This is a genomic window from Halomonas sp. ISL-56 (assembly GCF_018612805.1).
Taxonomy (GTDB): Bacteria; Pseudomonadota; Gammaproteobacteria; order Pseudomonadales; family Halomonadaceae; genus Vreelandella.
The window spans coordinates 113,697-171,367 of record NZ_JAGGRO010000011.1 but is presented as its reverse complement, the minus strand read 5'-3'; the positions used below and the strand labels follow the sequence as shown (position 1 = coordinate 171,367).

At 56.7% G+C, this 57,671-nt stretch carries 43 protein-coding genes (1 of these 43 only partly in view); 21 read left to right on the top strand and 22 right to left on the bottom strand.

Annotation, left to right across the window (positions count from 1 at the left end):
• On the bottom strand, positions 1-8,223 hold the 5' portion of the coding sequence (locus J7J49_RS08670; protein WP_215091821.1) for a glycoside hydrolase family 94 protein. The gene continues 459 nt to the left of window position 1, outside the view; only the first 8,223 of its 8,682 coding nucleotides appear in the window; its start codon is at positions 8,221-8,223; its stop codon lies beyond the left edge, outside the window.
• A 323-nt stretch (positions 8,224-8,546) separates the two neighbouring features.
• Here J7J49_RS08670 and J7J49_RS08665 point away from each other — a divergent pair, with 323 nt between their 5' ends.
• The 5 genes from J7J49_RS08665 to J7J49_RS08645 all read left to right on the top strand — a co-directional run bounded on the left by J7J49_RS08665 (position 8,547) and on the right by J7J49_RS08645 (position 15,838).
• Entirely contained in the window at positions 8,547-10,178 is a 1,632-nt protein-coding gene (locus tag J7J49_RS08665; RefSeq protein WP_064234454.1) for a DASS family sodium-coupled anion symporter, read from the top strand.
• 125 nt (positions 10,179-10,303) lie between these two features.
• Positions 10,304-11,449, top strand: coding sequence for an exonuclease SbcCD subunit D (locus J7J49_RS08660; protein ID WP_215091819.1), 1,146 nt, complete (start codon positions 10,304-10,306; stop codon positions 11,447-11,449).
• Positions 11,446-14,511 carry an SbcC/MukB-like Walker B domain-containing protein gene (locus J7J49_RS08655; RefSeq protein ID WP_215091817.1) on the top strand — a complete coding sequence of 1,022 codons (3,066 nt, stop codon included), beginning with the start codon at positions 11,446-11,448 and terminating at the stop codon, positions 14,509-14,511. Before J7J49_RS08660 ends, J7J49_RS08655 begins: the two co-directional genes overlap by 4 nt.
• A gap of 101 nt (positions 14,512-14,612) precedes the next feature.
• Entirely contained in the window at positions 14,613-15,350 is a 738-nt protein-coding gene (locus J7J49_RS08650; RefSeq protein WP_215091815.1) for a tellurite resistance TerB family protein, read from the top strand.
• Positions 15,350-15,838 (top strand): phosphatidylglycerophosphatase A family protein, encoded by a 489-nt coding sequence (locus tag J7J49_RS08645; protein WP_215091813.1) that lies wholly within the window; start codon positions 15,350-15,352, stop codon positions 15,836-15,838. The genes J7J49_RS08650 and J7J49_RS08645 overlap by 1 nt, the downstream gene beginning before the upstream one ends.
• A 512-nt stretch (positions 15,839-16,350) precedes the next feature.
• On the opposite strand, the gene J7J49_RS08640 is transcribed toward J7J49_RS08645, so the two are convergent.
• The 12 genes from J7J49_RS08640 to J7J49_RS08585 form a co-directional block, all read right to left on the bottom strand.
• The gene (locus J7J49_RS08640) at positions 16,351-17,859 is read right to left on the bottom strand and encodes a tripartite tricarboxylate transporter permease (RefSeq protein ID WP_215091811.1); all 1,509 of its coding nucleotides are present in this window, start codon (positions 17,857-17,859) and stop codon (positions 16,351-16,353) included.
• 14 nt (positions 17,860-17,873) lie between these two features.
• A complete protein-coding gene (locus J7J49_RS08635; RefSeq protein ID WP_215091809.1) occupies positions 17,874-18,341 on the bottom strand; it encodes a tripartite tricarboxylate transporter TctB family protein in 468 nt (155 codons plus the stop codon).
• Positions 18,342-18,490: 149 nt separating this feature from the next.
• On the bottom strand, positions 18,491-19,447 hold the full coding sequence (locus tag J7J49_RS08630) for a Bug family tripartite tricarboxylate transporter substrate binding protein (protein WP_215091807.1): 957 nt from the start codon (positions 19,445-19,447) through the stop codon (positions 18,491-18,493).
• Positions 19,448-19,777: 330 nt separating this feature from the next.
• The gene (locus tag J7J49_RS08625; RefSeq protein ID WP_251048217.1) at positions 19,778-20,743 is read right to left on the bottom strand and encodes a Bug family tripartite tricarboxylate transporter substrate binding protein; all 966 of its coding nucleotides are present in this window, start codon (positions 20,741-20,743) and stop codon (positions 19,778-19,780) included.
• A 66-nt stretch (positions 20,744-20,809) separates the two neighbouring features.
• Positions 20,810-21,805: an amidohydrolase family protein gene (locus J7J49_RS08620; RefSeq protein ID WP_064235788.1), complete on the bottom strand. Its 996-nt coding sequence runs from the start codon at positions 21,803-21,805 to the stop codon at positions 20,810-20,812.
• A 210-nt stretch (positions 21,806-22,015) separates the two neighbouring features.
• Complete coding sequence (locus tag J7J49_RS08615; protein WP_251048216.1) at positions 22,016-22,951, bottom strand: SMP-30/gluconolactonase/LRE family protein; 936 nt, start codon at positions 22,949-22,951, stop codon at positions 22,016-22,018.
• 2 nt (positions 22,952-22,953) lie between these two features.
• A complete protein-coding gene (locus J7J49_RS08610) occupies positions 22,954-24,249 on the bottom strand; it encodes a TRAP transporter large permease (protein WP_251048215.1) in 1,296 nt (431 codons plus the stop codon).
• The gene (locus J7J49_RS08605; RefSeq protein ID WP_215091802.1) at positions 24,249-24,773 is read right to left on the bottom strand and encodes a TRAP transporter small permease; all 525 of its coding nucleotides are present in this window, start codon (positions 24,771-24,773) and stop codon (positions 24,249-24,251) included. The genes J7J49_RS08610 and J7J49_RS08605 overlap by 1 nt, the downstream gene beginning before the upstream one ends.
• 24 nt (positions 24,774-24,797) lie before the next feature.
• Positions 24,798-25,781 (bottom strand): TRAP transporter substrate-binding protein DctP, encoded by a 984-nt coding sequence (gene dctP / locus J7J49_RS08600; RefSeq protein ID WP_215091800.1) that lies wholly within the window; start codon positions 25,779-25,781, stop codon positions 24,798-24,800.
• A gap of 533 nt (positions 25,782-26,314) precedes the next feature.
• On the bottom strand, positions 26,315-27,559 hold the full coding sequence (locus tag J7J49_RS08595; protein ID WP_215091798.1) for an MFS transporter: 1,245 nt from the start codon (positions 27,557-27,559) through the stop codon (positions 26,315-26,317).
• A 2-nt stretch (positions 27,560-27,561) separates the two neighbouring features.
• Positions 27,562-28,242, bottom strand: a complete 681-nt coding sequence (locus J7J49_RS08590; protein ID WP_215091795.1) for an RraA family protein — start codon at positions 28,240-28,242, stop codon at positions 27,562-27,564.
• Between the two features lie 41 nt (positions 28,243-28,283).
• Positions 28,284-29,261, bottom strand: a complete 978-nt coding sequence (locus tag J7J49_RS08585) for a hydroxyacid dehydrogenase (protein WP_215091794.1) — start codon at positions 29,259-29,261, stop codon at positions 28,284-28,286.
• A gap of 161 nt (positions 29,262-29,422) precedes the next feature.
• Between J7J49_RS08585 and J7J49_RS08580 the strand changes: the two genes are divergently transcribed.
• Positions 29,423-30,328 carry a LysR family transcriptional regulator gene (locus J7J49_RS08580; protein WP_215091791.1) on the top strand — a complete coding sequence of 302 codons (906 nt, stop codon included), beginning with the start codon at positions 29,423-29,425 and terminating at the stop codon, positions 30,326-30,328.
• A gap of 154 nt (positions 30,329-30,482) precedes the next feature.
• Here J7J49_RS08580 and J7J49_RS22785 read toward each other — a convergent pair whose 3' ends face one another.
• The 4 genes from J7J49_RS22785 to J7J49_RS08560 form a co-directional block, all read right to left on the bottom strand.
• Positions 30,483-30,704, bottom strand: a complete 222-nt coding sequence (locus tag J7J49_RS22785; RefSeq protein ID WP_215091789.1) for a transposase — start codon at positions 30,702-30,704, stop codon at positions 30,483-30,485.
• Between the two features lie 122 nt (positions 30,705-30,826).
• Positions 30,827-32,209, bottom strand: coding sequence for an NAD-dependent succinate-semialdehyde dehydrogenase (locus J7J49_RS08570; RefSeq protein ID WP_215091787.1), 1,383 nt, complete (start codon positions 32,207-32,209; stop codon positions 30,827-30,829).
• Between the two features lie 185 nt (positions 32,210-32,394).
• Positions 32,395-33,048: a peptide-methionine (S)-S-oxide reductase MsrA gene (gene msrA / locus J7J49_RS08565; RefSeq protein ID WP_215091785.1), complete on the bottom strand. Its 654-nt coding sequence runs from the start codon at positions 33,046-33,048 to the stop codon at positions 32,395-32,397.
• Positions 33,049-33,168: 120 nt separating this feature from the next.
• Positions 33,169-34,101, bottom strand: a complete 933-nt coding sequence (locus J7J49_RS08560) for a LysR family transcriptional regulator (RefSeq protein WP_064234420.1) — start codon at positions 34,099-34,101, stop codon at positions 33,169-33,171.
• A 150-nt stretch (positions 34,102-34,251) separates the two neighbouring features.
• On the opposite strand from J7J49_RS08560, the gene J7J49_RS08555 reads away from it, so the two are divergent.
• The 10 genes from J7J49_RS08555 to J7J49_RS08510 all read left to right on the top strand — a co-directional run bounded on the left by J7J49_RS08555 (position 34,252) and on the right by J7J49_RS08510 (position 47,218).
• Positions 34,252-35,763, top strand: coding sequence for a CoA-acylating methylmalonate-semialdehyde dehydrogenase (locus tag J7J49_RS08555; protein ID WP_215091783.1), 1,512 nt, complete (start codon positions 34,252-34,254; stop codon positions 35,761-35,763).
• Positions 35,764-35,789: 26 nt separating this feature from the next.
• Entirely contained in the window at positions 35,790-37,466 is a 1,677-nt protein-coding gene (locus J7J49_RS08550; protein WP_215091780.1) for a GMC family oxidoreductase, read from the top strand.
• Between the two features lie 204 nt (positions 37,467-37,670).
• Positions 37,671-37,877: a cold-shock protein gene (locus J7J49_RS08545; RefSeq protein WP_064234423.1), complete on the top strand. Its 207-nt coding sequence runs from the start codon at positions 37,671-37,673 to the stop codon at positions 37,875-37,877.
• Positions 37,878-38,166: 289 nt separating this feature from the next.
• The gene (locus tag J7J49_RS08540) at positions 38,167-39,936 is read left to right on the top strand and encodes an SLC13 family permease (protein WP_215091778.1); all 1,770 of its coding nucleotides are present in this window, start codon (positions 38,167-38,169) and stop codon (positions 39,934-39,936) included.
• Between the two features lie 90 nt (positions 39,937-40,026).
• Positions 40,027-40,692: an alpha/beta hydrolase gene (locus tag J7J49_RS08535; RefSeq protein WP_215091776.1), complete on the top strand. Its 666-nt coding sequence runs from the start codon at positions 40,027-40,029 to the stop codon at positions 40,690-40,692.
• A 46-nt stretch (positions 40,693-40,738) separates the two neighbouring features.
• On the top strand, positions 40,739-41,437 hold the full coding sequence (locus J7J49_RS08530) for a hydrogenase subunit MbhD domain-containing protein (RefSeq protein WP_215091774.1): 699 nt from the start codon (positions 40,739-40,741) through the stop codon (positions 41,435-41,437).
• Positions 41,434-42,924, top strand: coding sequence for a complex I subunit 5 family protein (locus tag J7J49_RS08525; RefSeq protein ID WP_215091771.1), 1,491 nt, complete (start codon positions 41,434-41,436; stop codon positions 42,922-42,924). The genes J7J49_RS08530 and J7J49_RS08525 overlap by 4 nt, the downstream gene beginning before the upstream one ends.
• Positions 42,921-44,426 carry a complex I subunit 5 family protein gene (locus tag J7J49_RS08520; protein WP_064232468.1) on the top strand — a complete coding sequence of 502 codons (1,506 nt, stop codon included), beginning with the start codon at positions 42,921-42,923 and terminating at the stop codon, positions 44,424-44,426. The genes J7J49_RS08525 and J7J49_RS08520 overlap by 4 nt, the downstream gene beginning before the upstream one ends.
• A complete protein-coding gene (locus tag J7J49_RS08515) occupies positions 44,423-46,195 on the top strand; it encodes a complex I subunit 5 family protein (RefSeq protein WP_215091769.1) in 1,773 nt (590 codons plus the stop codon). The genes J7J49_RS08520 and J7J49_RS08515 overlap by 4 nt, the downstream gene beginning before the upstream one ends.
• A gap of 36 nt (positions 46,196-46,231) precedes the next feature.
• A complete protein-coding gene (locus tag J7J49_RS08510) occupies positions 46,232-47,218 on the top strand; it encodes a YihY/virulence factor BrkB family protein (RefSeq protein ID WP_064232470.1) in 987 nt (328 codons plus the stop codon).
• A 72-nt stretch (positions 47,219-47,290) separates the two neighbouring features.
• On the opposite strand, the gene J7J49_RS08505 is transcribed toward J7J49_RS08510, so the two are convergent.
• Both J7J49_RS08505 and J7J49_RS08500 read right to left on the bottom strand, forming a co-directional pair.
• On the bottom strand, positions 47,291-48,700 hold the full coding sequence (locus tag J7J49_RS08505; RefSeq protein ID WP_064232471.1) for a PhoH family protein: 1,410 nt from the start codon (positions 48,698-48,700) through the stop codon (positions 47,291-47,293).
• Positions 48,701-48,895: 195 nt separating this feature from the next.
• Positions 48,896-49,765, bottom strand: coding sequence for a LysR family transcriptional regulator (locus tag J7J49_RS08500; RefSeq protein ID WP_064232472.1), 870 nt, complete (start codon positions 49,763-49,765; stop codon positions 48,896-48,898).
• 115 nt (positions 49,766-49,880) lie between these two features.
• On the opposite strand from J7J49_RS08500, the gene J7J49_RS08495 reads away from it, so the two are divergent.
• Together J7J49_RS08495 and J7J49_RS08490 are read left to right on the top strand one after the other, a co-directional pair.
• Positions 49,881-50,747: a cation diffusion facilitator family transporter gene (locus J7J49_RS08495; RefSeq protein ID WP_215091768.1), complete on the top strand. Its 867-nt coding sequence runs from the start codon at positions 49,881-49,883 to the stop codon at positions 50,745-50,747.
• A 101-nt stretch (positions 50,748-50,848) separates the two neighbouring features.
• Positions 50,849-51,121: a hypothetical protein gene (locus J7J49_RS08490; protein ID WP_064232474.1), complete on the top strand. Its 273-nt coding sequence runs from the start codon at positions 50,849-50,851 to the stop codon at positions 51,119-51,121.
• Positions 51,122-51,230: 109 nt separating this feature from the next.
• Here J7J49_RS08490 and J7J49_RS08485 read toward each other — a convergent pair whose 3' ends face one another.
• Entirely contained in the window at positions 51,231-51,416 is a 186-nt protein-coding gene (locus J7J49_RS08485) for a DUF3008 family protein (protein ID WP_215091767.1), read from the bottom strand.
• A 107-nt stretch (positions 51,417-51,523) separates the two neighbouring features.
• Here J7J49_RS08485 and ybaK point away from each other — a divergent pair, with 107 nt between their 5' ends.
• The 3 genes from ybaK (at position 51,524) to J7J49_RS08470 (ending at position 54,393) form a co-directional block, all read left to right on the top strand.
• Positions 51,524-51,991 (top strand): Cys-tRNA(Pro) deacylase, encoded by a 468-nt coding sequence (gene ybaK, locus J7J49_RS08480; RefSeq protein WP_215091766.1) that lies wholly within the window; start codon positions 51,524-51,526, stop codon positions 51,989-51,991.
• A 95-nt stretch (positions 51,992-52,086) separates the two neighbouring features.
• The gene (gene dbpA, locus J7J49_RS08475; protein WP_215091764.1) at positions 52,087-53,484 is read left to right on the top strand and encodes an ATP-dependent RNA helicase DbpA; all 1,398 of its coding nucleotides are present in this window, start codon (positions 52,087-52,089) and stop codon (positions 53,482-53,484) included.
• A gap of 33 nt (positions 53,485-53,517) precedes the next feature.
• Positions 53,518-54,393, top strand: coding sequence for a PA4780 family RIO1-like protein kinase (locus J7J49_RS08470; protein ID WP_215091762.1), 876 nt, complete (start codon positions 53,518-53,520; stop codon positions 54,391-54,393).
• Here J7J49_RS08470 and tkt read toward each other — a convergent pair.
• Positions 54,390-56,381 (bottom strand): transketolase, encoded by a 1,992-nt coding sequence (gene tkt, locus J7J49_RS08465; RefSeq protein ID WP_215091760.1) that lies wholly within the window; start codon positions 56,379-56,381, stop codon positions 54,390-54,392. The two genes, J7J49_RS08470 and tkt, sit on opposite strands and share 4 nt — an antisense overlap.
• Positions 56,382-56,420: 39 nt before the next feature.
• Positions 56,421-57,368 (bottom strand): transaldolase, encoded by a 948-nt coding sequence (tal, locus tag J7J49_RS08460; RefSeq protein WP_215091758.1) that lies wholly within the window; start codon positions 57,366-57,368, stop codon positions 56,421-56,423.
• Positions 57,369-57,671 lie beyond the last annotated feature (303 nt).

Sequence of the window (57,671 nt, the reverse complement as noted above, 5' to 3'; positions counted from 1 at the left end):
TAATTTGGCAAAGGCCAGGATGGCCCACATCGCCGCGTGGCTATATTGTCCGCCGTTTTCGCGCATTCCCGGCGGGTAGCCGCTGATATAGCCAGGGTCGCGCTGGGGCTGATCGAAGGGCGGCCAGAACAGTAGCGCCAGTTGCTCATCGTGCTTGATCAACTCGCGCTCAAGAGAGTGCATGGCGAGCGCCGCCCGGTGGGGCTCAGCCGCGCCAGAAAGCACCGCCCATGTCTGGGCAATCGAATCAATTTGGCACGCGTCGCTCTCTTTGCTGCCCAGCCAGCTGCCATCATCGAAGGTCGCTCGGCGGTACCACTGGCCGTCCCAGGCGTTGCTTTCCAGCGCAATACGCAACGCCGTTGCGTGGGCGCGCCAACGCTCGGCGCGTGATGCTGGCGGCTTTTTATAAGCTGAAGGCTCTTTAAACGCTGAAGGCTCTTTATAAGCGGAAGGCTCTGAATGTTCACGCGATTGGGCAAAAGGTAGAAACAGCTCCAGTGTATGCAGTAGCAGCCAGCCTAGCCACACGCTTTCGCCTTTACCCGCTTCGCCAACGCGGTTCATTCCGTCGTTCCAATCGCCGCCACCGATTAGCGGCAAGCCGAGTTCGCCCGTCAACTCAATGCTCTGATCTAAGCCACGGGCGCAGTGCTCAAACAGCGAGGCGGTTTCTGCTGCCATCATCGGTTGGAAAAAACTGTCGTGCTCGCCAGGGGCTAATTCAGCGCCTTCCAGAAAGCTTACCGATTCATCCAGCACGGCGGCATCGTGGGTGGTGGCGATATAACGAGCGCAGGCATAGGCCAGCCACACCCGGTCATCGGAAATGCGTGTACGCACCCCTTGGCCGGAGTGGGGCAGCCACCAGTGCTGCACATCGCCTTCAATAAACTGGCGGGAGGCGGCGCGCAGTAAATGCTCGCGAGTGGTTTCGGGGCTGGTGAAGGTTAATGCCATACCGTCCTGCAACTGGTCGCGGAAGCCATAGGCGCCGCTGGCTTGGTAAAAACCTGAGCGCGCGGTGATCCGGCAGGCAATGGTTTGGTACATCAACCAGCCGTTGAGCATGATGTCCATGGCGCGGTCAGGGGTGGTCACTTGTACCGCGTTAAGCTGCGTTTGCCAGTGGGCAGTCACTATGGCGAGTTCGGCGTCAATATCCGCCTCGCGGTAACGCGCAATCAGTGTTTTTGCCTCGGCAGTGGAACTGCTCTGACCCATTAATACGACGATATCGACGCTTTCACCGGCCGCTAGCGTTACGCTACGGTTAAGCGCGGCGCAAGGATCCAACCCCGCACCGTGGGCGCCGGAAAACAAGGCGTGGCTGCGTAGCCCCGCGGGCGCTGCCAAGCTGCCACCGAAGCCGATAAATTCGCATCGATCAGCCGTCCACGAGGTTGGGTGGGTACCGATATCCAGAAACGCTACACGGCCTGGGAAATTCATATTCCAGGGGTTCTCGACCAGCAGCGCGCCGCTATCGGCATCAGGGTGTGAGATAAGAAAAGGCGCCGAGCCGCTGCGCGAAGTACCCAGCACCCACTCGGCATAAGCCGTCACGGAGAGCTTGCGTGGCCGCCCGGAGTGATTGGTAAGGCGTAGCCGTGAAATTCGAAGCGGAGCCTCTAACGGCACGAAGTGCAGCAGCGCCAGGGTAATTCCATCCGCTTGATGCTCGAACTGGCTATAGCCGAAGCCGTGCCGCGCTATGTAGCGGCCATGATCCCGTAAAGGGCGGGCCGTGGCGGTGAAGAGCGCCATCGACTCTTCATCGCGAACATAGATCACATCGCCACTCGGATCCATAACAGGGTCGTTTGACCAGGCTGTCAGCTGGTTTTCGCGGCTGTTATCCGCCCATACATAGCCCGCGCCTTCTGCTGACACCTGAAAGCCGAAGCCTGCGTTGGCGATCACGTTTATCCACGGCGCGGGCGTGGAACTCCCAGCCTCAAGTACCGTTACATACTCACGGCCATCCCGGGCAAAGCCGCCCAGCCCATTAAAAAACTCAAGTGCTGGGAGCGGCGTTTCACTGACATTGAGGGGGATGTGCTTGGGTAGGGGGCGTTTGATCAAGGAGTGGAGTGGCGTTGGTGCACGGAGTACGGGCAGCGTCAGGGCTAACTGGTTCGCTATGCTGCCGCGATGGGCCATTAACGCGACGCAGGCTATCGACTGAAGCTGTGTACGCACTTCCAAGCTCATCAGGTCGGCGCGTAGTGTTGTCACAGACCCCTGAGCGAAATCCTTTTTAAAACGAGGCTGGGCTTGGCTGCTAAGCACTGCGGTTTCAATGGCTTGCTGAAGATCCTGAATATAAGAGGAGGAGCGCTCATTGATAATCACCACATCCACGCCTAGCCGCTTCATACGCCAATATTCGTGGGCGCGCAGCAGTTGGCGTACCTGACCAATGTCATCAATGCTATCGATGCGCATCAGAATAATCGGCAGATCGCCGGAAATGCCATGTTGCCAGAGCCGCGACTGTGGCCCGGCACCGCGCTCAATGGCCTCGGCAGGGGCTCTAAAGCGGGCATCAGGGTAAAGAATCGGCGCGGCCAAGCGCTGAAAGTCAGCGGCTTCTTCAGGCTGAATGCCCAAATGGCGAAGCTGAACCTGTGCCTGAGTCCAGGCGAGGGTTTTAGCGCGCTCAAAAGCACTGCGGTCGTGATGTTTATCAATAAGATCCATCAGCGCTTCACGGGAGGGGGCGACGACAGTCCAGTAAGCGATTCGGGCGGCTTTGCCGGGGGCTACGCGCAGGCAGTAGCGCAGCGCAAAAATTGGATCCAGTACGCTACCCACACTGCCCGAAAGGTGTTGCCCCTCTGCTAACGCTGAGGCGTGCAGCATGCTTCGGCCGCAGCCTAAGAACTGGGCTCGGTCGGTCTCGAACTCTAGCTCGCCAATTATATCGCCTTCAACGACTGCAAAATGAGCCGCCCACACCTGCGCTTCATCGGGCGAGCGCCGCCGTCTTGTGGCGATCAATGCGTTGAAGGCTTCCAGATACTCGGTCACCACAAACATTTTTGCAAAGGCGGGGTGGGCATTGTCGGCATTCGGGCTGGTCAAGACTAATTCTGAATAGGAGGTAAGCGTGATGTCGCGGGCGTGGCGGCTGTTATTAGTGAGCGAGAGGTGGCGAACTTCGCTGTCGTCCTCGCCGGAAACCAGCACCTCCATATGACTGGTGATATCGTCGTGACGATGGCTGTAGCGGGCATAATCCTCGGCAAATATCGCGTAGCTATGGTCATCGTTTACCTCGGCGGGGTGTGCCGCCGTTTGTCCTGTGGCGGTCCACACGCCGGGGTGTTTGCTGTCGCGTAGAAAAATAAAGCTGCCTAAGTGGTCGCGGGTGGCGTCCGGCTGCCAGCGACTAATGGCAACGTTACGCCATCTGCTGTAGCCACCGCCGGTGGCCGTGAGCATCACCGAGTAGCAGCCGTTGGAGAGTAAGTGAGTAACAGGCGGGCCACTGGCCGTTGTTGACGCGCGGCGAATGGTTTGTGCCTCGTTTATTGTCTGACTGGCGGTGGATTTCACCTCTTCGGCGCGGGGGTGGGCAATCGCCACGTTACGAGGAACGCGCTCTTGAAGCAGCAGTTCGCTGGCTTGGATCATCGGTTCGCGGTGAAAACGGGCGCGCATCTGGCCATAATTCAAGGTATTGGCAATAGCGGCAATGGTCATGCCCTGGTGGTGGGCCATAAAGCTGCGCACAATCACCACGCTTTCCCCGGCGGGCAGCCGCGAACGAGTGAAATCGAGCGCTTCGTAGAAACCGTAGCGGCCCAGCGCTCCCATCTCCGTTAAGCGTTTGAAGTTGCGACAGGCGCCGCTGGGGTCAACCATGGCGGCTAACCCGGTAGCATAGGGCGCAATAACCAAGTCGGCAGACAACCCCCGTTTGAGACCCAAACCCGGCACCCCAAAATTAGAATATTGATAGGTAAACTCCATATCCCGGGCGTTATAGGCGGATTCAGAAATACCCCAGGGCGCGGAGAGCTGTGCGGCATAGGTCTCTTGACGCTTCACTATCAGCCGGTTGGTTTGCTCCAGCAGGCTGCCGCCCGGAGCGCGCATCACCAGCGACGGCATTAGGTATTCAAACATCGACCCCGACCAGGAGATCAGCGCTGAGCCAAAGGTAACGGGCGTGGCGGCACGTCCAAGTCTGAACCAGTGGCGGGTGGGAATATCACCTTTGGCAATGGCAAACAGGCTGGCCAGCCGTGCCTCGGAAGCCAGCAGGTCGTAGCAGCTGGTATCCAGGCAGTTTTCGTCAAGTGAATAACCAATCGACAACAGTTGGCGCTCGCGATTGAACAGGAACGCGAAATCCATGCCCAGTGCCAGGCGTCGCGCTGAATCCGCAAGCTGTTGCAGGCGCAAGGCGATTGCCCCCTTGGGTAGGCTTGGTGGGGGATTCCGGTCATGGCTGTGTTGAGCGACTGAGGTCTGTAACGCTTCCAGCCAAAACTGCAGATCTTCGCTATACGCGTCACTATGCGCACCAAGGGGCGTTCGCGCCTCGTCTAACGTGCTATCCATCAGTGCGGCGATATTTGCCAAGCATTCCAATGACATCACTTCGCCATTCAGCTGGGCGTCAATGGCTTCGAACTGCACACTCAATTGAACCGCTAATTTTTCCTGCAGCGTTGGAACCTGTTTGAGTGCCTGTCGGGCAAGGTGGAGCGTGTCGGCAATCCCCACACGTGGATCCGCTAGATAGCCTGTCGCCTGCCAGCTTTCGCAGGCATTGGCGATAACGATGAGATGCCCGGCGAGATTGCCGCTATCCACCGTTGATACATAGCGGGGGTTAAGCGGGCGCAGGTCGTGGGTGGCGTACCAGTTGTAAAAGTGACCCCTGTAGCGGGGGAGTCCCTGCATGACGGTTAGCGTTGCTTCTAATCGCTCAAGCGTCTCATGGGTGCCAATCCAGCCGAAGTCCCGCGCAGCCAGGGTGGAGAGTAGATAGAGCCCCATATTGGTTGGCGAGGTGCGCTGAGCGAGGGCGGGCTGGGGATCCTCTTGAAAGTTATCCGGCGGTAAGCAGCTATCTGTGGTGGTCACAAAGGTTTCGAAATAGCGCCAGGTTCGCCGTGCAATTGCTCGTAGCTCATGGGCTTCTTCTGCCGAAATGCTGGGTTGAACAACAACGCTTGTGCTGCTGCTCAGCCAAGATGCCACTGCCGGAGCAGCCAACCAGAGTAGCGCCATGGGCAGTGTGATTGGCCATGTGTGGCTGGCTGTCCAGAGTGCACTGATAGCCACCGCTAGCCCTAGTGCGGTGCCGGGCGCCATGCGTTGGTAGAATCCCAGCACCGTTAGTGGCGGGCTTTTCATCGACTGGGCGGCAGATGTCCATTCAAGCAGACGACGGTGGGTGATCAGCAAGCGAACTAAGGTTCTGGCAATGGCGTCCAGCATGCGCCACGCCTGGTCAGGCAAAAATATGATCAATAGCAGAATTTGCACGCTACCCAGCTTTAGTTCGTCAAACCAAAGGTGGTAGTGGTGGCGTAGCTTTGCCCATGCACGGAAGGGAACAAATGAGGCGGCCAAAGAGAGCAGTATCGGTGCGCCGACAACCGCCAGTAATAGCAGCGTACTGACGACGGCCATGCTAAGCGGTAATTGCCAACTGACGGCAAGGCTTGCCAGGACGAATGGTGGTAACACTGAGCGGCGCAGGTTGCCAAGCATTTTCAGTCGCCCGGTGAGCGGCAGTGCCGAGGCGATTAGCCAGGGGAGCAGCTGCCAATCGCCGCGTGTCCAGCGATGTTGGCGCTTGGCGGCCACGTCATAACGGGCCGGGAAGTCTTCAATCACTTCGATATCGGAGGCAAGCCCCGCACGGGCAAATACCCCTTCAAACAAATCGTGACTGAGCAGGGTGTTGTCGGGCACCCGGCCAACCAGTGATGTTTCAAAAGCGTCAACGTCGTAAATACCTTTACCGGCGAACGAGCCTTCGCCAACCAGATCCTGGTAGAGATCTGAGATAGCGGCGGCGTAAGGGTCGATACCCCCGGGTGCCGAGAATAGCCGCTGATAGATGGAGCCCTCCCCCCCCGTGGGCAGCGATGGCGTGACGCGAGGCTGCAATATCGCGTACCCCTCCACGACCCGGCGTAGCTTTAGATCCATACGTGGCTGGTTTAGCGGATGTGCCATTTTACCGATCAGTCGGCTTGCGGCGCCTCGGGGCAGGCGGGTGTCAGCGTCCAAAGTGATGACGTAGCGTACATCTCTGGGTAGTGGCGGTGGGTCGATAAAGGTGGTATCCGTTGCGCCACGTAGCAAGCGGTTTAGCTCATGTAGTTTGCCACGCTTACGCTCCCACCCCATCCAGGTGTTCTCGCTGGCGTTAAACACCCGCCGCCGGTAAAGCAGAAAGAAGCGTTTGTCGCTGCCTTGAGCTTGTGGACTGCCTGGAGCGTTTGGACTGCCCAGAGCGTGTAAACAGTAACGCTCATTTAACTGCTCAACCGCTGCGTAAGCAGCAGATAAAAGCGCTGCCTCGTGGGCTAATTCTGCTTGTGAGGCATCGACTCCATCAAGCAGTAGTGCGTAGGCTAACGCCCCCTCACCGCTGGATAAATGATGCACTTCAAGGCGCTCAATCTGTTCGTGCAGGTCTTCTTCGCTGGTCAGCAGCGTAGGCACCGCAATCAGTGTTCGTAGTTGGGTTGGAACGCCTTTGGAAAGGTCGAGGCCAGGCAGCGGCTGAGCATCGATAGAGTAGATAATCAGCCGGTTAACGATCAGCGTAGCCACTTCCATAATGGGTAGAAAGCCGAACACTCCCAGTAGCATCAGCCAGAATAACGGCATCTCGCCAATCACCAGCGGCAACGAAAGCAGCAGCACGCCCGCCAGCAGCATCAGGCTCAGCGTCACCGCGGCCATCATGACGATATAACTACGAATGCCGTGGTGAATGAGGGTGCGACGCAGGCGCTGACGAGAGGAGGGTTTAAACCCAATCTGGTGTTCAAGCGTTACACGACCTGAGCCAATTAAAAAATAGCCAGGGTCGCCCAGGCGGGCAGCTTCGATAGGATCGTCATTACTAGCCACGGCCTGGTCGGATAAACAGAGCGTCGACTCCACGATCTCAAGCTCGCTGTATTGAGAGCTTCGGGCGAGCTGTTCTACCGCACTGCGATACTGATTTCGGGTGGGGAAGTCGAGCTGGTCAAAGTTGCTCTGCTGGCGTAGCCGCTTATCCACCAAGCTGACACTCTCAAACAATTCGGCCCAGTCGATACTGGAAACAAAGCGCATGCTGGTAATGATATTGCGCACGCTAACATTGGCGGCACCTTGGCGCTGCTGGGCGTTTTGAACCATCTCGTCAATGGTGACACCCTGATGGCTAAGCTGCTCATCAAGCCAGCCTGCCAGGGGGCTGCTACGCGGGTCTAAGCCACGTAGTCGCTTGGCTAATTGTGCGGTGAAAGGTTCTGCTAGCGGCCCTGTGTAAACATTAAGGGTGCTGGTTTCAAGGTGAAAAGCATGGTGTGCCTGTGAGGTTTGCTGGTTGGTGGGCGTTAGCCACTTTGTCGCCAAAGCATCGGCTTCGTCTCTCGCTGTTTGTTCGCTGCTAATTTGGTCGGCAAGTCGGCGCAAGTTCTCAATCAGCACAATACGCAACGTGATTGCTACCGCCCATAGTTCGCCAATTGTCAGTGGCTGAGTGCGCTGATAAGCGGTGATAAAGTTCTGCAAATTCTCCAGGTCGATGTGGCTGTCGGTATGCGCCACAAAGGCCCAGGCAATGCCGAATACCCTTGGGTATCCCGCAAAAGGTCCATCGGCTAACTTCGGTAACTGGCGGTAGTAACCGGGGGGAAGGTCACTGCGTATCTCACGAATTTGAGCTTCAATCAGGTGGTAATTGTCGAGCAGCCAAGCGGCGGCAGGCACAATATCGCGGCCGTCTGCCAGCGCTGTCGCACTGTCGCGATAAACGGCCAATAGTGTTTTAGCGTTATCGTTGAGACGTCGTGTTAACGATACTACGTTGGGTGGCGTGCGAGTCACTGTTTGTCTAAGCGCCAAGCTGCCGGCGTGCTGTTCAAGCCGCTCTGCGCTAAAGAGCTCTTCCCTGACCGGGGCAGTAGCGTTCCACGGCGCTGCAAACGTAGGGTGCGGACGCACAAAACGGAGAAGATGTTTCACAGATTCCATCCTGGTGGCAGTGCGATTTTTAGCCGCACAGACGAAGTTTCCTTACCAGACAATGATCGTGCTGAGGGGGTAAGTCAGTTCGTTAGCGCACATTGCGCTTATTTAGCGGTTGCATTTGCTAATAGCTACAACCAAAGGCTGTTAGACTTTGGTTGTAATTGAGGGCAAATGACTGGACTAATTGCTTATTGCAGTTAATAAATGGCGCCAAAGAAGGTTCCGCGTTACCCATCGGGTGGCTTATTTACCTGGATGCCGACCCTCGATGTGTTCTTTTCACTCTGACCGTAAGTGGCGCAAATTGTATGCATAAAACTGCCCTGATGACGGTATGGGATCAGCTATGGCATTCCCACTACCAAGCCAAAAACCTATTGATGTGCGCGCTGCCAACGGGTGGGGCCGCCAATGCCGCGGCTTCCAATGCCAAGCGCAATCCTACCCCTCAACCTAAGCCGCCTGCCTATACGACTCCTCAGAAGATTGGCCTGCTGCTTGGCCCGCTGTTGTTCGCTTTTGTAGTGATGTTTTTTCACCCTGAAGACTTAAGCTTTGAAGGGCGCATGGTGCTCGCCACCACCCTGTGGGTAGCCGTATGGTGGATCACCGAAGCCATTCCTATACCCGCGACCTCGTTGCTGCCCATTGTGCTATTGCCGATAACCGGCGCGCTGGATGGCAATACGGTGACCGCTGCTTACGGTAATCCGATTATTTTCCTATTTCTAGGCGGTTTTATGATCGCGCTGGCAATGGAAAGGTGGGATCTACACAAGCGTATTGCGCTGTCGATTATTGCCGTGCTGGGCACCAGTATTAACAGTATTGTATTTGGCTTTATGGCCGCGACCGGCTTTTTGTCGATGTGGGTCTCCAACACCGCCTCGGTCATGATGATGCTGCCCATCGGTACCGCTATCGTGTACCAGGTTAGCCAAGAGCTGGCGAAAAGTGACGGCGACCACAGCGCCGAAATCGATAAGTTCAGCAAAGCGCTGATTTTTGGTATCGGCTACGGCGGTACCATTGGTGGTTTGGGCACGCTAATTGGTACCCCACCCAATATTATTCTTGCCGCGATTGTGAATCAGCTGTTTGGCATCGAGATTTCTTTTGCCGGTTGGCTTATGTTTGCTTTCCCTGTGGTAGTGGTGCTGCTGTTCAGCACTTGGCTACTACTGACGCGGGTGTTTTTCCGCATCGAATTTAGTCACCTGCCGGGTGGCAGAGAACTTATAAACAAAGAAAAAGCGGCCTTGGGTAACACCAGCTTCGAAGAAAAAGCGGTGCTGGCGGTTTTCTTGTTTGCGGCTTTTATGTGGATCACTCGCTCGTTCTTGTGGCAAGGCCAGATCATCAATATCCCTGGTATCAATGACACCATGATCGCGATTGTTGCCGCGCTACTGCTGTTTTTGATTCCTTCCAAAAATAAGGGTGGCTGCCTGCTGGGTTGGGATGTGGCGAAAGACGTTCCCTGGGGCATTCTGCTGCTGTTCGGGGGTGGTTTAGCGATCGCTGCAGGCTTCGGCTCTTCCGGCCTGGCAGAGTGGATTGGTGGGCAAATGAGCGTGCTGGAAGGCGCCAACTTCCTACTGGTCATCCTGCTGGCGACCGGGATGGTGCTGTTCTTAACCGAAATCACCTCGAATACCGCCACGGCGACCATGATTTTGCCGGTGTTGGCATCGCTGGCGTTGGCACTGGATATCCACCCCTTCGTGCTGATGGTGCCCGCCGCCATGGCCGCCAACTGTGCTTTTATGCTGCCAGTAGGTACTCCGCCCAACGCAATCATCTTCGCCACTGGCAAACTGAAAATTATCGAGATGGTGCGCACCGGCTTCTGGATCAACATCATCGCCATGTTGCTGATTGTGGCAGCAGTGTACTTCCTGCTGCCGGTCATGTGGGGCGTTGATCTCACTAGCTACCCTGACGCATTCCGTCGTTAATAGCGCCAACTCGTACTGATAGCCCTGCCTGCGTGCGGGGCTTTTTTGTGGGTAGATGGCGTTTTATAAGTAGATTGAGTGTCGGGTTGTTATCATGCCGCTACACACTTTTTGCTGAGCTTGTTATGCGTCTACTTCATACCGCCGATTGGCACTTGGGACGGCTGTTCCACAACCTTTCGTTGTTGGATGATCAGCGCCATGTGCTTGACCAACTTATTGAGATCATCGATCGCGAAAACGTCGATGCGGTGCTGATTGCGGGCGATATCTACGACCGCTCGGTACCCCCCTCGGCGGCGGTAACGCTGCTGGATGAGGTGCTCCACGCGCTCTGCGAGGAGCGTAAACTGCCGGTGATCATGATTTCGGGCAACCACGACGGTGCCGAGCGGCTTCGTTTCGGCGCGCGCCACCTCCGCCAAGCAGGGCTGCATATCCTTTCCGACTTAGCTGATTTTTACACACCCGTCACACTGACTATTGAAGGTGTTGAAGTCGATGTGTTCGGTATCCCCTACGCTGATCCCGAGCATGTGCGCAGCCAGTTCAACGTTGAGGTGCGCGATTTTGACGGTGCCCACCGCTATCTGGTTGAGCGCATTAGCGAGCAGCGCCACCCTACGCGCCCCTGTGTGTTGATGAGCCACTGCTTTGTGGATGGCGGCAGCGCTTCTGATTCCGAGCGCCCGCTGACCCTGGGCGGCGCCGAAAGCGTCGCCTGGGAGCCGATGCAAGGCTTTGATTACGTGGCGCTTGGCCATCTCCACGGCCCGCAGTATCGCGGCGGTGAGCATATCCGCTACAGCGGCTCGCTGCTCAAATACAGCTTTTCCGAAGCCAATCAGCGCAAAGGCGTCACGCTGGTGGATATCGACGCGTCCGGCGTCACCCAGATCGAACAGATCCCGCTGATACCCAGCCGTGAAGTGCGCGTATTAGAGGGCGAGATTGGTACCTTGATCGCCCAGGGGCGAACAGACCCACACGCCGATGACTACCTGCTGGTGCGGCTTACTGATCGCCACGCCATTCTCGACCCCATGGGCAAGCTGCGCGATGTGTATCCCAACGTACTGCATCTGGAGAAGCCCGGCATGCTGGACGCACGAGGTAAACAGCAGCTTGATCGCGACCGGCAGCGCTTTGATGCCCTGGATATGTTCAGCGACTTCTTTAATCAAACCAGCGGAGAAGCCATGAGCGAACAACAGGCAAGCGCCATGGCAGCGTTAATTACCCAACTGCAGCGCGATGAGGCCCAGCAATGACGCCATTAGTCCTCACCATGCAGGCGTTTGGGCCTTTTGCCGGTTCTGAAACTATCGATTTCACCGCGCTGGGTAGAAGCCCGCTGTTTCTGATTAACGGGCCTACCGGCGCCGGTAAAAGCTCGATTCTCGATGCGCTGTGTTTCGCGCTCTACGGCCAAACCACCGGCAATGAGCGCGACCCTACCCAGATGCGCTGCGACCAGGCCAATGCCACGCTGCTGACCGAAGTCACGCTGGATTTTCGCTTACGTGGCGTTGATTACCGGGTGCGTCGCGTGCCCCAGCAGGAGCGCCCCAAAGCGCGCGGCGAAGGCACCACCACCCATAACGCGGAAGCCCAGCTGTGGCGTTTGAACACGGAGGGTGAGCAGGAAACCTGCCTGGTAGCACGCAAGGTCAACGATGCCACCGCAGAACTGCAAACCCTGATCGGCCTGGATGCTAACCAGTTCCGTCAGGTCATGGTGCTACCCCAGGGGAAGTTTCGCGAGTTGCTGATAGCAGATTCAAAAGATCGCGAGAAAATCTTTTCTCAATTATTTCAAACGCAGATTTTTCAGCGTATTGAAGAGCGCCTGCGTACCCAGGCCAATCAAATCGAACGGGCGGTAAACGACCACCGCCAGCATATCAGCGGCATTCTCGCCGGTGGTGAGCTGGAAAGCGAAGCCGCACTAGCGCAAGAGCAAGAGGCGCTGACACCTCAGGTTGAACAGGCGCGGCTACGCTTTGATACCGCCCAGCAGCAGCGCCGTCAGGCCGAACAGCAGCGCGACGAAGCCCAGGCGCTGCAGCGCCAATTTGCGGCCCGGGAGTCGCTTGCGACGGATAAAGCTCGTCATCTTGAGCAGCAGGCCCACATAGAAAGCATTAAAGGGCGTTTAGCGCAAAGCGCCCGCGCTCAGGCGCTGCGCCCGCAGAGCACTGCGCTCGCCCAAGCGCAGCAGGCGTTAGCTGCCGCTCAAGCAGAGCAGCGCCAGGCGCAAGCCGGGTTAACCAGCCAGCGCACTAACGCAGAACAGGCGCAGCAAGCGCTAGAAGTGGCACGACAACGCCAGGCGGAACTCCCCGCGCTGCGGAATCGGTATCGCCAGTTGGGGGAGTTTATCCACAAAGGTCAGCAGTTAAGCGAGCTGCAGGCGCGTTTTCAAACGGCGCAGGCCGCCTGGCAACAAGCCGATGCTGCGCTAAAGCGCGATGAGGCCCAGCTAGAGAGTATTCGTCATCAAGGCGAAGCCATTGGCGTGAACCTTGAGCGTTTGCAGCTGGAGTTCCAGCAACTGGCCAGCGCCCCCGCGGAGCTAAGCCGCCATGCAAGCCTACTCAAGCAGCGCCAAGAGCTGGACGCGCTGACCCGGCAGGGGCGGGAATTAACCGTCCAACAGCAGCAGGCAACGGACGCACTCAGCCACCAGCAAAGCGAAGCAGCGCAAGCGCAGCGTCATGCCACAGAGCAGGAGATGCGCTGGCACCAGGGGCAGGCTGCACTGTTGGCGCTTAGCCTTGAAGTGGATGCCCCATGCCCGGTATGTGGCAGCCGTGACCACCCAGCTCCAGCGGCTCAAAACGCAGCTATCGTTACCCAAGCGCAGGTAGACACGGCGCGCGCTGCCCTGGAAAAAAGCCGACAGGCGCAGCAAGCCGCTGAACGTCATCACCATCAGCTCGCCCAGCAGATTAGCCACAACGCAGAGCAGATTCAGCGGCTTAGCCAGCATCTGGGCGAGTGGGCGAACCAAGCGCTCATGGAACTGCACAATGCCTGCGAAGAATTGCGTCGCCAAGCGCAGCGGCGGGAAAGCGTTGAGGGTGAAATTAGCCAGCAAACCGCTGCCCGTGACGCGCTGCGCCGGGAGTGGGGCGCGCTGGATAAGCAGCTGAAAGCCCAGCGGCCAGAAGTTGAAAAGTCTAAAGAAGAGGCGTTGCGTTTGGAGAGCCAGCGCGACCAGTTGAGTCAATCGCTGCCGGAAGAGGCCCGTGACCCAGAGGCCATGCGCCGAACCCTCGCCGAGCTGGAGCGTCAGATTGCACAGCTTGAAAAAGCCTGGGAGAGCGCTCAGCAGGCGCTATCGATCGCTCAAACCCAGCTGGCAAGGGCGGAAGAGCAGTTACGCGGCGCTAGCGAACGCGTCGAGCATCGCCAACAGGAGCAAGCGCAGGCGCAAACCGAGTGGCTAGCGGCGCTGCAGGCCAGCCCCTTCGAGGATGATGCGGCATTCCAGATGGCGCAGTTAAACGACACCCAGCAGCAAGAGCTGGCTCATCAAGTCGAAGCGTATCAACAGCGCCTGGCTGAACTGGAAGGCGCGCTGCAGAGTTATCAAACCCAGCTGGCGGATAAAACGCCGCCAGATCTCGCTGCGTTGACACAGGTAACCGAGGCTGCTCAAGCGGAAGAGAATACCCAGTTAGAGGCGTGGCGAACGCTTGACGGCAGGTTAACCACGCTCAAAGGCATTCACCAAAAGCTAGCCGCGGCCCACGCCGCCCAGGCCGAACTGGAAGCCCAGTACCAGCTGTGGGGCACGCTCAGTGAAGTCGCCAACGGCCGCACCGGGCATCGCATCAGTTTGCAGCGCTTTGTGTTGGGCGTGTTGCTGGATGACGTGTTGATTCAAGCCTCCGAGCGGCTGGTGCGTATGAGCCGCGGGCGCTATCAGTTGGTGCGCCGGGAAGATCCCTCAAAAGGCAATAAAGCGTCAGGCCTGGAGCTCGATGTAGCCGATACCTATACCGGCAAGAACCGTTCGGTGGCAACACTTTCCGGCGGCGAGTCATTTATGGCGGCGCTGTCGTTGGCGCTGGGGCTTTCGGATGTGGTGCAAGCGTATGCTGGCGGCATTCAGTTGGATACGCTATTTATCGATGAAGGCTTTGGTAGCCTTGATCAGGATGCTCTGGATCAAGCCATCGCCATGCTCAGCGAGCTGCAAATGGGCGGACGTATGATCGGAGTGATCTCTCATGTCAGCGAACTGAAAGAGCAAATGCCAGTCCGTATAGACGTGCGTGCCAGCCGACAAGGCAGCACGGTAGAAGTGAAGGGCGCGCTTCTTTAATGTCTGGAGGTTAGTTCATGCTGCGTTCATACAGCATGTTCTATAACGTGGTTAAAACATCAAGCGCGCACTCAATATAATAGTTTCTTAGGAGTACAAGGATGAACGCAAGCAAGATTTTACAGCAGCTTATGCAGCAAGCCGGTGGCAGCCAGAAGGGCGGCAGCAGCAGTGGGGTTGATGTTAAAGGCATGTTGAGCGGGCTTTCAAAGCAGTTGGGCGGTAGTAGCAGTAAAGGCGGCTCCTCCAGCGGTTTTGATATGAAAAGCCTGCTCGGCGGTGGCGCCATGGGCATGTTAGTGGGTTCCAAACGCGGCCGTAGTATGGGCGGCAAAGCGCTGAAATACGGCGCCATTGCGGGCGTTGGCGTGCTGGCCTGGAAGGCGTGGCAGAGCTCCCAAGCGGCGAAAAATGGCAATACCCAGCAAAATACTGCCCAAGCTGCGTCAGAGGGCGAGCGGGTAGAAGTGCTTAGCGGTGAGTATCAGGAGCGCCGCAGCCTGGAGTTACTGCAGGCGATGATTATGGCCGCCCGAGCCGATGGGCATATTGATGAGCAGGAGCAGGCGCTGATTACCGAACAGATCGATGCGCTAGGGGCTGACCAGGAGATGCTTAACTGGGTTGAGAGGCAGCTAAAAGCACCGTTGGATGCTCAGGCGTTGGCTCGGGAAGCCGATTCCCCCCAGGCGGCGCGGGAAATGTACCTTATTAGCGTGGCCGTGACTGACGACCAAAACCCCATGGAGCGCGCCTGGCTTGACCAGTTGGGCAGTGCCCTCAACTTACCCAAAGAGATGACCGCTGAACTTGAGCGCCAAGCGCAGCAGGCGGGTTAATGCTCGATACGGTTAATTTTTGGATAGCCACCGGCTTTGGGCTGGGGCTAGCGCCGGTGGCGCCAGGTACTTTTGGCTCGCTGCTGGGCATTCCCTTGGCGTGGTGGTTATTGAGCCGCCCGCTGGTTCAGCAGGGCTCCATCATCGCTGTTTTGCTGGTACTAGCAGTGCCAGTTTGCCACGTCGCTGCCTGGCACTATGACGGTTTGGATCATGGCAGTATCGTTGCCGATGAGTACGTTGCCTTTCCGCTAGCGGTAATAGGCTTAGCCGCTGCGCGTCATCCGCTGGTCATGGCGATAGCATTCGGTGTTTATCGTTTCTTCGATGGATTGAAGCCGCCGCCGATTCATTTGGCAGAGTATGTCCATGGCGGCTTTGGCATTGTGTTAGACGATGTGATTGCGGCGCTGGTGACTTGGGTGATTATGGCGATTGGGATAAAGCTTTGGCAGCGGCGATCCTCCGGGCAACAGTTAAACTCTTAACTATAAAACGCTGCAGGCCTGATTTGAACTGACACCTAATTTGTTGTAATGGGAAGAAGTTTAAGGTGTGCGGCGGCGAGACTGGCTGATACTCACACATCAGCATTAAACCATGCCAGGAAGAGGGCTATTCTCGGCTTAGTGGCGAATCTAAGGCTATTCGTATCATTTCTATTGAGCATTCTTGAGAGAGTGCATAGACACTAATTGCAAACGCGGTTGCCAACTTATTCAGATGTCGAAGTGAAAATAACGGTCGACGATCGCCTGATCCAACAAAGTTGAAGGTAGCCAGAATAAAGTTAAGTCAGCAACTGTTTTGACTATTTCAATTAATTGGATCTCATTCCTTAGTGATGCATGACGCCCCAATATTGCTCACCAAACAGACACTCACTTGCCGGTGAACTGAGGAGGCACTCCATGTCAGGTGCAACCAAAAGAACAGCGCGGCTGGGAGCGCCGCGCTTTCATGCCATTTAGGTTGAAGGGCATAATTTATTCATTGGGTCTTATGGTGCTGTCGACTGGCTCTTCTTGAGGCGGGACAGTCGTGAAATGAGTGGCATAAGAATGACAAGAAGAATCATGACAATAAGCACCTTCGACGTTGTATTCGCTGCCAAGGCTGTCCAATCGCCGCCACCAATACGCAGAGCCAGTCGCAAGTTCTGCTCAGCGAAGCCGCCGAGAATCAGTCCTAATACGACGGGGGGTAATGGGAACTTCAGTTTGTCCATAAAGTAGCCAATTAAGCCAAAGCCTAACATCAAGTAGACATCGAACATTCGGCCATTGATCGAGTAAACCCCTACAACCACTAAGGTGATGATGAAGGCACCAAGCAGCGGGCGCGGTAGGCGTAACACTTGGGCAAAGCTATTGGTGGCCAAGGCACCGCCGAGCACGATCAACAAGATAGCGGCGAACAGGAACTGCCACATGAAGCCGAACACAATGTCGGGGTTGTCACGGAAGAGCATCGGGCCAGGTTGCAGACCGTGGATCATCAGGCCACCGAGCATCACCGCAGCCACCGCGGTGCCGGGGATGCCGAGCGTCAAGGCGGGAATCAGTGCCGAGGCGGTATCGGCGTTGTTGGCGGTCTCGGAGGCCGCTACGCCCTCGGGTTCGCCCTTTCCCCATTCGTCGGGATTACTGGATGCGCGACGTGCTTCGTTGTAGCTGAGAAAGGCCGCCATTGATCCGCCAGCGCCTGGCAGGATGCCGACGAACACGCCGATCACCGAAGAGCGCAGCCAAGTCTTCCAGAATCTCAGCATGCTCGGAAAGGCCTTCCAGAGGCTCGTCGTATTGAGCTTTGTGGCCGTGGAGGTGTCGACATCCACGACTTCCTCCAGGAGAGCGATTGCCGGCGGTATGGCGTAGAGCCCGACGAGCAGCACCACGATGTTGATACCGTCGAGTAACTCCAGATGGCCGAAGGTGTAGCGGTCATAACCGGAGATGGAGTCTAGCCCGACCAGCGAGACGAAAACGCCGAAACAGGCGCTCAACAAGCCCTTGAGGACGTCGCCGCCGAGCAGGAAGACGATGGCCGAGAGGCCGAAGACAGCGACCCAGAAAACCTCGGCGGGGCCAAACAGCAGCGTTACCTTGGCCAGCGGCGGGGCCAATAGCATGAGCACGATAGCCGAGACGATGCCGCCGATGGCGGATGACACCACTGAGACCTGAAGCGCATAGCCGCCCCTGCCTTGCTGGGCCATTGGGTAGCCGTCGAAGCTGGTGGCTACGGCGGCGGGGGTGCCGGGAATGCGCAGCAGCACCGCGGGAATAGCACCACCGTACATGGCGCCGTTATAGATACCGGCCATCATGCCGAGTGCCACCAGTGGATCCATGCCAAAGGTGAAGGGAATCAGTACCGAGATTGCCATGGTGGCGCTGAGCCCGGGCAAGGCACCAATACAGATGCCTGTTATGACGCCGAGCACGACAGCGGCGAAATTGCCGAGAGACAGCACCGCTGGGAGTGCATCAATCAAACTTCCATACATGTGTCAGCCCTCGTTCAGCGTATGAAGAATTCAGTGGGGAGATACTGACCCATCAGCAAGGCAAAAATTATCGCCAAGCCTCCGGTGAATATCAGGTCCGCCAGCAGCAACCGCTTGATATCCCGATAGCCGAAGCACCACGCTACCAAAGGCACCATAACCGCGGTGGTTGTGTAAAAGCCGATCAAGCTCACGCCGGCCACGTAGAGCCCAATGGCCACGACGATGCCGAGAAAGCGCGGCAAATTTTCGAAGACTTTGAGTCGCGGGGCTTTAAAACGCTCGCTTCGAGTGGCGATGAAAACCCGTAAGATCATTAATACAGAGAGCCCGATTAGCGTGCTCAGCATTGTTATAGGCAGCATCGAACTCATGGTCGGCATGTCGGGTGTGCGTAGCAGAAGAAACCCTGAGACAACGATGATGGCGATACCGGTGATGAGGTCGGGATGAGGTCCTTGCCCTGAAGTGGTCTGTTTCATGTTCTATTCTCTGGCTGACTTGCTCGTAGAGCGTCTACCACCAAGCGAGTCGAGTGACATGGTGGAGGAGACGTTTATCTTATTACGGGGCGTGAGGAAGGGGTCTGACCATGGTCGGCCGGGGTGATTGAACACCCCGGCCACTCAATTTATTTCCAGGGTGAGGTTTCCCAAACACGCTCGGCCAGTTCAAGCTGCTCTGCGTTGAGTGCTTGAAAATCATCTCCTGTCGTCAGACTGGTAGGATTCCCAGATTTGAGCATAGCCTCTTGAAATTTTGGATCCTCGTAGGACTTCTCGAAGGCACTAATCAGACTGGCCTCGACCTCTTCCGGCAGGCCGGAGGGGGCAATAAATCCACGCAACGCACCGTTAACAAGGTTGTAGCCTTGCTCGGTAAAGGTCGGCACACCTTCTAGTAGTTCAGAGCGTTCGTTGGTTGCAATGCCCAGCACATTTAGCTCGTCACGGAAGTTGATCACCTCCGACAAGTTGATGATCCCCATCGCGACATGGCCGCCCATGAGAGCACTACGTGCTGGCGCGGAGCCCGAGAAGGGAACGATGGTATATTCAGCGTCGGTCTCCTCGGAGAGCCGAATCAGGAAGAAGTGATCATCGCCGCCGAGGCTTGACATGCTGACGGTGATGGCGCCATCACGTTCCTGGGCTGCAGCGACCAGTTTTTCCATGCTGTCAATGTCGCTGTTCTTAGGTGTGACGATCACGTTGGGATCGTCTACCACGTTGGCCAGGTAGGTGAAGCTATCGGCGTCGTAGTCGGCGTCGCGGTCAAGGGTTCGGGCCATCATGCCGGGCAGGTTGTAGGTGCCGATAGTGTAGCCATCGGGCTCGGCTTGGGCTGTGGCGGTGACGCCGATCTGGCCGCTGGCGCCGGGCATATTTTTCACTACGACCGTAGCGTCGTCGCCAAGGTACTGCTCAAGGAAAGGCGCAACGGTGCGGGCCATCACGTCAGTTCCACCACCTGCCGCATAACCGACGATCAGGTCTATCCTTTTCTCGGGGTAGTCGGCGAGGGCCTGAGTCGAGGCAATGCTAGCGAGGCAAAGAGTGGCGGCGATGGTCGAAAACTTAGTGTTCATGTTGTTGTACTCCCGTTTATATTCACGGATGGTCTAAAAGGCAAAGCCCGTCTAGTGCAGTGAACAGTACAGAATTACTTGATAAAAGCGAATAATGTTTAACTATGTAGTAAGTTTTTCTGTATCTGTTGAGAGGAGAGCTTATAAAGCCCATGTCATCGGGGTTGGCCGCTAATGCCATGACGAACGGCCAGTAAAGGGCTTACGACTATGGTCGGGGGGGAGTAATTCAGTGTGACCATGTATTGAGTGAGGCAGGTGCGCCGGGGGTTGAAGTAGAGGTAAACCGGCGCGGGACAGCAGTGCCTCGCGTCGGTCTGTTAAATGAGATTATTTCCAGGGCGTTTCTTCCCAGATGCGCCGAGCCACCTCGTCCTGGGCCTCGGCCAGGTCGTGGTAGTCGTCGCCGTAGATTACGCTAAGCGGGTTGCCCTGCTTAGCCATGTCGGCGCGGAAGTCAGCGTCTTCGGCCATCTCCTCAAGGGCGCCCAGCAGCGCGGCGCGGACGCCGTCCGGCAGATCGGACGGCGCGGCCAGACCGCGGAATGAGCCCATCTCGATGTCGAAGCCGAGCTCGCTGGCCGTCGGTACGTCCGGGGCCTGTTCCAGGCGCTCATCGGATAGCACGGCCAGCACGCGCAGCTCGTCCTCGAAGCCTACGGTCTGGCTGAAGGCCATGGTGGCCATGGCCACATGGCCGCCCATCAGCGCGCTGCGAGCCTGGGCGGCGCCGTTGAACGGCACATAGTTCAACTCGACGTCGGCAGTCTCGGCGAACTGGATGGCGGAGAAGTGATCATTGCCACCCAGCGCGGACAGGCCTACCGGCATCATGCCGTCGGCATCCCGGGCTGCGGCGATCAGTTCTTCCACCGAGGTGATGTTCGATTCCTTCGGCACCACCAGGGTGTTGGGGTCGGCGACCACGTTGGCCAGCCAGGTAAAGCTGTTCAGGTCGTAGTCGGCGTCGCGGTCATAGGTCAGTGCCAGGGCAGCTGGCAGGTTCATAGTGCCAATCGTGTAGCCGTCTGGACTGGCCGAGGCTAGCGCCGAAAATCCGATCTGGCCGCCCGCGCCAGGCATGTTCTTAACCACCACCGTGGCGCCGTCGCCCAACTGCTCCTCCAGATACTTGGCGACTGTGCGGGCCATGACGTCCGTGCCGCCACCGGCGGAGTAGCCGACCACCAAGTTGATCGGTCTGTCGGGATAGTCGGCTTGAGCGAGGCTGGCGCCGGCCAGGAGGGAAGTCGACGCGACAGCGGCGAGGGACAAGCTTAAAAAACGTTGTTTCATGTTGGCGTACTCCGATATTGTTGTTGAACTTGCGGCCATGGCTCTTTAACGGCGCGGTTAGTTAGGTCAGGAACCGGCGGGTAGCCGGTAGACCCGTGTAGCCGTGTCGTGAAACACGGCGTTGCGTTCCTCCTGGCTCCAGGAGGCGGTGAGTCGGTGATAGGCATTCCACAGCACGCCGTAGGAGATACTGCCCTTATCGACAGGGAAGTTGCTCTCCAACATGCAACGCGATGGTGTAAAGCGCTCAATGCAGGCGTCTACGTCGGGGGCGATGGCATCGGCAAGGTGCTGTGAGTTCGGTGGCGTCTTTCCTGTGTTGAAGCTGAAGCCCATGATCGGCATGCCAAAGCCGCCGATCTTGAGCATCACATTGGGGAGTTCGGCCAGTTGCGCCAAGCCGTCGCGCCAGGCCTGGCGATGGATCGAGTTATGGTCACTATGAGGACTGGGATAGGATCCGACGCCCAGAGGTCCGCCGGCGTGATTGACCACGATCGTCAGTTCCGGCACGCGCCGCGCCAGGGTAACCACTTCGTCGAGCTGGGTCTGGTAGGCCCACACGTCCAGCGACAGGCCGCGGCGGGCCAATTCCCGCGCGCCCTGAATGAAGGCCGTGCTGACCATCAGCCCCTCTGGCGCTGGCACGGGGTTGGAGCGCACGGCCGGGTCGGGATGCGCGGCGACCGGCACGCGCACGCCGCGAAAGCGCCCGCCGCCGGCTTCCATCAGCGCCTCGAGCACCGGCGCGACGTCAGCGCCCAGCAGCAGGTTGGCATGGCCAACGATGCCTGCCGCCACATCGGTGGGGCCGTAGTGGCCGCTGCGCGCTTGGGCGGAGATCCCGCGCACGAACTCGACCTCACCGACCGGGCGATAGGCCTCTGGGCTGCCGGCGCGGTACATCGTCCGGCATTGCACATAGACTGAGGCGGTCACCCGATGGCCGCTGTCGCCGATGTCGTCGACGAACTCCTCGAGCAGATAGCGAAAGCCGCGCCGGTCCCACAGATGGTGGTGGGCATCGACGATCTCCTGTTCCGGGGCCAGCGAGGGCTCCATTACTCGGGCGAGCCAGTCCGGCCGCGGCGGCGGGTTCGGTGAGTCTACGGCGGGGCGTCGGCGCCAGGGTCGCTCGGTGGCGGCATCGTCACTGTCTTGGTGATTCCGTTGGGTCGACACGGATTCCTCGCTCTGTTGGTTCATTGCTCTGCGACGCACTGGAACAGGAGGCGAGGAAGCTGCCATCGGGCTGCGGCTTCGTCGCCAGCATCACATACCCCAGCCGGAGGCCATGGGAAAGCCGCCGACGGGCAGCTCAGCGCGCAGAATAGAGCCAGTGTCAGACTCGGTGATGAAGAGTGTACGGCCCTCCGGCCCACCGAAGGCGCAGTTGGTGGTGCCGAGCCCACGAGGGGATCTCACCACGGCAATTGGCACACCGAGCGCATCGTGCACCCAAACCAGCCCCATGCCCGTCTGACAGACCACTACGCCGCCATCCTCGGTCAACGCCAGGCCGTCCGGTCCTGCGCGACCACCGGAAAACTGCAGGAATAGCCCGGCCTTCACCACTCGCCCGCTGTCCGAGATCGGCAGACGCCAGACAGCATTGGCACGGGTCACTGCCACGTAGAGTGCATGGCCAGCTTTATCGAGCACCAGCCCGTTGGGGCTCGGCACTTTGTCGATAAGGCAGTCCAGCCGACCGCTGTCCGGGTGCCAGCGGTAGACACGACCGGTGGGATCCTGCAAGCCGGTTTGGCCCTGATCGGTGAAGTACAGCGAACCGTCAGGGCCGAAGTGCAGGTCGTTGCAGCCCTTGAAGCCCTCGGTGTCAGCATCGCCCAGCGCCGTGGTCACTTCGCCGGTGTTCGGATTCAGCTGCATAATGCCGTTACGAAAATCGGCAATATAGATGTGTCCCGCGGCGTTGAACTTCAGGCCGTTAGGCTGACCTTCGTACTCGGTGATCTGCTCGACGGCGCCGTTAGGTGAAGCGCGGAATATACGACCAAAGGGAATGTCAACGAACCACAGGTTGCCCTCAAGATCGAAGGATGGGCCCTCAATGAAGCTGTCGACTAGCGCTCCGCGCCGGTTGCGATCCGCCCAGTAAGAGCGTTGGCCGGATCTTCTCAGTGACGTCGGCAGCTTAGTGAAAACCTCGGCCTCAATCAGCATCGGGTCGGGATAGGGGAATGCCATGTTCAACCTCCAAAGGTCTTGTTAGGGAGCCACAGGGCGATGTCGGGGAACCAGATCAGCAGAATCAGGAAGGCCAGGATGATCAGGAAGAAGGGCAGCACACCCATGACGACGTCTTCGACTTTAACGGTGGGGTCCGAACTTGCGACCACGAACAGGATGATGCCCAGTGGCGGCGTCAGTTGGCCGAGTTCGACCAGGATGACCACGAACACGCCAAACCACACTGGATCGATATTCATCGCCATCAGCACTGGAAAGATGACCGGCACAATGATCGCGATCATGCCTAGACCTTCCATAAAGCAGCCGAGGATGGCGAAGGTGACCAGCAAGATTATGAGAAAAGCGAACGGCGACATGTCCGCTTCGGACACCCAGCTAACCAGATCCTCGCCGACGCCGGATAGCGCGGTGGCGTAGGCGAAAATCATTGAAATAAAGACGATAAATAGCACGTTGCCGCTCATGACCAGGGTTCGCGAGATGGCCTTGCTTAATATGCTCAAGCTGAGCCGACGGTAGGCGGCAGCGATCACTACTGCACCAACTACGCCAACAGCACCGGCCTCAGTAGGCGTGGCGATGCCCGCATAGATACTGCCCAGCACCAAGCCGATCAATATCATGAACGGCACAACATCAAGGGCCGCCTTTATATAGTCTGAAAGCCGCAACTGGGTGGTGTCACGTGGCACCAGCGAGGGATTGAGTAGCGAGCGCACGGCAATAAACAGGCTGTAGCAGCCAGCCAGGAGAATACCCGGTACCAGTCCGGCCGCGAACAGCTTGGCGATGGAGGTCTCGGTGAAGGTGGCGTAAATGATCATCGTGATCGAGGGCGGAATCAATATGCCCAGGGTGCCACCGGCGGCCAGTGAGCCAGCGATGATACGCTTCTGGTAGCCCCGTGCGGATAGGGCTGGCAGGGCCACGGTCGACATGGCTGCGGCTGTGGGAGCGCTGCCGCCAGCGACGGCGGCGAAAATGCCGCTGCCCAATATGTTGGTATGTAGTAGTCCGCCCGGAAGGCGGCGCATGAAGGGTGCGACGCCGTTATAAAGCCGACCACTTAGGCCGCTGCCGAGTAGGATTTCCGCCATCAAGATGAACAGCGGAATGGCGGCTAGAGTGAAGCTGTTGGATGCCCCCCAGCTAACCATTCCAAGGGCATTCCAGCCAGCGAATCCCTTCATCAGCCACAGATACCCAAGGGCCGCGGCTCCTACAGCGAAATGCACCCAAAGACCGCCGAGGATCAGTAGCAGCAAGACGAAAAAGGCAATGATTGCATCCATCAGCGTTGTCCTCCGATGCCTAGTTGCAGCAAGGCACGCTCTAACAGGAACAGGGTCATCACGGACAGGCCCACAGGCAGCAGCATCTGTGGGATCCAAAGCGGTGTCATCAGGGCGGTGGGTGCCACGTTGCCGCGTGCAAACGAACTCATGACGAGCAGGAAGGAGTGCCAGGCGAGCACGCCGCAAATTCCCATGGCTAGCACGACGTACACCAGACCAAGCACTTGTCTGACTCGAGGCGGCAAGGTTTCGTATATAAAACCGACCTGAAACAATGCATTGTTCCTGATCGCTAGGCTAGCGCCGAACAGAGTGGTGGCGATAACCAAGTAGCCGGAGAGCTCCTCCACTACATGGAGGGAGCTGTTGAAAAGCAACCGTGATCCGATCTCGGCGACGACCAATATCGTTAGCGTTATTAGTCCAGCGCTGGCGAGAATGCGCACAATAGCGGAGAGTACGTCAAAGATGGGGCCGGCGGAGGCCGGCCCTTTTGTTGTTTCATGTTGGGGGGTAGACATGTTGAGATCCTCAAAAAAGATCAATCACTTGCCGAGCGCTGTGAGCACATCCTGCAGTGCCTGTTCATGCTCAGGGCCGGCTTCGCTGGCCCATTCCTGCCAGAACGGGGCGAGGGCTTCCTGGGCCTTGACAGTATCTGCGTCACTTGCTTCAACGATGGTCATGCCAGCGTCCGCCTGAGCTTCTTTTTGGGCCTGCTCGTCTATAAGGAAGGCCTCGGTGATGTTAGAAGCCTCCTCTCTGATGATGGTGGCGAAGGTCTCGCGATCGGCTTCGCTCAGCGACTCGTAGGCGTTGGTATTGGCGATAATGGCGCTATAGGCGTAGTTCACCGGTAAGCGGTAGTTGTAGTCGAGGAACTCGTGCCAGTTTTTTGCACCACCCGCACTGGCTGTCAGCACACCATCAATTACGCCACGCTCCAGGGCAGTTGGAACCTCAGAGCCGGATAGGGTGATCGGCGCGCCTCCAAAGGCCTCGACGAAGGCACCCTGCTCGGGTGAGGTCACGCGGATCCTATGATTTTCGAGATCGTCGAGGGAGTCGATCTCGAACGAGGTGAAAATGACTTGTTGCGGGTAGCGATAAGCGCCCAGAAAGGTGACATCCTGCTCGGCGAAGCCTTGCGTGAGATAGGGAGCCATGGCCGCGTAGGCTTTATCCCACTCCTCATCGTTCTGGATCAGCATTGGCAGGTTGAGGATACGCGCTATGGGCACGTTGCCGGAGAAAAACAGATCGGCCGAGAAATCGATAAAGCCATTGCCGACAGCCTGGGTAATATCGCTGGAGGCGATCTGCAGTGTCTTTCCTAAATGCAGCGTGATCGATAGGTCTTCTGTTTCAGCTTCAGCACGGTCTGTGATGCGCTCCATTCCCTTCACTGCCGCAGTGGTGGAGACCGCCGAATAGGTGTAGCCGGTCCAATCAGCGGCTTGAGTAGCACCTGTCGTGGCTATACCCATGACGAGTAGGCTAGTTACTAAAGAGGGCTTCAAGGCTTTCATATCGATACCTCATTAATCGTTGTTATGTCTCTACCGTTCGAGGAACATCCGGTACAGCGCATTTTGGAGTTTTGCTCGGGTTTGTTCATATTGTTAGTTATTGATCTATAATCGAAGAGACACGAACCAATGGCATTTAAGCTATTGGTAAGAGTGCTTCTGGAAGAAGTTGAACATGAAAAGGCTTTCTGTATAAAGCGCGTTTTTCTTGAAGAAAGATGTAGAATTTCTTTATTTAAGAATCGTGTTTTTGTGGCCTTGTATATGCCGCTTTAGTTGTAGTTTATTGGTATGGCTTAGCAAATAGATGAAAAATATGCCTCAGGCGATATTAATCTATATGTTCTGCAGTGGGTGGAGGCAATGTCGGAACGGGGAACGAGCTTAATTGAAACCCGCTAGTGCGTAACAAAAGAGGTGCATTAGCTTGGTCTGTGATGAGGTTTTACAAGTTATTTAGTAACTCATAATAATTTATTTATTAAAGTTATGCGGATTTGAAGTTTTCTACATATTTGAGGTCTATGAGTCACTCAGCTTTTACGATCCTTGTTTAGAGCCACTAGCAGCACGAGCAACATTGCTACTATTGGTAAGCTACTCAAGCCGAAGATGACGCGGTTGGATGTATTCTCGGCGATTAGTCCGGCTGCCATAGCCCCCATCGCTGGTAGGCCTCGAAAGATCATTGTATAGAGTGACAGCACTTTTCCTCTCACCGACTCTGGCACCTGTGTCTGTAGAACAACTTGCGTACACACCCCATTGGCAAGGATGGCCCCTGACAAAAATGCGAGTGCTAATAATGCTGCCCATAACACATGGCTAATCAGAAAGAATCCGCATGCCAATACCGCCGATAGTCCGAAGCCTATGGCCAGTGAGAGAGGAGAGCCTTTTGTCAGTAAGAGGGAAGTCATCAACCCTCCGCCTAACGCGCCGAGCCCTTGAGCCGACGTCATTAAAGAGAAGGCTTTTGCTGTTGCTGCTTCTCCAATAACGACCTGACCGGCAAAAGCCGGTAATAATTCGAAAATAGGCCTATAACATAGCGCTAGAAGGGCGAAGAACAGCAGCAAGAGCTTGTGATGTCCAGTCAGTGCATGTATTACTGCTGACCATGTTGAGTGGCTGAGTTTGCCTTCCGTCGACCCCTCGAAACCTCCAAACTCTCGCCTTTGGCTAGTATTTTCTGACCGGGAAAGCCGCGCTAGTATCCGTGCAAAGAGCAAATAGCTAATGATATTAAATAAGAAGACTGACCAAAGTGCTCCCAGCGTTAGCGCCATGCCAGCGGCAGCTGGACCTAACATCCGCGCAAGGTTAAACACCATGGAGTTGATCGCTATCGCTCCAGGCACATCTTCTTTAGGGACGATGCTGCCGACAACGACCATACGCGTTGGGTGATCGAATCCGCTCAGGATGCCAGTTAATCCAGCCACGATTAGCAACATTGCCGGGCTGACAAGCTCGGCCATTATGGCAATCAGCATAATGCAAGGCGGTGCTATTGAGAGAAGCTGCAGCCACAAGGCTAGGCGAATTTTATCTTGTCTATCGACCAATGTGCCTGCAAAGGGAGCCACGACCATCGATGGCAGTAGGTCCGCCATTGCCATGAGCCCTAGCATGAAGCTCGACTCTGTCATCTCCCAGGCGAGCCATAGCAGCACCACACGTTGCGCCCAGGTGCCAACAGCCGAAGCCGCGTTGCCCGCCAAGTACGCGCGAAGCCGAGCGTTTGCCAGCGGGGCGGCGGCTTTGGGCAGGTGCAAACTCAGCCTCGCAGGAGACTACAGCCCGTCGTTTCCAAAGCCTTATCGACCCAGGTGCGGTCGTTCTCGCCGGAGTGGATGGCGGCCATCTGCTTTTCTTCGGCAGCCTGTTTCGCTTGGGCGGCTTTGAGCACCGTCTCTGCATCGGCGTAGGGAACGGCCAGCACTCCATCGGCGTCACCCAGAATTAGGTCGCCAGGCTCAATAACCATCCCGCCAAGGTTGATCGGAGTATTGATCTCACCTGGCCCGTTTTTGTATGGGCCGCGATGCGTGACGCCCACGGCGAAGGTCGGCAGGTTGGTATCGCGAAAGCCGTCCAGGTCGCGCAGCGCACCGTTGAGCACGAAACCTGCAACGCCTTTCTTGACCGCGTAAGCCAGCATTAACTCACCCATCAGGGCATTGGTGGTGTCCCCTCCGGCATCGCAGACGATGACGTCACCGGGCTGGGCCATGTCGATGGCCTTGTGCAGCATCAGGTTATCACCGGGGCGCGTACGAACAGTAAGGGCGACTCCAGCGAGGTTGCCATCGCGATGCATGGGACGAAGGCCCGAGCCGCCAGCGAATACGCGGGACATACTATCGCTGACCACCGCGACAGGCAGTGCCGCGAACGCTTTAACGAGGTCGTCGTCGACACGGTGCTGGCGCTGAAGAACTCTATTTCCGACTGTCATTGTATTTCTCCGTCATGTGACTAAACATAAAGATGGTGCGCTCAGGCTAGAGTGTTGACCAAGCGGGCTTTCGGTAGCGTTTCTCCAGCTAGGAAGTCCACGATACCGCTTACCGCCAGTTCGCCGACGCGCTTGCCAGCTTCTTTGGTGACGCCTGCGATATGGGGCGTGAGAATAACTCGCTCAGACGCGGCCAGAGCGTTCACGTCCAATGGCGGCTCTTGTTCGAAAGTGTCTAGTCCTGCGCCTGCAATATGACCACTCTCTAGGGCAGCAAGCAGGGCCGCCTCGTCGATCAGACCACCCCGAGAAGTATTGATGACGTAGCTGTCGGCCGGCATTAGGGCTAGCATCTCGGCGTTAATGATGTGCTTATTGCTTTCGGTAAGGGGGCAGTGCAGGCTAACGATGTCCGATTGGCGGAGTAGGTCCTCGAGTCGTTCGGCGCGGCGTGCGCCCATAGCTTTGATGGCGTCCACCGAGGCATAGGGGTCGTAGACGAGCACGTCCAGACCCATGCCTTTCACTAGTTTCACTACGGCGGTAGCGATGGCGCCGCCACCCACTAGACCTAAACGCATGCCGGATAATTCTCGACCGAGGAAATCGGCCTTTTCCCAGCGCCCTTCACGCATGCTCGCATCCAGTGGCAGCAAACGTTTGATCGTCGAGAACATTAGGGCAACCGTGTGTTCCGCGACAGAGACGGCATTGCCACCTGCCGCTCGGATGACTTGGATGCCATGTTGGGTTGACGCATCGATGTCGATATTGTCGACGCCTGCGCCATGCTTGGAGATAACCCGCAGCGATTTCCCTGCTGCGATAGCGCCGGCACCAAATTGCCCCATGCGAGACACGACTCCAACCGGGTCGTACTGTGTGAGGAAGTCAGTGAGTACCTCCTCAGATGGATAGGGGGGGGTGTGAACGAGGGTATAGCCAGCGTCTTCGGCTATTTGCTTTGCAGTGGGGGCAAGGTCGGGGCCTGTTATTAGAATCGTGGGTTGTAGTGCCAAAATAGATCCTCCCTGTTGTAACGAGGGCAGCCGGACACTGATCGGCGTAGCATCACAGGCGACTGCTTTCGAATTGATTTTTAGAATACAGGAAGATTTTTTATACAAAAGCGAATAATATTTGCCTTTATATTAAGTATTTCTTCATTTGAGGAGGGGTTATGGATACTCGCCAACTACGAACATTCGTAGCAATCGCTGAGCATGGCACATTCGCGCGGGCGGCCTTGATTGTAAATTTGACCCCTTCCGCTGTTAGCCAACAGGTCCATTCGCTTGAGCAGGAGCTAGATACTCAGTTGTTCAATCGTGACTCTCGCCCTCCTAGCCTCAACTTGCAGGGGCTGAAAATGCTTGAAACGGCTAAACAGGTTCTGGCCTTGGTGGATGAAACCCGTGGTGTTCTGTCCGGGAAACAGATAACGGGTACGCTCAATATTGGCTCGGTGCGCACCAGTACTATCGGTCTATTGCCACGTGCCATAGTGGCACTGCGTCAGGAGTTCCCCGAGCTGAACGTAAACCTACGAGTGGGCATGTCTTCAACGTTGATCAGTGATGTCAACGCCGACCGGCTGGATGTAGCGGTGGTCGCCGAGCACTCCGGCGTTTCGCGCGATCTCTTATGGTCGCCGTTCATACGCGAGCCGCTAGTAGTGATAGCGCCGCCCGGTACACCGCCTATGCCGGTTCAACAGTTGCTGGAAACGCTACCCTTCGTGCGCTTCGGCAGTAACGTGCCGCTGGGCGCGATGATCAACAACGAGCTGGCCCGGCTAGGCATAGCGGTGAAGGACATCGCTGAGATCGACACCGTGCCAGCCATCGTGGAGTGCGTGGCCGCGGGTCTCGGTGCCAGCATCGTGCCAAATATCGCGGTGCGCGAGAATGGTCGCGATATGCTGACATTGCCGTTCGGTGAGCCCCAAGTCTTCAGGCAGATTGGCATGATCCATCGCCCCAGTTCGGCCAAGGCTGAACTTCTGACAGCATTACACAATAAGCTGGCAGAAGTTGCGGGAGAGTTTGGTGTTTATCGAGCAGAGCCGTCATTACGGAGATCGTAAATAGTTGATAACTTTTTTAGAGAAAATTGATGCGAGCCGTTTGAGTTCTAAGTGCCCACCAGAGCGAGCGACTCCCTGTATGGCTATTTTATTGGCAATAAATGGCAATGATGCTCTGCACTATCTGAATGGATCCCTAGGGTCTGTTGGCGTTTCATCGCGGGCCGCGTTGCTGCCTCAAAGAGTGCCAGACAAGGCGTAAAACGCAGGGAAGGGTGGTTCCCTTTTCAGCGCGCCATGCCGCCGCTAGCTTGCAATTGCCACACATGAAGCTCTCCAGACCATGTTGGCGAGCCACCTTTTTTAGGCTGGTGTTCTCGCGTAAACACTGCTTCACGATCAGCAGTTTGAATTCCTCGTCGTATTGTTTCCTCATAAAAAAAACCCGAAGGTTGGATTGGATGTCCGACCTTCAGGGGCAGTTTAATGAAGTCCTGCGGCGATACTTTTTACAAATTGCTGTAACTTTTTGTATGTTGTTGCGTTAGCTCACCGTAATTACTCTTGAACGACAATGACCGACTTAACATTGACGAACTCAAGCATACCGAAGCCGCCATGCTCACGGCCGTAGCCGGAGTTTTTAACGCCGCCAAAGGGCATTTCCGGGGTGGCAACGCCAAAGCCATTGATAAACACCATGCCGGTATCAAAGTATTTACTGGCAAGTTCGGTGGCGCGCTTCACATCTTTAGAGATGATGCCGCCGCCCAAACCGTAACGGCTGTCGTTGGCAATTCGCATGGCGTCTTCGTCATCTTTGGCACGAATCAGCGCTGCCACCGGGCCAAACAGCTCGTCATCGTAAGCGGGCTGGCCGGGCGTGACGTTATCCAGCACGGTGACCGGATAGAAGGCACCTTTACCTGAAGGCTTTTCACCGCCGCAGAGAATCTTCGCACCTTTACGAACACTTTCTTCCACTTGATCGTGAAGCCCATCGCGAAGATCGACACGGGCCATGGGGCCTAAATCGCTGCCTTCCTGGGTGGGGTCACCCGCGTTGAGTGCCTGCATGCGTTCTACATAGCGCTGTTTGAACGTTTCGTAGTTCTTTTCAGTCACTACAAACCGTTTGGCCGCCACACAGGTTTGCCCGCCGTTATAGACACGCCCTGTCACACAGGTGTCAATCGCGACGTCCATATCAGCGTCATCTAGCACTAAGTAGGCGTCATTGGAGCCTAACTCCAGTACCGTCTTTTTCAGGTTCTCAGCCGCTTTGGCACCGACTTTACGACCTGCGCCATCGCTACCCGTTAGCGTTACGCCCCGTACGGCAGAGTGGGCAATCACTTCGTCAGAAATGTCGTGAGAGATTACCAGCGTACGGAAGACGTTTTCCGGAAGACCCGCTTCGCGGTAGATCTTTTCCAGCAGCAGCCCGCTACCGGTCACGTTTTCAGCGTGTTTTAGCAGCACGCCGTTACCCGCCATTATATTGGCGATGGAGTAACGTACTACCTGATACGCGGGGAAGTTCCAAGGCTGAATGCCGTAGATCACACCCATGGGTGAATAGGTCACAAAGCCACGCTCGCCATTGCCAGGCTGGCGCTCTTCGTCGGCTAGCTTCTTGGGGCCGTGTTCAGCAGTGTAGTCACAGATGCCGGTGCACAGATCGACTTCCTGGCGAGCCTGAGAAGGCAGTTTGCCCATCTCTTTGACCATAAGGTCGGCAAGCTCTTCTTTATGCGCCTGCAACGCTTGGCCAATGGCTTTTACCGTTTTAGCGCGGCTTTCCAGCGATTCCAGGCGCCAATCGAGAAATGCCTCGTAGCAGGCGTCTACTACCTGTTTGGCTTCCGCGCTGCTCATCAACGCGTAGGTTTCGAGGGTTTCACCATTGGTGGGATTAATCGTCGTAATGTTGTTGCTCATAAGATCTCCTATCTATAGATCAACGTTTGGGTCAAAGCGTCCAGCTCCTGGGCGTTTAGTCGACCGGTCTACTTCTCATGTGCAGTCACTCTAGTACAAATGAGCGTGTTTGCATAATTAAGCGCTCACCGTGGGGCAGTGTTTTGAGGCATCAGTTCCGTGAGGAAAGCGAATAAGAGGCTTTGCTACTCAAACGTAGGCCCGCCGGCTTCTTCACCCCAGACCTCTTCCAGGCGGCCATCACGACCACAGCTGTAGCGGTAAAATTTATAGCGTACGGGGTTCTTTTGATAATAATCCTGGTGGTACTCCTCGGCAGGCCAGAAGGTGGTGGCCGGAATAATCTGTGTGGCAATGTCCCGGTCAAAACGCGTCTCCATTTCCGCTTTGGACGCTTCGGCCAGCTCGCGCTGCTCGTCGTTGTGATAAAAGATCGCCGAACGGTACTGATCGCCCACATCGCAGAACTGGCGGTCAACGGCAAAGGGGTCGATATTGCGCCAGAAGATCTCCAATAGCTGTGCGTAGCTGATTTGTTCAGGGTCGTATTCGATTTGCACAACTTCAGCGTGGCCCGTGTTACCTCGGGTGATATCTTCGTAGCTGGGGTTCTCAAGCTCGCCGCCGATATAGCCGGAAATAGTGGCACTGACGCCGGGTTGGTTGTCGTAAGGGGGTTCCATGCACCAGAAGCAGCCACCGGCAAACGTAGCCTCTGCATTGGCATGCTCTTGAGATGCCTGATCTTGAGAGGATTGAGCATAAAGTGGTGCACTGGCGAAGCCTACAACTGCCATGATGCACAGCGTTAAAGGGCGCAAGAGCGGAAGTCGGTTCATGTTGGCACTCCAGTGGCGGTGGCGTCATCTCGTGTTATTGAATCGATTAGTAGCTTGAGACGCGATTTCCTTACAGCCATTCTCTTATAGCTGTTCTCTTACAAGCTGTTCTCTTACAAGCTAGCCGGGACGGTGTGGCCATACCTCATCCAGTGTGCTTAGCGCAGCTTTCACCGGCGGCTCGTTGGCGCTGTCGTGGCGCCAGATAAAGCTCAATGCGCAGGGTAGGCGAATGTTGTCGGCTACGGCTAGACCACTCTCCTGGCGCTCGGTCATCGCCAGGGCGTCCCGGGCCAGGCTTAGGCCAACGCCTGCGCGAACCAGGTCAAGCATGCAGGCCTCTTGATCAACCTGGGCCACCCGATTGGGCACTGCGCCGCTTGGCCCAAGCGCCTGTTTTAACAGCCGATGGTGGGCGGAATTTTGGGGCGTGACAATCCACGGCAGCGTCGCCAGGTGCTCCCAGCGGGTATCCATAAGCCGGTTTTCCCAGCCTGCAGGGGCAATCACATGGTAGTGAAAATGCGTTAGCTCACGCCAGGCCAGCGCCGCATGCCCTTTGCCAGGGGCGAGCTCAGAGGCTAGGCCAGGGCCTTCGCCAGGCGGCGCTAGATAAAAACCGATATCTAAATCACCCTGTTCCACGCGGTTAAGCACGCTGCCGCTCATGCCATGCTGAAGCTCGGTTTCCAACTGCGGCGCACGGGCCATTAGGCGGCTTAAAAAGGCCCCCAGGCGGAGGAATTCCGGGTCGACAATGGTGCCGATTGAGAGCTTGCCGCGCAGCGTGCTGTGCAGTGTTCCGGCGGTTTGCTCAAACGCCTGGGCGCTGGCCAGGGCTTTTTCAGCGGCGGGTAACAGCGCGTGGCCGTCGGTCGTCAAGGCAAGCCCCTGGGGGCGGCGGCTGAACAGCGTGAGGCCCAAGTTCGCCTGTAGCTGCTTCAACTTTAGGCTAATGGCGGGTTGCGTCAGGTGTAGCTGCTCAGCGGCGCGTGACACGCTGCCCGTTCGTGCAACGGCCACGAAGGCGCGCAGTGTGGCGTAGTCCTGCATGGTAGGCCTCAAATAGAACGCTGATATTAACAGAGCTTATAACTGGCTTTTGAATAACTCAATTGATCCGCTCGCTAGGCCCAGTAGGCTAGGCTGAAAGTAAGCATTCTGCACAAGCCCCCAACATGCGTTCTTAAAACAGGTACTCCCATGACAACAACAGCGATTCAGCACTTTATTAATGGTCAGGTTACCGCGGGTGACTCGTCTCAAACCCAGGACGTATTCAACCCCGCCACTGGCCGCGTTACCGGCCGTGTATCGCTGGCTTCCCCGGTGGATGTTAATACCGCGGTAGAGGCCGCCCAAGCCGCTTTCCCAGCCTGGGCAGATACGCCGCCCATTCGCCGCGCCCGGGTAATGTTCAAGTTTTTGGAATTGCTGAACGCCCATAAAGATGAACTAGCCGAAGCGATCACCAAGGAGCACGGCAAAGTATTCACCGATGCCCAGGGGGAAGTGGCCCGCGGTATCGATATTGTTGAATTTGCTTGTGGTATCCCGCAGTTGTTAAAGGGTGACTACACCGAACAAGTGAGCACCGGAATCGATAACTGGACGACGCGCCAGCCGTTAGGTGTCGTCGCTGGTATAACGCCATTTAATTTCCCTGCCATGGTGCCAATGTGGATGTTCCCACTGGCGATCGCCGCAGGTAATACGTTTATTTTGAAGCCTAGCCCGCTCGACCCCAGCGCTTCGCTGCTGATGGCCGACCTGCTGAAGCAGGCGGGCCTGCCCGATGGCGTGTTTAACGTTGTGCAGGGTGACAAAGACTCGGTGGAAGCCCTTATCGATCACCCGCACGTTAAGGCGCTCTCGTTCGTGGGGTCTACGCCGATTGCCAACCTGATCTACGAGCGCGGCGCCCGTAACGGTAAACGCATTCAAGCCCTCGGCGGGGCTAAAAACCATATGGTGGTAATGCCGGATGCGCATTTAGATAAAGCCGTCGACGCTCTGATCGGTGCGGCCTATGGCTCTGCCGGTGAGCGCTGCATGGCGATTAGCGTGGCGGTTTTAGTCGGCGATGTGGCGGACAAAGTCGTGCCAGCGCTGGCGGAGCGTGCCAAGGCATTGAAAGTAAAAGATGGTATGCAGCTGGATGCAGAAATGGGCCCCATTGTGACCCGTGAGGCTCATCAGCGGATTACTGGCTATATCGAAAAAGGCGTGGCGGAAGGCGCCGAACTGGTGGTCGATGGCCGCCACTTTGATGCTGCATCGGCAGGGGAAAGCTGCGCTGAAGGCTTCTGGATGGGTGGCACGCTGTTCGACAACGTGACCCCGGAGATGACGATCTACAAAGAAGAAATTTTTGGCCCGGTACTGGTCTGCGTACGGGTGCCGGATATCGCTACGGCGATCCAGTTGATTAACGACCACGAGTTTGGCAACGGCGTTAGCTGCTTTACTGAAAGCGGCACGGTAGCTAGGGAGTTTGGCCGCCGCATTCAGGTCGGCATGGTGGGTATCAATGTGCCTATTCCGGTACCCATGGCGTGGCACGGCTTTGGCGGCTGGAAGCGCTCGCTGTTTGGTGATACGCACGCTTATGGCGAAGAGGGCGTGCGTTTCTACACCAAACAGAAATCCATTATGCAGCGCTGGTCAGACTCCATCGACGCAGGCGCTGAATTTGTCATGCCCACGGCGAAGTAACGCCTACACGTTATGGGAGCCAACGCATGCCATCGGCAACTAATAATAATTTTGACTATATCGTGGTAGGAGCAGGCACCGCCGGGTGCCTGCTGGCTAACCGACTCAGCGCCAACCCCAGCAACAAAGTGCTGTTGATCGAAGCGGGCGGTCGCGATAACTACCACTGGATCCATATTCCGGTGGGGTATCTCTACTGCATTAATAACCCGCGTACCGATTGGCTGTTTCGCACCGAGCCAGACAAAGGGCTCAACGGCCGTTCTTTGATCTACCCACGGGGCAAAACCCTGGGCGGATGCTCAAGCATTAATGGCATGATCTATATGCGCGGCCAGGCACGGGACTACGACCATTGGGCCGAAGTCACCGGCGACGATGCCTGGCGCTGGGAGAACTGTTTACCCGACTTTATCAAACATGAAGACCATTACCGCCTGGATGAGGGCGGCGATGCCGATGCCAAACACCGGGATTTTCATGGTCACGGCGGTGAATGGCGAATCGAAAAGCAGCGCCTCAAGTGGCAGGTGCTGGATGACTTTGCCGAAGCTGCCGTGCAAGCGGGCATACCCCGCAGCGACGATTTTAACCGCGGCTCTAATGAGGGCGTGGCCTACTTTGAGGTTAATCAGCGCTCGGGCTGGCGCTGGAATACCGCCAAGGCATTTTTGCGCCCCGCACTCAAACGCGACAACCTGACGCTATGGCACTCCACTCAAGTAAATCGCCTGCTGTTTGCAAACCGCGCAGACACACTGCAATGCACAGGCGTGGAGGTAGAGCGTGAGGGCAACCCCCTTCGCGTTGCGGCGAGCAAGGAAGTAGTGCTGTGCGCGGGAGCGATTGGCACGCCACACCTGTTACAACTTTCTGGTGTAGGGTCGACCGAACTGTTGCACGAACATGGCGTTGAGGTCGTCCATGAACTGCCGGGGGTGGGCGAGAACCTGCAGGATCACCTGCAGATTCGCTCGATATATCGCATCACCAATGGCAAAACCCTCAATGCCATGGCCAGTACGCTGTGGGGTAAGGCGGGAATTGGCCTTGAGTACCTGCTTAAACGCTCGGGGCCGATGAGTATGGCGCCTTCGCAGTTGGGCGCATTTACCCGCAGTACCCAGGATCAGCCGCACCCCAATATTCAGTACCACGTGCAGCCGCTAAGCCTGGAAGCCTTTGGTCAGCCGTTACACCCTTATCCGGCGATTACTGCCAGCGTGTGTAATTTGAACCCTACCAGCCGGGGCACGGTGCGGCTTAAAAGCAGCGACCCGCGCCAGGCCCCGGCGATTTCGCCTAACTACCTGAGCACCCCAGAGGATCGCAAAGTGGCGGCGGATTCACTGCGGGTAACCCGGCGCATCGCGGAGCAGCCTGCGTTTGCCAAATACGCGCCGGAAGAGGTCAAGCCCGGCGTCGAGTACCAAAGTGACGATGAGCTAGCCCGGCTGGCCGGGGATATTGGCACGACTATTTTCCACCCCGTGGGCACCGCGCGAATGGGCCGCGAGGATGACGCCATGGCGGTGGTCGATGCGCGCTTGCGGGTGCACGGCATTAGCGGCTTGAGAGTGGCCGATGCGAGCGTTATGCCAACCATCACCAGTGGTAACACCAATTCGCCTACGCTGATGATTGCGGAGAAGGCTGCCGGCTGGATGCTGGCTGAGTGCCATGACGTTTCCGGCAGCACTTAGCAATAAGCGTTATTTATCAGCATTGTTAGGGGGTGTTGACGTGGGTGGGTGGTTAAGCGCAAAATGTGGGCAGTTGGTTAGCAAGTCGAACGTTGTCAGCAGTATAGAAGCGCCTCTAGCGTTAAATCTGGTGAAAGTCTCTTGTTATACCCACTGTAATTCGGGTATTTCCCGGTTTAATTAGCAACATTGAGGATTTTGATTATGGCAACTGGTACCGTTAAGTGGTTTAACGACACTAAAGGTTTCGGCTTTATTTCTCCTGACGACAATGGCGACGACCTGTTCGCGCATTTCTCAGAAATTCAGGCAGAAGGCTTCAAATCCCTGCAAGACGGCCAGAAGGTTTCCTTCGACGTCACTCAGGGTCAAAAAGGCCTTCAAGCTTCTAACATCAAAGTCGTTGATTAATTTCTGCGCACTGACATGTTAGCAATCACCGCCTAGCGTTGATTGATCAAAGAACCCCGCCAAGCGCGGGGTTCTTTGTGTCTATATGAACAGGCAAATATATACTTGCCTCACACCTCACACCTCACACCTCACACCTCACACCTCACACCTCACACCTCACACCTCACACCTCACACCTCACAAGTATATTCCATTTTGATCTTTAAATGTTTCTAAAAATAACTTTTTAGAATATAAGATTGGCTTCACAATACCCTCATGCTTATTTGTTAAGGATGTGGTGGTTATGTCGCTGGATGCTTGGATAGCGGTAGGGGTGGTGCTCACCATCTTCCCGTTGATGGCCTTTTCACGCCTGGGGCCGGATATTATTTTGTTGGGCGCGGTTATTGGGCTAATGACGCTGGGGGTGATTGACCCCCAGCAGGCGCTGGGCGGCTTCTCTAATAGCGGCCTGTTTACCGTAGCGTTTATGTATGTACTGGTCGCCAGTATTCGCGAAACCGGCGGCATCGACCTGATCATTCGCTATGTGCTCAAACGGCCCAAAAGCGAGCGGGGCGCGCTGGTTCGACTGCTGCTGCCGGTAGCCTCGCTTAGTGGCTTTGTCAATAATACCCCCGTCGTTGCTACCTATATCCCCGCGGTCATGAGCTGGAGCCGTCGGCTGCGCTTGTCTCCCCAGCGGCTGCTGATGCCGCTTAGTTTCGCTTCTATCCTGGGTGGCACCATCACACTATTTGGTACCAGCACCAACTTGGTGGTGCATGGGTTGCTGCTGGAGCGCTACCCAGAGCTTGGCATGGGGCTGTTGGATTTGGCTTGGGTGGGTGTTCCTGTAGCCGTAGCAGGACTTGCCTATCTCATTTTGTTAGGGCCACGTCTGTTGCCCGCTCGGGAGGGGCTGGCCAATGCGTTCGCTAACCCGCGAGAGTTTACCATTGAAATGGAAGTCGACCCGGCAGGTGTGCTGGTGGATCGCAGCGTCGAAGAGGCAGGACTACGCCACCTACAAGAGCTGTTTCTGGTCGAGATTGAGCGCGAGGGTAACGTGGTCAGCGTGGTGGGGCCTGGCGAACAACTCAAAGGTGGTGACCGGCTGGTATTTGCAGGCACCTCTGATGCGGCGGTGGAGCTGCAGCAAATCCGCGGTTTGATCCCCTCCCGGGATGGCACTTCCAGTTTGGAGAAGGAGTTTAAAGAGCGTCGCTTGGTTGAGGCGGTGGTGTCTAACCAGTGCCAGTTTATTGGCCAGCGAATTCGCGATGGCCACTTTAGAACCTTGTATGGAGCCGCAGTGCTGGCGATCTGCCGTGGCGGTGAACGGGTTAAGGGCAATCTGGGGCAGGTGCGGCTGCAGCCCGCCGATGTGCTGCTGCTGGAAGCGCGGCCCCCGTTTATTGAGCGTCACCGCCAGTCACGGGACTTTTTGCTGATCAGTGAACTCAATGGCGCGGCGCGGCCGATCCATGAAAAAGCGCCGCTCGCCTGGGGCCTGCTATTAGGTGCCGTGCTACTCGCCGCTTTCGGTGTGTTGAGCATGCTTAACGCGGCCATGCTGGGTGCCGCATTGGCGTTGATGACCGGCTGTTGTTCGGTGGGCGCTGCCAAGCGCGGCTTGGATACCCAGGTACTGCTCACCATTGCCGCCTCCTTTGGGGTGGGGGCGGCGTTGCAGAGTTCCGGTGCTGCCGGGGCGATCGGTGGCGGAGTATTGACTCTGGTGGCGGGTAATCCACTGTTGCTGTTAATCGGCACTTACTGCGTGGTGGCGCTGCTTACCGAGCTGGTCACCAATAACGCTGCGGCGGTGATTATTTTCCCGGTGGTGATGAGCGCCGCGGAAAGCTTGGGCGTTAGCCCAATGCCCTATGTGGTGGCCGTCATGTTTGCCGCCTCGGCGAGCTTTTTAACCCCCATCGGCTATCAAACCAATTTGATGGTGTATGGCCCTGGGGGTTACCGGGTGAGCGATTTTCTACGCCTGGGCAGTGGATTAAATATACTGACGGGTGCCATAGCGCTGGTGTTAATTCCCCTGGTATGGCCTTTTTAAGTGGGCTGTGACTATTTTAGGCGCTCTCCCGCTCGCTGTTAACGCAGGTTTGCGCTAGGGTGGCCCTTTTTGCATAAGGAATACGACGTTATGACTGCTCCTGGCGAACTGATTATTGAGCCGAAAGATGGTCAACCCGCCGATGCCTGTGTGTTCATTATTCACGGCTTAGGCGCGGATGGGCACGATTTTGAACCGCTGGTGCCCGCACTGGCGCTGCCAAAAGATTCCCACGTGCGCTTTATCATGCCCCATGCGCCGCGCCTGCCGGTGACGATTAATGGCGGCATGGTGATGCCCGCCTGGTACGATATTCTCGCCATGGACTTGGGGCGTCGGGTTGATGAGGTTCAGCTCAAGAAATCCGCTGAGCGCATCCAAGCGCTGATTCAAGAGCAGATTGATCAGGGGATCGATAGCCAGCGCATTATTGTCGCGGGCTTTTCGCAGGGTGGCGCGGTTGCCTACCACGCCGCGTTGACTTTTCCCGCGCCGCTGGGTGGCTTGTTAGCCATGTCGACCTACTTCGCGACTGCCGACAATATCGACCTTGCAGAAGCTAACCGCCAGATTCCTGTGGAAGTTCAGCACGGTAACTTTGACCCCATTGTGCCTGAAAGCCTGGGACGTAGCGGCGCCGAGCGCTTAAAAGAGATGGGCTACGCGGTCAACTATCGCCAATACCCTATGGCCCATGCGCTCTGCCCCCAGCAGGTCAATGATATCGGCAAATGGTTGGGTTCTCGCCTAAACTAAGCGCCTATTCCTATTCGTGACCGATGCAAGGATGTAGCGAAAACGAATGATAGCTTTCTTTGATGCGATTAAACCTCTTGATGCAATGGAAATACTGCTGGCGCTGTGCCTGACGGCGTCGGCACTAGTGTGCCTGTTTGATCGCCACTTGCTGCGTGCCTGCTGCTTTTTTGTCGCCTTTGCGGCTTCAATGACGCTGGCTTGGTGGTGGCTAGAGGCTCCCTGGCTCGCCGCTGTCGAATTGGTGTTGGGCGTTGCGCTAACCGGGGCCTGTTTTTTTTATGCCCTGGGCCACGTTTTACCCGGCGTTTCATCCCCTCTCGAGCGGGATAGATTTAGCGAGCCCTGGCCGCGGGTGGCGATGCGCGTGTTCTTGGCGCTGGCCTGGTTTGTCATGGTCGGTGCCGCCATTCGCTATGTTATCGCTGACATGGCGTATTCACCTTCACAGCATCCGCTGCTGCTGGCGGGCGTGGTGATTGCCGCCAGCGCTCTGGGGGCGTTTGCATTACATCGCCATTTACTGCGCCGGTTGCTAGCGTTCAATATTCTCGGCTCGGGGGTATTTATGCTGCTGGCCGGTGTGGCGGGCACCTCGGCGTCTGCCCAGGCGTTAATTAGCGTCGGGCTGCTAGTCGCCTGGCTGGGAAGCATGCTGGGCGCGCTGCTGATTAGACAGCTTTTGCATCTGGAAGGGGTCGAAGCCTTAGGGCGCGACGGTAAGCGCAAGGAGAGCGCTACATGATTTGGCGCTTTGGCCTTTTCGATAGCACCTTTGAACCTCTTGCTAGCACCCATTGGGCGCTGTTAGCTGCGCTTGGCTTGCCGCTGCTGCTAGGTCTCTTAGCTGCACTATTTCCTCCTAAACGAGCCTTTCCCGTTGCGCTGGCGAGCCTGCCAATATTGGCGTCCGGGTGGATGTTGCTATCTGCTTATGACCAGGCGGGTCTGCTCCGCTGGCAGTGGGAAATAGCCGGTGTTCACTTATCGCTCCGCTTAAACGGGCTGAGCGTGCTACTGCTGTTAATGACCCAGGTGATCGGCGTTGCTGCGGCGCTTTATACACCTGGCTATCTGCGCTTAAGCGAAACCGGGCCTTTGGCACGCTGGCTCTGGCCGCTGATGGGCGTTGTGCTGAGTGCACTCTCATTAATTTGGTTGGCCACCGACCTGTTGACCCTTTACCTAGCACTGGAACTGATGGGCTTGGCGGCGGTGGGTATGCTGCTGTTATCGGGAAAGGTGCCCGCGCTAGTGGCGGGAATGCGCTATTTGCTGTTGGCGCTGGTAGGCTCGCTCACCTATCTACTCGGGGTCGCGCTGATTTTAGGCCACTGGGGTCGATTGGATCTGCAGGGCTTGGCTGATGTTATAGAGCCTGGCCCGGTGGCATGGTTCGCCGCCGCCCTGATCGGCACTGGTCTGGCCTTAAAAGCGGCACTGTTTCCGCTGCATGCCTGGCTGACCCCGGTGCATGAGAGTGCCTGGACACCCGTGAGCGCGTTGCATGCCGCGCTGGTGATCAAAGCGTCGCTGTTTATACTCCTGCAACTGTGGAGCATTCTACTCCCTGAAACGTTCTATGCCCCGCGTGTTATCGCCTGGTTAGGCCTGCTGGCGATTGTATGGGGCGGATTGCTGGCATGGCGTACTGATTCGCTTAAAACCCTGGTTGCTTCGTCCACCGTGGCCCAGTTGGGCTACCTGATGGTGGCTTTTCCACTGCTGCTGGGGCCAAATATCGAACCGCTGCCCCGGGCGTTAGCTTGGGAAGGGTTCTGGCTGCAGCTAATGGGCCACGCCTTTGCCAAAGCCGCCATGTTTATGGCAGCAGGCAACCTAATACTGGCCACCGGTGAGAGCACGCTCAAAGGATTGGCGGGTACCAGCCGCCGTTTGCCGCTGTCACTGCTGGTGTTTGGCATCGCCTCTATCACGCTAATGGGCCTTCCGCCCAGTGCTGGCTTTACGGCCAAATGGATGCTGCTGCAAGCGATGATCATCACCCAGCAGTGGTGGGCGGTGGCGGCGTTATTAACCGGCACGCTATTAACCGCGGCCTATATATTCCGCCTGTTTCGTTACTCGTTTGACGAAACAGCTCCTCGCCATCGTTACCAACCTCTGGCGCCCGGTATGGATCTGATCGCACTAACGCTGGCCCTGATTGCGTTCGCCCTAGGACTATTGGCGCATTTTCCGCTGGAATTGATGCATGGAGGTAGCCCATGAACGCCGCCTGGTTACCGCTGACCGCTTTGGCGACCTCGCTCCTGGTGGTGGTGATTATTTTTGCGCTGCCGGAAGACGCCAGACGACTACGCACCACGATCAACCTCGCGGCGGCAGTGGTTAAGATTATTTTGGTTATGCTGATGGTCAGGCGAGTAGCCGCAGGTCATGAGGATATTTTTAGCTTTCAGGTAGTCGGGGGTGTTGATTTCGTACTGCGCAGCGATGCGCTAGGGGTGATGTTCGCCGGGTTATCGTCACTGCTGTGGCTATGCACCACGGTTTATGCCATCGGCTATCTGGAAGGTTCTGCCAACAGGAAGCGCTTTTTTGGCTTTTTCAGCCTGTGCGTTGCGAGCACCATCGGCATTGCCCTCGCCGATAACCTGTTTACCTTCCTGATTTTCTACGAAATGTTGACGCTCTCCACCTACCCACTGGTGGTTCACAAGGGGACGCAGCAAGCCCTCAATGCGGGACGTGTCTATTTACGCTATACGCTAAGCGCCGGTGTGGTGCTGCTACTGGGGGCGGTGCTGTTGTATAGCCTGACCGGGGATCAATCGTTCTCTTCAGAAGAGGGCTTGGGCGACTATGTGAACGATCACCGTGGCCTGCTAACGCTGATATTTGCCCTCTTGGTAGGCGGGTTGGCGGTAAAAGCGGCCATGGTGCCGCTGCACGGCTGGCTACCCAGAGCGATGGTGGCGCCCGCACCGGTGAGTGCGCTGCTGCACGCGGTCGCGGTGGTGAAGGCGGGCGCATTTGGCATTTTGCGGGTGGTTTACGACCTGTTTGGCATTGAGCTGAGCGTGGAGCTGGGCGTTATCACCGCCTTAGCGGTAGCGGCCTCTATTACGATTATCTATGGCTCGTTAAGGGCGATTGCTCAAGAGGAGCTCAAACCACGCCTAGCGTTCTCCACCGTCAGCCAGGTCTCCTACGTCATACTCGGTATAGGCTTATTCGGCCCGTTTGGCACCGTTGGTGCTTTAGCCCACTTGCTGCATCAGGGCCTAATGAAGGTCACGCTGTTCTTCTGTGCAGGTAACTATGCCGAAGAGCTGGGGATTCATCGCATCGATGAAATGGACGGCGCCGGTAAGCGCATGCCGTTGACCAGCATTGCATTTACTATCGGCGCGTTAGGCATGATTGGCCTTCCCCCGGTGGCGGGTTTTATTACCAAGTGGTATCTCGGGGTTGGCGCGATTCAGGCTGAGATGTACTGGGTCGTCGCTGTGCTAGTGGCAAGCAGTACGCTTAATGCCATGTACTTTTTACCCATTGTGCACCGCTTATGGTTCCGTTCAGGGCCCTCCCATGGCAAAGGGAGTTGGCCCAAAGAGCAGCGTCTAGGCCGTTTTGAAACCCATGGCTGGCTGCTTTTACCCATGGTGTTTACCGCCATGGCCAGCCTGGGCGCTGGGCTATTTGCAGGGCTGCCCTTTAGCCCCTTGGATTGGGCGGCTCGGGTAGCCATCGGGGAGTACCTGCCATGATGACTCTGCTGCTTGCGCTAACATTGCTCTGGCCGCTGGCCGTCGTCGGTTGGACGCTACGTAACGGCTATCGTATTTCCGCTGCCCAGCGTGGCTACTTTTCAGCGCTATGGCTAAGCGCCGGTTGGCCAGCGCTGCTGTTAGCCTACGGCGGCGAAGCGCAGTGGACGATGGATGCCTGGATGCTGGGCGGCGAATGGGCGCTCAACTCGCTAAGCCGCCCCTGGCTCGCGTTTACCGCGCTGCTCTGGAGCCTGGCGGCGTTTCATGCCAGGGGCTATTTTGCAGCGGAGCAGGCGAAGGCTCAGGACGGTGATCAAGACGCCGAGCGGCGCCTGTTGCGTTTGGCGCTGTTGTGGCCGCTGACGCTGCTCGGCAACGTGCTGTTGATTATTGCCCAGGATATCGCCAGCTTTTATCTAGGCTTTGCGCTGATGACCTTCGCCGCCTACGCCCTCGTAGTGCATAGCGGTTCACAGGAAGCACGGCTGGGGGCAAAGGCCTATTTGATATTAGCCGTGGTGGGAGAGGGGCTTATTCTTGGTGGCTTTCTCTGGGCGGCCGGGGAAGCCGATACACTTACGCTACAAGGGGTACGCGAAGGTATTTTAGTCGCTGAGCAAGGCGCATGGATGGCCACTTTGCTGTGCTTGGGTTTTGGTGTGAAAGCAGGCGTTATCGGCCTGCACGTATGGCTACCACTGGCCCACCCGGTGGCACCGGCGCCCGCCAGTGCGGTACTGAGTGGGGCGATGATTAAGGCAGGGCTATTGGGCTGGATCAGTGTGCTGCCGCTGGGTGATGAACAGGTGTCATCATCGCTAGTCCAGTTTGGCAACCTGATGCTGATGGCGGGGCTTGCGGCTGCCTTTGGCGCCGCGCTGTATGGGGTTTTTCAGCGCCATCCCAAAGCCGTGTTGGCCTACTCCAGTATCAGCCAGATGGGCATGATGACCGCGCTGGTGGCCATGGGCTTAGTCGCCCCAGAGGTATGGCCGCTGCTATGGCCAGGCTTGGTGCTGTTTGCTGCCCATCACGCGCTGGCCAAAGGCGCTTTGTTTATGGGTACTAGTATCAGCGAGCACCTACCCCGCTGGCCGCTGCCGTTGATATGGGCATTGCTAGCGCTTCCGGGAATATCATTGGCAGGCACCATTGGTGCAGGCCTGGTCAGCAAGTGGGGCGTGAAGAGTCCGCTCTATGAAATGCACCATGAGTCCTTGATCAAGCTGCTCAGTTGGGCTGCAGTTGGCACGGCGGCACTGGTGAGTGTTGCCTTATGGCGTCAGTGGCAGCAGCGCCATCAAGGGGGCAGTAACCGCGAGCAGTGGGGTGCCTGGTTAGTCGCCATCGCTGCAGCGCTGTTAACGCCGCTTTGGCTTCCCCTTCCTGCAGGAAGCATCGAGATACCGCCGCTGAAAGAGTGGCTCGGAATCATGTGGCCCTTGCCGGTCGGGGTTGTGTTCGCCGCGATGGGCTGGCTACTAACGCGGCCGCTGAAGGGTAAATCGCTCCCCGCAGGCGACCTATGGTGGCTTTACGCGGGTATTGTAGTCGCTGTGCTGGTGCCATTACGCTGGTTCGGGCACTGCTGCGCCCAGATGAAAGCGACGAGCGTGGCAACCGCACAACAAACCGAAGAAACGTTGATGGGGCATTTAACGCGGCTGTTATCGGCCGAGTCCTGGTTGCGTCACCATGCCAGTGGCTTGATGATGGTGCTTGCCGTATTGCTTGCGGCGCTACTGATGTGGGAAGGCCAGCGATGAGACGACTGTTTTCAATGTGCTTGTCAGGAGCCTGCTATGAGTAAGCTCTCGCGCGGTCGCCGCGCGCAGGTACCCGCTGATATCCCGCAACGTGGCTGGCAGGATATTGCCTGGCGGGTAGTGCGCGCCGCGCGCCGTAACCGCCTTACTATGCTGGCCGCCGGTGTGGCTTTCTACGCCTTATTGGCGTTGTTTCCTACCATTGCAGCGGTCATTTCTCTTTGGGGGTTGCTGTTTGATCCTTATGAAGCTGGCCAGCAGTTGTACGAAATTAGCCGCTTTATGCCACCGGATGCTGCCGAGTTAATCGATAAGCAGGCCCAACAGGTCGTTGAGAGTGCGGAGTCAGGTAACTTTCTAGGTGCTCTCGCCGGGTTGCTGATTGCCATGTTTATCGCTTCCAAAGGGGTGGCGGTATTGGTGATTGGCCTTAATGTAGTCTACGGCGAAAGCGAAAAGCGCAGCCTGTTACATCGCAGTACGGTATTGGTATCGCTGACCTTTGGCTTGATTTTTATGACCCTGGTCTCGCTGGCTTTTATTGCTATCGTGCCGGTGGTCGTCAACGCCCTGGCGATTGACCAACCGCTGAATCGAATACTGCAGTGGCTGCGCTGGCCTGCACTATTGTTGATGATGAGTATGCTGATTGCGCTGCTCTACCGCTACGCGCCCTATCGACGTTCAGCCCAGTGGAGCTGGTTAAGCTATGGCACGCTGTTGGCAACGGTGATGTGGCTGTTAGGTTCCGGCGGGCTTTCGCTCTATGTGCGCTACTTCTCTACCTTTAGTGAGCTGTACGGCTCATTGGGAGCGGTGGTGGCGCTAATGTTATGGTTCTGGCTCTCCGCCTTTGTGGTGCTGTTTGGTGCGGAAGTTAACTGTGAGATGGAACGCCAAACCTTCACCGACACCACCATTGGCGAGGCGCGCCCGTTGGGTGAGCGGGAGGCGTTTGCCGCGGATACCATTGGCGCCCCTCAGCCATTGAAGGGCTCAACCGGTAACACTGAAACTGAATAACCCCCACCCTTTGTTAGCGGTGGGAGGTGGTGGGTTTTAACAAGCAGGTTTAAAGAAGAGGGCTTAAAGAAGTTAAAGCAGTTCTTCCGCCGCCAGTGCCAGGCGCGAGCGCTCAACGCTTTTCAAGGTGATATGCCCGGCGTGGGGCCAATCACGGAAACGCTCCACCACCGCGGCCATGCCGCAGGTGTTGGCAGTGAGATAGGGCGTATCAATTTGCCCGACATTGCCCAGGCAGACAATTTTGGTATTGCGTCCCGCCCGTGTTACCAGCGACTTAAGCTGTTTAGGGGTAAAGTTTTGTGCTTCATCAATAATCAAAAAGGTGTCGTTTAAGGTGCGCCCGCGCATAAAACTTGGCGAGCGGATTTGTACCCGCGAGCCAATTAACTGACGGGTGGCGCCGTTATCCCAGCTGGATTCTCCCTCCTCGTTGCGCAGCAGGTTATCCATATTGTCGTGGAAGGCGCCCATCCACGGTGACATCTTCTCCTCCTCTGTGCCGGGTAGAAAGCCAATGTCTTCCCCCATGGGGATAGGCGCGCGAGTAAACACAATACGCTCAAACAGCTTGGCATCCAGCGTCTGCTGAAAGGCCGCGGCCAGGGTCATAAAGGTCTTACCGGTACCGGCATTACCGGCAATGGTCACCAGGTCAATATCGGGATCCATGAGTAGGTTGAGGGTGAAATTTTGCCGGCTGTCGTGGGCGTGAACCCCCCAAACGCCCGCGTGGTGGCGGTAGTTGGTGAGTAGCTGAAGGCGAGCCGAAGAAGGGCCCAGTTCGCGAATGATCGCTTCGAACTCGGCGCCGTTTTCGCTATCCGAGACCAGCATGCCCACGTGCCAGTTGCGGGGCATAGTGCCGGTAAGCTGATAGAAAGTATGGTGATCCAGGCGCTCCACAGTGACATCGACATTCAACGCTTCCCACAGTGAGGCGCCATTTTGGCCTGCAGAGGCGTAGACCTGAGCGCCTTCTATCATGGCGTCGCTGTCGGAGAAGGCACGGTCGTTGAGGTAATCCTCAACAGGCACTTTTAGCGCGGCGGCTTTAACGCGTAGGTTGATATCTTTGGTGATCAGGATGACCGAGGCGTCGGGACGTTCTTCGCGTAGGCGGCAGGTTTCTGCCAGTATGCGGTTATCGGGGCTATCGTCGAGGGCGTCAAAGAGTTTTAAATCGTTGTAGCATAAAAAGTGCAGGCGTCCTGTGTCGCCGCTGAGCCGGGGAATCGGAATACCACGTTGGATCTCATCAAAGGTGACTTGGCTGGTAAGGTCAGAGAGCGTACGGCTGATTTGGCGAGCCGTGCGGGCAATTTCACGTACGCCATTTTTGTGCTTATCAAGTTCCTCCAGGACGGTCATGGGGATAACGACATCGTGCTCATCGAAGTGGTAGAGCGCGGTGGGGTCATGGATGAGGACATTGGTGTCCAACACGTACAGCCGAGTGGCTTTCTTATCGAGTCGTACCATCGTTGGAATCACTCCTTGGTTGACGGCAACTTCGACACTGGCAGGTGCGTATTACGCCCAGATGACACTTACCAGTGTTCCTCACGTGGCGTGTCCTGGCGTCTCCTTATTTAGCTGTTTTTAATAGCGTGGAAGGCTTTGGCGTTTTTTGCCACAAAAAAGATTTCAACGATATGTCAGTAAGTCCGCATTGGCTTAATTCAGGGTGGCTAAAAAATGCGTCACTTTATTCAATAGCGCGGTGGCGACCACACCACAGTTATCGCTTTCAACATAGCGGTAGTAATGGCTATCCAACGCCAAATCGTGATTAAGCGTGCACAGCGTACCTGCCTCCAGGGCGCCTTTAATTAGTGGGTAAGGCAGCAGCGCCCAGCCGGTCGCGTTGATGACAGCGTCGCGAATGACTTCAAACATGGTCAGCCCAAGGTAATTGCCTGAAAACAGCGCCTCGCTAATCAGTTTGTCATCCTGCACGTGGGTTAAACACACTTGAGTGTACTGGGCCAGGTCGTCGCGGTTAACGCTGGGCAGTCGGCTAAGCGGGTGATGGGGCGCTGCCACCAAGCGCATGCTCACCGGGGCAAGATTGGCCGCCTTGGCGTCGATGCCTTCGGCGGTATACAGGCCAAAGGCAATATCCACCGTCTGGCGCTGCACAAACTGAGTATGTTCCTGGGGTGGCACCAAGTAGACCGAAATCGCGGTTAGCGGAAATTGCTGTTTTAAATCGTGCATCACCTGGCGCCAAAACGCTTCGGGCAAGGCGTCATCGCGGGCAATACCGAGCTGGCTTTCCACCCCCTGTAAGTGCTGATGGCAGTGTTTTTTGATCCGACTAGCGCTGGTGAGCAAGCGGTAGCAGTCGGGAAGCACGCTATCGCCTACGGCGGTTAGCGTTAGGCTGTTGCCCGAACGCTCGAATAGCGCCACGCCCAGGCTGTCTTCCAGCGCGTTGACGGCGGCGCTCAACGTGCTGCGTTTAAGGCCGGTATGCCTCGCTGCAGCGGCAAAGGAGCCGTGCTCGGTGACATCAATAAAAGCCTGTACCTGTTCAGCGCGCATCGTTACCCCGGTTAGCCCTTTGAGCGCCAGTAAAATTGGCGCTGAGCGATTCGTGATTGTTATAACACCTGACTATTATGGCCCACAATTCGACTAATGTGATGGAGTTATCCGCGTGACCCCCTTTGTTGCCGAGCGCCGTGCGCTAAGATTTTCAGCTATTTCCGCTAGCCTGTTTGCGTTTACCGGGCTGGCGCTGGGGCTGACCAGCGGTTCCATAACGATTCTTTTTGACAGTGGCTACTCGCTGTTAAGCCTGGTACTGGCGTCGTTATCGCTATTTGCGCTTCAGCAGGCGCGCAAACCTGCGGATGATCACTACCCCTTTGGGCGGCTGACGGTAGAGCCGCTTGCCGTGCTGCTCAAAGGTGTAGTGATCGCGATGGTCTGTATCGTCTCGCTGGTCTCCGCCCTGTGGAGCCTGCTCGACGGTGGGCGCCTGGTCACGTTGGATTTGGCACTGATGTTTGGTGTGGTCAATGTGACGGGCTGCTTATTAACCTGGTGGTGGCTGGCGCGCTACGCCCGGGTGGCGCGCTCCTCGCTACTGGCTGCAGAACTGCGCCAGTGGCAAATGGATACCTGGCTGAGTGCCGCCGTCATGTTGGGCTTTGCGCTTACCTGGGCGCTAACCCAGTCGCCCTGGGCCAGCTACGCGCGCTTCGCTGACCCGGTCATGGTGCTGATCATTGCGGGCTATTTTCTCCCGATGCCGATTCGTATGGTCAAGGGGGCATTACGTGAGCTGATGTTTGGCGGCTCTTGCAGCAGCGTGCGGCAAGAGGTGGTGGAGGATGTCGCCGACTTTGATGTCACCGCCGACGATGTGCGCCTGGCCCAGGTGGGCAGCTTCCTGATGGTGGATATCCAGCTAGACAAGCAGCAGTTCGACGACGCCCAGGAGATTGTGGACAGCGTCGAGCAACGATGTAAGCGGCTAAATCTACGCCCGATTACCAGCCTTACCCTGGTTGCTGGCTAAGGCATGTGAAAAAGCATTGACGTCCGATTAAAGGCAGTGCTATTAAGCGCTACCGACAATGGGTGTCGGCTTAATAGTGCTACGTTGAGGGTTGTAAAAACATGCCATTGCGCCGCTGTTTACCCGTACTGCTGCTGACCGCACTGGTCGCTGGCTGTGCTAGTTCTACCATTGCGCCAAGTTACACCACCAACAATCCGGACGTTATGCGGATTGGCGGCGAGCGCCCGGCCAACCGCGATGCGAGCGTTGAAAGCGCCGGCTCTTTCTGCCTGGAAACCGCCGAACGCTGGAACGAGCACGGTCGCACGCCAGATGGTCAAACGTTATGGGCAAAAGATACCCTGCGTAAAGTGGTGCCTTGCAAGCAGTAACGATTAGTAAGTCAACACAACAGCGCCAGCTTATTGAAGCTGGCGCTGTTTCTTATATGTCTCTTTTCGCTGGCAAGTTTAGCTGGCAAGGGGCTATCCAATAGAATGATTACTCCTCTTTCTTCTGCGGCTTGCCTTTGCGTTTTGTGCCCGCCATCTCCTCTAGCTCGTTTTCACTCATCGAGTCATACATCTCTTTAGAGGCGCCTACCAGTTCGCTGGGCTTGGTTTCGCCGCGTTTAGCGGAAAGGGCTGCCCCAGCAGCTTTCTGCTGAGCTTTTGAAGTGGCTTTCATTTTGAGACTCCTGTCAGTTGACTTCCTTAACTCGGTCACGTTATTAAGCCTAGCAGCGGGTAGTGGTATTTTCCTACTGATTGACGCTTTTAACTTAAGAGAGAGAAATGACACCGGCGATTAATAGTGCAAAACATGCAGGCATTGCCTTTCAAATCCATGAGTACCATCACGATACCACCGCGCACTCCTATGGGTTGGAGGCGGCTGAAAAACTGGGCGTCGCGGTTGAGCAAGTATTTAAAACGCTGGTGGTAAAGCTAGATGGTAAGCAGCTGGCAGTGGGCATTGTGCCCGTTACAGGGCAGCTAAACCTAAAGCAGATTGCCAAAGCCGCTGGGGCCAAAAAAGCGGCCATGGCAGAGCCGTCGGAAGTTGAGCGCACGACGGGCTACGTACTGGGGGGCGTTAGCCCGCTGGGGCAGAAAAAACGCTTAGCCACCTTTATTGATCACTCCGCCGAACATTTTGCCAGCATTTATGTCAGTGCAGGGCGCCGCGGGCTTGAGATTGAGCTTTCCCCAAAGGACTTAGCTACGTTGATTCAGGCTACATTCGTACCGCTGGCAGCGTGATGTCGATGTGATGGCGGCGCAGTGTAAGGCACTTTCTGGTATGGTGCTTCACATTATAGGTTTGCGGGGCAATACGGCCCCTTCAGGAATTTTCTGTGTCCGACACTTCTTTTGCATCTCTGGCGCTTCCAACGGCGCTACTTACGAATCTAGACACACTCGGCTACCACGAAATGTCGCCGGTGCAGGCGGAAAGCTTGCCGCCCATGCTGGCCGGGCGCGACGTGCTGGCACAGGCGAAAACCGGCTCAGGCAAAACCGCGGCGTTTGGTTTAGCGCTGCTAGCTAAGCTGAAAGTGGAGAGCTTCGCGGTGCAGGGCCTGGTGCTTTGCCCCACCCGAGAACTCGCTGACCAAGTGGCTGAAGAACTACGCCGCTTGGCGCGCGGTATGGCCAATGTGAAAATACTCACCCTCTGCGGCGGTGCGCCCTTTGGCCCGCAGCTCGGCTCTTTAGAGCACGGGGCACACATTGTGGTCGGCACCCCAGGGCGTATCGATGAGCATTTGCGCAAAGGCTCGCTCGCTCTGGGTTCTCTCACCATGCTGGTGCTGGACGAAGCGGATCGCATGCTGGATATGGGCTTTCAGGCAACCATTGATGACATCATTGCCGACACCCCAGCTGACCGCCAAACGCTGCTGTTTAGCGCAACGTTTCCGGATGAGCAGTCGTCAGGCGGCCTAACCGAGATGACCCGCGGGGTAGTGCGTAATCCGGTGACGGTCAAAATCGCTGAAGTACACGATGCCAGCACGATACGTCAGCACTTTTATAGCGTCGCCAATGAAGAGGCGCGATTCGATGCACTGCGCCAGCTGCTGCTCACCTATCGACCTGCCACCAGCGTGGTGTTCTGCAATACCAAACGCGAAACCCAAGCAGTCGCCGAGCAGCTCACAGATGCCGGGTTTAGCGCCGTGGCGCTGAATGGCGATCTTGAGCAGAAAGACCGCGACCGCATACTGATTCTGTTCGCCAATCAGAGTGTATCTATTTTGGTGGCCACCGATGTGGCCGCCCGAGGCTTGGATATCGCCGAGCTAGATGCCGTGTTTAACTACCAAATTGCCCGCGAGCTTGATGTTCACGTGCACCGGGTAGGGCGCACCGGGCGTGCCGGGGCCAGCGGCATTGCCTGTACGCTCGTCACCCCTAAAGAGAGCTACCGGTTGGAGCGGCTGGAAGGGTTGCTGGAGCAGGCGATTAAAACGGAACCTATGCCTAAACCCCAGCACTCGGTGCCGTTTGAGCCGCCGATGGCGACACTGCAATTAGCCGGTGGCAAGAAAGATAAGCTGCGCCCGGGTGATATTCTGGGAGCGCTGACCAGTGAAGGTGGGCTACGCGGCGATCAAGTGGGTAAAATCAAAGTACTCGCCCGCAGTGCCTATGTGGCCGTTGAGCGCAATGTGATCCAGCAAGCTCAGGCCAAACTTGAGCGTGATAAATTAAAAGGGCGTGCTTTCCGTGTTCGCCGTATCCGTTATTGAACGCGTACCAAAGAGGAGCCGACGCAGCTAACCATGAAAATCCCTAAACGATTACAGCCCCTTGTCGATGATGGCATGATCGACGAGGTGTTGGTGCAGTTAATGAGTGGTAAGGAAGCGCAGGTTTACGTGGTGCGCTGCGGTGAAGAAGTGCGCTGTGCCAAAGTATTTAAAGAGGCCAAGCAGCGTAGTTTTAAGCAAGCCGTTCAGTATCAAGAAGGGCGTAAAGAGCGCAATAGCCGCCGCTCACGGGCGATGGCCAAAAAAACCCGTTACGGCCAGAAAGAGCAGGAGCAGGCGTGGCTGAACGCCGAAGTTGACGCGCTCTATCGCCTTGCCTCGGCGGGCGTGCGGGTGCCCGAGCCCCACGGTTTTGTCGATGGTGTACTGCTGATGGAGATGATCAGCGACGCCGAGGGCAACGTGGCGCCGCGTCTGGACGAAGTAACGCTTAACCCAGAGCAGGCCGAGACCTACTTCGCCAAGGTCATTCAGGACGTGGTTAAAATGCTCTGCGCGGGTTTGATTCACGGTGATTTGTCGGAATTCAACGTGCTGGTCGATGCCTCCGGCCCGGTGATTATCGATCTGCCCCAGGCTGTAGATGCCGCCGGTAATAACAGCGCGGCCGCCATGCTGTATCGGGATGTGGATAACATGCGCAACTACTTCGGCCAGTTCGCGCCGGAGATTCTGAATACCGAGTATGGCAGAGAGATGTGGGCGCTGTATGAAACCGGTGAACTACATCCGGATAGCAAGCTCACCGGCCACTTCGATGCTGACACCCACATTGCCAATGTGGATGAGCTGATGGAAGTGATCGACGACGCCAAAGAGGAAGAGGCCGATCGCTTGGCGCGCATGCGCGATGATGACGACGATGGCGAGATCCCCCAGCCTTACTAACCCAGTAGCGCATTAGCCTGGTCGACGATGTTCTCGACGGTAAAGCCGAAGTGCTTGAACAGATCCCCCGCCGGTGCGGATTCGCCGTAGGTGGTCATGCCGATTACGCGGCCGTCCAGACCCACATACTTGTACCAGTAGTCGGCGTGGGCGGCTTCTATAGCAATACGCTTGGTGACCGCTTTGGGCAGCACGCTTTCACGGTACTCGGCGTCCTGGCCGTTAAAGCGATAGGCCGACGGCATGGAGACCACGCGCACGGCTTTACCCTGCTGTTCCAGCTCGGCAGCGGCGTCCATGGCCAGGGCGACTTCTGAACCGGTGGCGATCAGAATCAGCTCGGGCGTTCCTGCGCTATCTTTTAGGACATACGCCCCGTTCTGAATCGATGCCAACTGCGTTTTGGTACGCTGCTGATGGGGCAGGTTCTGGCGTGACAGCACCAGCGCCGTGGGGCCAGAGCGACGTTTGATGGCGGCATCCCAGGCGGCGGCGGTTTCCACCGCATCGCAGGGGCGCCATGTGTTCAGGTTCGGCGTGGTACGCAGGCTGGTCAACTGCTCAATCGGCTGGTGGGTTGGGCCATCTTCCCCCAGACCAATGGAGTCGTGGGTAAACACATAGATGGCCTGCTGGCCCATCAACGCTGCCATGCGAATCGAGTTACGCATGTACTCCATAAAGATCAGGAAGGTCGCGCCGTAGGGCACCAAACCGCCATGCAGAGCGATGCCGTTCATGACCGCCCCCATGCCAAACTCACGTACACCGTAGTGTAGGTAGTTGCCGCTGGCGTCTTCAGGGGTGATCGCTTTCGCGCCTTTCCAAAAAGTCAGGTTAGACGGTGCCAGGTCAGCACTGCCGCCCAGCAGTTCCGGCATTTTCGGGCCAATGGCGTTCAACACTTCAAAGGAAGCTTTGCGTGATGCAATGGTCTCGCCACGCTCCTGGGCCTGCTCGATCAATGCTTCGGTAGGCAGTTCCGCGGGCAACTGACGCTTCATCCGGCGGGTGAACTCCCGCGCTTCCGCAGGGAAGGCTTCAGCATAGCGGGCAAAACGCGTGTCCCACGCCTGCTGCGCCGCTTTGCCTGCTTCACGGGCATCCCAGGCCGAGTAGATCGGCTCGGGAATATGGAACGGAGCGTGGGGCCAGTCGAGCTGGGTGCGGGCCAGGGCCACTTCGTCATCGCCTAAGGGGGCGCCGTGGGCGTCCTCTTTGCCCTGCTTGTTGGGGGCACCAAAGCCGATAATGGTTTTGCAGATAATCAGGCTCGGCTTATCGTCATGGCTCTTGGCCAGCTCAATAGCGGCTTTGACCTCTTCAGGTTTATGACCATCAACGTTGGGGACTACGTGCCAGCCATAGGCTTCAAAACGCTTGGCGGTATCGTCGGTAAACCAGCCTTCCACTTCACCATCGATAGAGATGCCGTTGTCGTCATACAGGGCGATCAACTTACCCAACTGATGGGTACCGGCCAGCGAGGCGGCTTCGTGGGAAATACCTTCCATTAAGCAGCCGTCACCCAAAAAGCACCAGGTGTGGTGATCCACAATGGTGTGGCCGGGGCGGTTGAACTGCGCCGCCAGGGTTTTTTCGGCAATGGCAAAGCCCACTGCATTGGCAAAGCCCTGGCCCAGCGGGCCGGTGGTGGTCTCGATGCCCGGTGCGTAGCCAAATTCCGGGTGGCCGGCGGTGGGCGAATGCAGTTGGCGGAAATTTTGTAGCTGCTCCAGGCTTAGCTCGTAGCCACTCAGGTGCAGCAGCGAGTAAAGCAGCATGGAGCCGTGGCCATTGGAGAGCACAAAGCGGTCACGATCGGCCCACTTGGGGTCTTCGGGGTTGTGCTTGAGGTAGTCATTCCATAGCACCTCGGCGATATCAGCCATTCCCATGGGGGCGCCAGGGTGGCCGGACTTGGCCTTCTGAACGGCATCCATGGAGAGGGCACGAATGGCATTGGCCAGCTCAAAACGGTTATTCATATCAGTGGTACCTTGGTTGTTATATTGAGTAGCGTGTCGTTAGGCACGAGCAGCCAGGCGTTGAGTGATCAGCGACTCTAATGTTTGTTGGTCGCTGGCGAAGCGGCGGATCCCGTCAGCTAACATCTCGTTGGCCATGGCATCTTGATTGTGCTGCCAACGAAACGCCGCTTCTGATAGCGGTGAGGATGCTTTATGAGTGACGGATTGTGGTTGGATGCTGGGGGTGACCTCTCCCTCCAGGCTATCAAGCTGCTCTAACAGGGCGGGAGAGATGGTCAGACGATGGCAGCCCGCCAGCGCCAAGACTTGATCGGTGGTACGAAAGCTCGCCCCCATAACCACAGTGTCGTAACGACTAGCGGCAGCCTTCTCGCAAATCCCTTTTACAAATAGCACGCCAGGATCGACTTCTGGGGTGAACTGCTTGCCTGTTGTCTTTTGGTACCAATCGCTAACGCGGCCAACGAAGGGTGAGATCAGATACACCCCCGCATCAAAGCAGGCCTGTGCCTGAGCATCGCTGAACAAGAGCGTTAAATTGCAGTTGATGCCTTCACGCTCTAGTTGCTCAGCCGCACGGATTCCTTCCCAAGTTGACGCGAGCTTAATCAAAACGCGGTTGCGGTTAATGCCCTGTTTTTCGTAGCGCTCAATCAGTTCGTAGGCCTTGCGGATGCTGGCTTGGGTATCAAAAGAGAGGTGTGCGGACACTTCTGTCGATATGCGTCCAGGAATCACGTTGGCAATTTGCTCGCCGATGGCAACCGACAGCTGGTCAACTATCTGGCTCGGCCCGCTCTCCTTGGTGCGTGATTCAGCAAGCACCTCATCGATCATCTCTTGATAGCGCGGTAGCTCAAAGGCCTTGAGAATCAAAGAAGGGTTCGTGGTGGCATCCTGGGGTTGATAGCGCTTTATGGCATCCAAGTCGCCCGTGTCGGCCACGACCAGTGAGTGTTCGCGTAATCCCGTTAGAAGTGACATCGCTCATCCTCTTGAATAATGTACATTAAGTGATCAGATGATTGATCATTTTCATCAGTTTAGTCAAATAAGAGAACTGCTTGGATAGGTTTTAAGGCCTTGGTGCAAAAATATAAGGCGCTTTGGTCATTGGTTTGTTTTCGTATATTCATATTAAAATCAATGTATTGGTGAATTTCGTTGCTTTTGTCTTCTTTTTCTCCTACCAAAAAACAGCGTGATCTTATGATCGTTATCTTTACATATGCTCGGTTGGTGATAGATTGAATAGGGTCAGTAGCCGACTGGCAACTGTGTAGCGGT

What these genes read in the sequence shown, in the direction of transcription:
- J7J49_RS08500 (WP_064232472.1), bottom strand. Translation starts at nt 49,765, where the DNA reads ATGCGCGCTGAACAGGTACAGGCTTTTATTGATGTCACCGAGCACGGC.
- J7J49_RS08555 (WP_215091783.1), top strand. Translation starts at nt 34,252, where the DNA reads ATGACAACAACAGCGATTCAGCACTTTATTAATGGTCAGGTTACCGCG.
- J7J49_RS08485 (WP_215091767.1), bottom strand. Translation starts at nt 51,416, where the DNA reads ATGAAAGCCACTTCAAAAGCTCAGCAGAAAGCTGCTGGGGCAGCCCTT.
- J7J49_RS08665 (WP_064234454.1), top strand. Translation starts at nt 8,547, where the DNA reads ATGACGGTATGGGATCAGCTATGGCATTCCCACTACCAAGCCAAAAAC.
- J7J49_RS08525 (WP_215091771.1), top strand. Translation starts at nt 41,434, where the DNA reads ATGATTTGGCGCTTTGGCCTTTTCGATAGCACCTTTGAACCTCTTGCT.
- J7J49_RS08630 (WP_215091807.1), bottom strand. Translation starts at nt 19,447, where the DNA reads ATGAACACTAAGTTTTCGACCATCGCCGCCACTCTTTGCCTCGCTAGC.
- tkt (WP_215091760.1), bottom strand. Translation starts at nt 56,381, where the DNA reads ATGAATAACCGTTTTGAGCTGGCCAATGCCATTCGTGCCCTCTCCATG.
- J7J49_RS08505 (WP_064232471.1), bottom strand. Translation starts at nt 48,700, where the DNA reads ATGGTACGACTCGATAAGAAAGCCACTCGGCTGTACGTGTTGGACACC.
- J7J49_RS08570 (WP_215091787.1), bottom strand. Translation starts at nt 32,209, where the DNA reads ATGAGCAACAACATTACGACGATTAATCCCACCAATGGTGAAACCCTC.
- J7J49_RS08490 (WP_064232474.1), top strand. Translation starts at nt 50,849, where the DNA reads ATGCCATTGCGCCGCTGTTTACCCGTACTGCTGCTGACCGCACTGGTC.
- J7J49_RS08540 (WP_215091778.1), top strand. Translation starts at nt 38,167, where the DNA reads ATGTCGCTGGATGCTTGGATAGCGGTAGGGGTGGTGCTCACCATCTTC.
- J7J49_RS08645 (WP_215091813.1), top strand. Translation starts at nt 15,350, where the DNA reads ATGCTCGATACGGTTAATTTTTGGATAGCCACCGGCTTTGGGCTGGGG.
- J7J49_RS08580 (WP_215091791.1), top strand. Translation starts at nt 29,423, where the DNA reads ATGGATACTCGCCAACTACGAACATTCGTAGCAATCGCTGAGCATGGC.
- J7J49_RS08625 (WP_251048217.1), bottom strand. Translation starts at nt 20,743, where the DNA reads ATGAAACAACGTTTTTTAAGCTTGTCCCTCGCCGCTGTCGCGTCGACT.
- J7J49_RS08590 (WP_215091795.1), bottom strand. Translation starts at nt 28,242, where the DNA reads ATGACAGTCGGAAATAGAGTTCTTCAGCGCCAGCACCGTGTCGACGAC.
- J7J49_RS08650 (WP_215091815.1), top strand. Translation starts at nt 14,613, where the DNA reads ATGAACGCAAGCAAGATTTTACAGCAGCTTATGCAGCAAGCCGGTGGC.
- J7J49_RS08640 (WP_215091811.1), bottom strand. Translation starts at nt 17,859, where the DNA reads ATGTATGGAAGTTTGATTGATGCACTCCCAGCGGTGCTGTCTCTCGGC.
- J7J49_RS08515 (WP_215091769.1), top strand. Translation starts at nt 44,423, where the DNA reads ATGATGACTCTGCTGCTTGCGCTAACATTGCTCTGGCCGCTGGCCGTC.
- J7J49_RS08535 (WP_215091776.1), top strand. Translation starts at nt 40,027, where the DNA reads ATGACTGCTCCTGGCGAACTGATTATTGAGCCGAAAGATGGTCAACCC.
- J7J49_RS08530 (WP_215091774.1), top strand. Translation starts at nt 40,739, where the DNA reads ATGATAGCTTTCTTTGATGCGATTAAACCTCTTGATGCAATGGAAATA.
- J7J49_RS08550 (WP_215091780.1), top strand. Translation starts at nt 35,790, where the DNA reads ATGCCATCGGCAACTAATAATAATTTTGACTATATCGTGGTAGGAGCA.
- J7J49_RS08545 (WP_064234423.1), top strand. Translation starts at nt 37,671, where the DNA reads ATGGCAACTGGTACCGTTAAGTGGTTTAACGACACTAAAGGTTTCGGC.
- dctP (WP_215091800.1), bottom strand. Translation starts at nt 25,781, where the DNA reads ATGAAAGCCTTGAAGCCCTCTTTAGTAACTAGCCTACTCGTCATGGGT.
- J7J49_RS08470 (WP_215091762.1), top strand. Translation starts at nt 53,518, where the DNA reads ATGAAAATCCCTAAACGATTACAGCCCCTTGTCGATGATGGCATGATC.
- J7J49_RS08620 (WP_064235788.1), bottom strand. Translation starts at nt 21,805, where the DNA reads ATGGAGCCCTCGCTGGCCCCGGAACAGGAGATCGTCGATGCCCACCAC.
- J7J49_RS08635 (WP_215091809.1), bottom strand. Translation starts at nt 18,341, where the DNA reads ATGAAACAGACCACTTCAGGGCAAGGACCTCATCCCGACCTCATCACC.
- tal (WP_215091758.1), bottom strand. Translation starts at nt 57,368, where the DNA reads ATGTCACTTCTAACGGGATTACGCGAACACTCACTGGTCGTGGCCGAC.
- J7J49_RS08520 (WP_064232468.1), top strand. Translation starts at nt 42,921, where the DNA reads ATGAACGCCGCCTGGTTACCGCTGACCGCTTTGGCGACCTCGCTCCTG.
- J7J49_RS08660 (WP_215091819.1), top strand. Translation starts at nt 10,304, where the DNA reads ATGCGTCTACTTCATACCGCCGATTGGCACTTGGGACGGCTGTTCCAC.
- J7J49_RS08655 (WP_215091817.1), top strand. Translation starts at nt 11,446, where the DNA reads ATGACGCCATTAGTCCTCACCATGCAGGCGTTTGGGCCTTTTGCCGGT.
- msrA (WP_215091785.1), bottom strand. Translation starts at nt 33,048, where the DNA reads ATGAACCGACTTCCGCTCTTGCGCCCTTTAACGCTGTGCATCATGGCA.
- ybaK (WP_215091766.1), top strand. Translation starts at nt 51,524, where the DNA reads ATGACACCGGCGATTAATAGTGCAAAACATGCAGGCATTGCCTTTCAA.
- J7J49_RS08510 (WP_064232470.1), top strand. Translation starts at nt 46,232, where the DNA reads ATGAGTAAGCTCTCGCGCGGTCGCCGCGCGCAGGTACCCGCTGATATC.
- J7J49_RS08560 (WP_064234420.1), bottom strand. Translation starts at nt 34,101, where the DNA reads ATGCAGGACTACGCCACACTGCGCGCCTTCGTGGCCGTTGCACGAACG.
- J7J49_RS08615 (WP_251048216.1), bottom strand. Translation starts at nt 22,951, where the DNA reads ATGGCATTCCCCTATCCCGACCCGATGCTGATTGAGGCCGAGGTTTTC.
- J7J49_RS08610 (WP_251048215.1), bottom strand. Translation starts at nt 24,249, where the DNA reads ATGGATGCAATCATTGCCTTTTTCGTCTTGCTGCTACTGATCCTCGGC.
- J7J49_RS08605 (WP_215091802.1), bottom strand. Translation starts at nt 24,773, where the DNA reads ATGTCTACCCCCCAACATGAAACAACAAAAGGGCCGGCCTCCGCCGGC.
- J7J49_RS22785 (WP_215091789.1), bottom strand. Translation starts at nt 30,704, where the DNA reads ATGAGGAAACAATACGACGAGGAATTCAAACTGCTGATCGTGAAGCAG.